At 60.9% G+C, this 57,671-nt stretch carries 52 protein-coding genes (1 of these 52 running past the window's edge); 22 read left to right on the top strand and 30 right to left on the bottom strand.

Going from position 1 to position 57,671, the window contains the following annotated elements:
• The 4 genes from E3T51_RS14360 to E3T51_RS16830 form a co-directional block, all read right to left on the bottom strand.
• On the bottom strand, positions 1 to 1,956 hold the 5' portion of the coding sequence (locus E3T51_RS14360) for a glycosyltransferase family 2 protein (RefSeq protein WP_134530409.1). It extends 1,059 nt beyond the left edge of the window; only the first 1,956 of its 3,015 coding nucleotides appear in the window; it begins with the start codon at positions 1,954 to 1,956; its stop codon lies beyond the left edge, outside the window.
• Positions 1,957 to 2,134: 178 nt separating this feature from the next.
• Positions 2,135 to 2,452, bottom strand: coding sequence for a WhiB family transcriptional regulator (locus E3T51_RS14355; RefSeq protein WP_134530408.1), 318 nt, complete (start codon positions 2,450 to 2,452; stop codon positions 2,135 to 2,137).
• A 217-nt stretch (positions 2,453 to 2,669) separates the two neighbouring features.
• The gene (gene galE, locus E3T51_RS14350) at positions 2,670 to 3,635 is read right to left on the bottom strand and encodes a UDP-glucose 4-epimerase GalE (protein ID WP_134530407.1); all 966 of its coding nucleotides are present in this window, start codon (positions 3,633 to 3,635) and stop codon (positions 2,670 to 2,672) included.
• Positions 3,636 to 3,681: 46 nt separating this feature from the next.
• A complete protein-coding gene (locus E3T51_RS16830; RefSeq protein ID WP_166806494.1) occupies positions 3,682 to 3,822 on the bottom strand; it encodes a hypothetical protein in 141 nt (46 codons plus the stop codon).
• A gap of 92 nt (positions 3,823 to 3,914) precedes the next feature.
• Between E3T51_RS16830 and E3T51_RS14345 the strand changes: the two genes are divergently transcribed.
• Positions 3,915 to 4,871 carry a GlxA family transcriptional regulator gene (locus E3T51_RS14345; protein WP_134530406.1) on the top strand — a complete coding sequence of 319 codons (957 nt, stop codon included), beginning with the start codon at positions 3,915 to 3,917 and terminating at the stop codon, positions 4,869 to 4,871.
• A gap of 214 nt (positions 4,872 to 5,085) precedes the next feature.
• Here the strand turns inward: E3T51_RS14345 and E3T51_RS14340 are convergent, their stop codons facing one another.
• Positions 5,086 to 6,216: an FUSC family protein gene (locus E3T51_RS14340; RefSeq protein ID WP_241989338.1), complete on the bottom strand. Its 1,131-nt coding sequence runs from the start codon at positions 6,214 to 6,216 to the stop codon at positions 5,086 to 5,088.
• 97 nt (positions 6,217 to 6,313) lie between these two features.
• A complete protein-coding gene (manA, locus tag E3T51_RS14335) occupies positions 6,314 to 7,615 on the bottom strand; it encodes a mannose-6-phosphate isomerase, class I (RefSeq protein WP_134530404.1) in 1,302 nt (433 codons plus the stop codon).
• Positions 7,616 to 7,739: 124 nt separating this feature from the next.
• Between manA and E3T51_RS14330 the strand changes: the two genes are divergently transcribed.
• The 6 genes from E3T51_RS14330 (at position 7,740) to E3T51_RS14305 (ending at position 16,207) form a co-directional block, all read left to right on the top strand.
• On the top strand, positions 7,740 to 8,918 hold the full coding sequence (locus tag E3T51_RS14330) for an acyl-CoA dehydrogenase family protein (protein WP_134530403.1): 1,179 nt from the start codon (positions 7,740 to 7,742) through the stop codon (positions 8,916 to 8,918).
• Between the two features lie 253 nt (positions 8,919 to 9,171).
• Complete coding sequence (locus E3T51_RS14325) at positions 9,172 to 10,656, top strand: phytoene desaturase family protein (RefSeq protein ID WP_134530402.1); 1,485 nt, start codon at positions 9,172 to 9,174, stop codon at positions 10,654 to 10,656.
• Positions 10,657 to 10,987: 331 nt separating this feature from the next.
• The gene (locus tag E3T51_RS14320) at positions 10,988 to 11,323 is read left to right on the top strand and encodes an SRPBCC family protein (protein ID WP_338145162.1); all 336 of its coding nucleotides are present in this window, start codon (positions 10,988 to 10,990) and stop codon (positions 11,321 to 11,323) included.
• A gap of 40 nt (positions 11,324 to 11,363) precedes the next feature.
• Positions 11,364 to 12,821 (top strand): O-antigen ligase family protein, encoded by a 1,458-nt coding sequence (locus E3T51_RS14315; protein WP_134530401.1) that lies wholly within the window; start codon positions 11,364 to 11,366, stop codon positions 12,819 to 12,821.
• A 22-nt stretch (positions 12,822 to 12,843) separates the two neighbouring features.
• Positions 12,844 to 14,127, top strand: coding sequence for an O-antigen ligase family protein (locus E3T51_RS14310; RefSeq protein ID WP_134530400.1), 1,284 nt, complete (start codon positions 12,844 to 12,846; stop codon positions 14,125 to 14,127).
• Between the two features lie 680 nt (positions 14,128 to 14,807).
• Positions 14,808 to 16,207, top strand: a protein-coding gene (locus E3T51_RS14305) for an IS3 family transposase (protein WP_134530470.1) whose coding sequence is annotated in 2 segments (ribosomal slippage) — positions 14,808 to 15,129 and positions 15,129 to 16,207 — 1,401 coding nt in all. Because the reading frame shifts where the segments join, the coding sequence is not laid out codon by codon here.
• Positions 16,208 to 16,291: 84 nt separating this feature from the next.
• Here the strand turns inward: E3T51_RS14305 and E3T51_RS14300 are convergent.
• From E3T51_RS14300 to E3T51_RS14285, 5 genes are all read right to left on the bottom strand, one after another.
• Positions 16,292 to 16,525 carry a hypothetical protein gene (locus E3T51_RS14300; protein ID WP_134530399.1) on the bottom strand — a complete coding sequence of 78 codons (234 nt, stop codon included), beginning with the start codon at positions 16,523 to 16,525 and terminating at the stop codon, positions 16,292 to 16,294.
• Positions 16,526 to 16,895: 370 nt separating this feature from the next.
• Entirely contained in the window at positions 16,896 to 17,066 is a 171-nt protein-coding gene (locus E3T51_RS16825; protein WP_166806493.1) for a hypothetical protein, read from the bottom strand.
• Between the two features lie 82 nt (positions 17,067 to 17,148).
• A complete protein-coding gene (locus E3T51_RS14295; RefSeq protein WP_134530398.1) occupies positions 17,149 to 18,510 on the bottom strand; it encodes a hypothetical protein in 1,362 nt (453 codons plus the stop codon).
• Between the two features lie 453 nt (positions 18,511 to 18,963).
• Positions 18,964 to 19,353 carry a hypothetical protein gene (locus tag E3T51_RS14290; protein ID WP_134530397.1) on the bottom strand — a complete coding sequence of 130 codons (390 nt, stop codon included), beginning with the start codon at positions 19,351 to 19,353 and terminating at the stop codon, positions 18,964 to 18,966.
• A 241-nt stretch (positions 19,354 to 19,594) separates the two neighbouring features.
• On the bottom strand, positions 19,595 to 20,587 hold the full coding sequence (locus E3T51_RS14285; RefSeq protein ID WP_134530396.1) for a glycosyltransferase family 2 protein: 993 nt from the start codon (positions 20,585 to 20,587) through the stop codon (positions 19,595 to 19,597).
• A 118-nt stretch (positions 20,588 to 20,705) separates the two neighbouring features.
• Here E3T51_RS14285 and E3T51_RS14280 point away from each other — a divergent pair, with 118 nt between their 5' ends.
• Entirely contained in the window at positions 20,706 to 21,815 is a 1,110-nt protein-coding gene (locus E3T51_RS14280; protein ID WP_166806492.1) for a glycosyltransferase family 4 protein, read from the top strand.
• On the opposite strand, the gene E3T51_RS14275 is transcribed toward E3T51_RS14280, so the two are convergent.
• The 3 genes from E3T51_RS14275 to gmd are packed head-to-tail and all read right to left on the bottom strand — an operon-like array spanning position 21,799 to position 24,953.
• Positions 21,799 to 22,983, bottom strand: a complete 1,185-nt coding sequence (locus E3T51_RS14275) for a DegT/DnrJ/EryC1/StrS family aminotransferase (protein WP_134530394.1) — start codon at positions 22,981 to 22,983, stop codon at positions 21,799 to 21,801. The genes E3T51_RS14280 and E3T51_RS14275 overlap by 17 nt on opposite strands.
• 1 nt (position 22,984) lies before the next feature.
• Positions 22,985 to 23,920 carry an NAD-dependent epimerase/dehydratase family protein gene (locus tag E3T51_RS14270; protein ID WP_134530393.1) on the bottom strand — a complete coding sequence of 312 codons (936 nt, stop codon included), beginning with the start codon at positions 23,918 to 23,920 and terminating at the stop codon, positions 22,985 to 22,987.
• 1 nt (position 23,921) lies between these two features.
• The gene (gene gmd / locus E3T51_RS14265) at positions 23,922 to 24,953 is read right to left on the bottom strand and encodes a GDP-mannose 4,6-dehydratase (protein WP_134530392.1); all 1,032 of its coding nucleotides are present in this window, start codon (positions 24,951 to 24,953) and stop codon (positions 23,922 to 23,924) included.
• A 78-nt stretch (positions 24,954 to 25,031) separates the two neighbouring features.
• Here gmd and E3T51_RS14260 point away from each other — a divergent pair, with 78 nt between their 5' ends.
• The 4 genes from E3T51_RS14260 to E3T51_RS14245 all read left to right on the top strand — a co-directional run bounded on the left by E3T51_RS14260 (position 25,032) and on the right by E3T51_RS14245 (position 28,614).
• Positions 25,032 to 25,916 carry a glycosyltransferase family 2 protein gene (locus E3T51_RS14260; RefSeq protein WP_134530391.1) on the top strand — a complete coding sequence of 295 codons (885 nt, stop codon included), beginning with the start codon at positions 25,032 to 25,034 and terminating at the stop codon, positions 25,914 to 25,916.
• A gap of 63 nt (positions 25,917 to 25,979) precedes the next feature.
• Complete coding sequence (locus tag E3T51_RS14255; protein ID WP_134530390.1) at positions 25,980 to 26,717, top strand: glycosyltransferase family 2 protein; 738 nt, start codon at positions 25,980 to 25,982, stop codon at positions 26,715 to 26,717.
• On the top strand, positions 26,714 to 27,094 hold the full coding sequence (locus E3T51_RS14250) for a DUF2304 domain-containing protein (protein ID WP_134530389.1): 381 nt from the start codon (positions 26,714 to 26,716) through the stop codon (positions 27,092 to 27,094). Before E3T51_RS14255 ends, E3T51_RS14250 begins: the two co-directional genes overlap by 4 nt.
• Positions 27,095 to 27,117: 23 nt before the next feature.
• A complete protein-coding gene (locus tag E3T51_RS14245) occupies positions 27,118 to 28,614 on the top strand; it encodes a DUF2142 domain-containing protein (protein WP_166806490.1) in 1,497 nt (498 codons plus the stop codon).
• Here the strand turns inward: E3T51_RS14245 and E3T51_RS14240 are convergent.
• The 4 genes from E3T51_RS14240 to E3T51_RS14225 all read right to left on the bottom strand — a co-directional run bounded on the left by E3T51_RS14240 (position 28,611) and on the right by E3T51_RS14225 (position 37,418).
• On the bottom strand, positions 28,611 to 30,476 hold the full coding sequence (locus tag E3T51_RS14240; RefSeq protein ID WP_134530387.1) for a hypothetical protein: 1,866 nt from the start codon (positions 30,474 to 30,476) through the stop codon (positions 28,611 to 28,613). The genes E3T51_RS14245 and E3T51_RS14240 overlap by 4 nt on opposite strands.
• A complete protein-coding gene (locus tag E3T51_RS14235) occupies positions 30,473 to 31,747 on the bottom strand; it encodes a lipopolysaccharide biosynthesis protein (RefSeq protein ID WP_134530386.1) in 1,275 nt (424 codons plus the stop codon). The genes E3T51_RS14240 and E3T51_RS14235 overlap by 4 nt, the downstream gene beginning before the upstream one ends.
• Positions 31,748 to 34,237 (bottom strand): glycosyltransferase, encoded by a 2,490-nt coding sequence (locus E3T51_RS14230; protein WP_134530385.1) that lies wholly within the window; start codon positions 34,235 to 34,237, stop codon positions 31,748 to 31,750.
• A gap of 76 nt (positions 34,238 to 34,313) precedes the next feature.
• Complete coding sequence (locus E3T51_RS14225) at positions 34,314 to 37,418, bottom strand: hypothetical protein (protein ID WP_134530384.1); 3,105 nt, start codon at positions 37,416 to 37,418, stop codon at positions 34,314 to 34,316.
• Positions 37,419 to 38,178: 760 nt separating this feature from the next.
• Between E3T51_RS14225 and E3T51_RS14220 the strand changes: the two genes are divergently transcribed.
• Genes E3T51_RS14220 through E3T51_RS14210 form a run of 3 tightly spaced genes read left to right on the top strand, consistent with a single transcriptional unit; the run spans position 38,179 to position 40,286 of the window.
• The gene (locus E3T51_RS14220) at positions 38,179 to 38,871 is read left to right on the top strand and encodes a WbqC family protein (RefSeq protein WP_198417876.1); all 693 of its coding nucleotides are present in this window, start codon (positions 38,179 to 38,181) and stop codon (positions 38,869 to 38,871) included.
• Positions 38,858 to 39,835, top strand: a complete 978-nt coding sequence (locus tag E3T51_RS14215) for a PLP-dependent aminotransferase family protein (RefSeq protein ID WP_134530382.1) — start codon at positions 38,858 to 38,860, stop codon at positions 39,833 to 39,835. Before E3T51_RS14220 ends, E3T51_RS14215 begins: the two co-directional genes overlap by 14 nt.
• A gap of 19 nt (positions 39,836 to 39,854) precedes the next feature.
• Complete coding sequence (locus E3T51_RS14210; RefSeq protein ID WP_166806489.1) at positions 39,855 to 40,286, top strand: GNAT family N-acetyltransferase; 432 nt, start codon at positions 39,855 to 39,857, stop codon at positions 40,284 to 40,286.
• 31 nt (positions 40,287 to 40,317) lie between these two features.
• Here the strand turns inward: E3T51_RS14210 and E3T51_RS14205 are convergent, their stop codons facing one another.
• From E3T51_RS14205 to E3T51_RS14165, 8 genes are all read right to left on the bottom strand, one after another.
• On the bottom strand, positions 40,318 to 41,310 hold the full coding sequence (locus E3T51_RS14205; RefSeq protein ID WP_134530380.1) for a glycosyltransferase family 2 protein: 993 nt from the start codon (positions 41,308 to 41,310) through the stop codon (positions 40,318 to 40,320).
• Positions 41,307 to 42,437, bottom strand: coding sequence for a DegT/DnrJ/EryC1/StrS family aminotransferase (locus E3T51_RS14200; protein ID WP_134530379.1), 1,131 nt, complete (start codon positions 42,435 to 42,437; stop codon positions 41,307 to 41,309). Before E3T51_RS14200 ends, E3T51_RS14205 begins: the two co-directional genes overlap by 4 nt.
• A 663-nt stretch (positions 42,438 to 43,100) precedes the next feature.
• On the bottom strand, positions 43,101 to 44,219 hold the full coding sequence (locus E3T51_RS14190) for a glycosyltransferase (RefSeq protein ID WP_134530377.1): 1,119 nt from the start codon (positions 44,217 to 44,219) through the stop codon (positions 43,101 to 43,103).
• Positions 44,173 to 45,069 carry a glycosyltransferase family protein gene (locus E3T51_RS14185; RefSeq protein ID WP_134530376.1) on the bottom strand — a complete coding sequence of 299 codons (897 nt, stop codon included), beginning with the start codon at positions 45,067 to 45,069 and terminating at the stop codon, positions 44,173 to 44,175. The genes E3T51_RS14190 and E3T51_RS14185 overlap by 47 nt, the downstream gene beginning before the upstream one ends.
• A complete protein-coding gene (locus tag E3T51_RS14180; RefSeq protein WP_277613345.1) occupies positions 45,062 to 46,126 on the bottom strand; it encodes an NAD-dependent epimerase/dehydratase family protein in 1,065 nt (354 codons plus the stop codon). Before E3T51_RS14180 ends, E3T51_RS14185 begins: the two co-directional genes overlap by 8 nt.
• A gap of 26 nt (positions 46,127 to 46,152) precedes the next feature.
• Complete coding sequence (locus E3T51_RS14175) at positions 46,153 to 47,421, bottom strand: acyltransferase family protein (protein ID WP_134530375.1); 1,269 nt, start codon at positions 47,419 to 47,421, stop codon at positions 46,153 to 46,155.
• Complete coding sequence (locus E3T51_RS14170) at positions 47,418 to 48,164, bottom strand: ABC transporter ATP-binding protein (RefSeq protein WP_134530374.1); 747 nt, start codon at positions 48,162 to 48,164, stop codon at positions 47,418 to 47,420. The genes E3T51_RS14175 and E3T51_RS14170 overlap by 4 nt, the downstream gene beginning before the upstream one ends.
• Entirely contained in the window at positions 48,161 to 48,997 is an 837-nt protein-coding gene (locus E3T51_RS14165; protein WP_134530373.1) for an ABC transporter permease, read from the bottom strand. The genes E3T51_RS14170 and E3T51_RS14165 overlap by 4 nt, the downstream gene beginning before the upstream one ends.
• 70 nt (positions 48,998 to 49,067) lie before the next feature.
• Between E3T51_RS14165 and E3T51_RS14160 the strand changes: the two genes are divergently transcribed.
• Complete coding sequence (locus tag E3T51_RS14160) at positions 49,068 to 49,958, top strand: glycosyltransferase family 2 protein (RefSeq protein WP_134530372.1); 891 nt, start codon at positions 49,068 to 49,070, stop codon at positions 49,956 to 49,958.
• On the opposite strand, the gene rfbA is transcribed toward E3T51_RS14160, so the two are convergent.
• Positions 49,955 to 50,818, bottom strand: a complete 864-nt coding sequence (gene rfbA, locus E3T51_RS14155) for a glucose-1-phosphate thymidylyltransferase RfbA (protein ID WP_134530371.1) — start codon at positions 50,816 to 50,818, stop codon at positions 49,955 to 49,957. The two genes, E3T51_RS14160 and rfbA, sit on opposite strands and share 4 nt — an antisense overlap.
• A 5-nt stretch (positions 50,819 to 50,823) precedes the next feature.
• A complete protein-coding gene (locus E3T51_RS14150) occupies positions 50,824 to 51,432 on the bottom strand; it encodes a dTDP-4-dehydrorhamnose 3,5-epimerase family protein (RefSeq protein ID WP_134530370.1) in 609 nt (202 codons plus the stop codon).
• A 73-nt stretch (positions 51,433 to 51,505) separates the two neighbouring features.
• On the opposite strand from E3T51_RS14150, the gene rfbB reads away from it, so the two are divergent.
• The 6 genes from rfbB to E3T51_RS14120 all read left to right on the top strand — a co-directional run bounded on the left by rfbB (position 51,506) and on the right by E3T51_RS14120 (position 55,630).
• On the top strand, positions 51,506 to 52,492 hold the full coding sequence (gene rfbB, locus E3T51_RS14145) for a dTDP-glucose 4,6-dehydratase (protein ID WP_134530369.1): 987 nt from the start codon (positions 51,506 to 51,508) through the stop codon (positions 52,490 to 52,492).
• A gap of 1 nt (position 52,493) precedes the next feature.
• Complete coding sequence (gene rfbD, locus E3T51_RS14140) at positions 52,494 to 53,348, top strand: dTDP-4-dehydrorhamnose reductase (protein ID WP_134530368.1); 855 nt, start codon at positions 52,494 to 52,496, stop codon at positions 53,346 to 53,348.
• Positions 53,345 to 54,484: a glycosyltransferase family 4 protein gene (locus E3T51_RS14135; RefSeq protein ID WP_134530367.1), complete on the top strand. Its 1,140-nt coding sequence runs from the start codon at positions 53,345 to 53,347 to the stop codon at positions 54,482 to 54,484. The genes rfbD and E3T51_RS14135 overlap by 4 nt, the downstream gene beginning before the upstream one ends.
• Before the next feature lie 6 nt (positions 54,485 to 54,490).
• Positions 54,491 to 54,892, top strand: coding sequence for a GtrA family protein (locus tag E3T51_RS14130; protein ID WP_241989337.1), 402 nt, complete (start codon positions 54,491 to 54,493; stop codon positions 54,890 to 54,892).
• A gap of 82 nt (positions 54,893 to 54,974) precedes the next feature.
• Positions 54,975 to 55,232: a type II toxin-antitoxin system Phd/YefM family antitoxin gene (locus E3T51_RS14125; protein ID WP_134530365.1), complete on the top strand. Its 258-nt coding sequence runs from the start codon at positions 54,975 to 54,977 to the stop codon at positions 55,230 to 55,232.
• On the top strand, positions 55,229 to 55,630 hold the full coding sequence (locus tag E3T51_RS14120) for a type II toxin-antitoxin system VapC family toxin (RefSeq protein ID WP_134530364.1): 402 nt from the start codon (positions 55,229 to 55,231) through the stop codon (positions 55,628 to 55,630). The genes E3T51_RS14125 and E3T51_RS14120 overlap by 4 nt, the downstream gene beginning before the upstream one ends.
• 175 nt (positions 55,631 to 55,805) lie before the next feature.
• On the opposite strand, the gene E3T51_RS14115 is transcribed toward E3T51_RS14120, so the two are convergent.
• Complete coding sequence (locus E3T51_RS14115) at positions 55,806 to 57,119, bottom strand: LCP family protein (protein WP_134530468.1); 1,314 nt, start codon at positions 57,117 to 57,119, stop codon at positions 55,806 to 55,808.
• Positions 57,120 to 57,187: 68 nt separating this feature from the next.
• Positions 57,188 to 57,655, bottom strand: a complete 468-nt coding sequence (gene purE, locus E3T51_RS14110; RefSeq protein ID WP_104192198.1) for a 5-(carboxyamino)imidazole ribonucleotide mutase — start codon at positions 57,653 to 57,655, stop codon at positions 57,188 to 57,190.
• Positions 57,656 to 57,671 lie beyond the last annotated feature (16 nt).

The raw sequence follows: 57,671 nt of genomic DNA, 5'->3' as shown, positions 1-57,671 counted from the left end.
GGCCAAACGCGCGCCGGGCAGTAGCAGCGCTAGCAAGGCGAGCACGGCCAGTGGCGCGAGCAGGATGGGCACAAACAGTTGCGGGTCGAAGCCGACGATGCCAAATCCGTCGAGCACGGCCGCCCAGCCGCCGGAGCCGGGCAGCCCGAGCAGCAGTTGCAGGGTGGGTGCGTGTCCGCTCGGCACGGGCAGACCCGGGTCGGCGACGAGGGACAGCCAGTCGCCGCGCAGGCCCTGGTCGACAATGAGCGGTAGCGCCAGCGAGAGCGCAGGCAGCGGAATACCGATGAAGCGCATCACCCGGCGGCCGGCCAGGGCCACACTGAACAGCCAGACCAGGAGCAGTGCCGGGGCCAGTGACGGCGCAGAGGCCACGACGGCAGCGAACAACAGGGCAGCGGATGCCGACGCCGACCAGGTGCGCGCGGCAGCAAACCAGGCGAAGAACAGCCAGGGCAGCAGCAGGTGGACGAGAATTGCGGCGGGGCGTCCGTCGGCAAGGGCGATCAGAAACGTTGGGGCCAGCACCCAGAGGGCCGCGGCCAGGGCGCGCAGGCTGCCGCGGTCGGTCAGGCGGGTTGCGGCCATCCACGCACCGATCGCTCCCAGCGGGAAGGCCAGGGCGTAGACCAACACGAGCGCGAACGAGGGCGACCAGAATGCGATCGAGCCGAGCACGGCCACGACCGCGGCGAATGGGTCGGCCGCTCCGACGAAGCCGAGTCCCAGGTCGCGCCAGCCGTAGCCGACGCTCGCCCACAGCTCGGGCAGAGTCGGTGAGAGCGGCAGCAGTCCACCACCGGTGAGGGTGTCGGCGCCGAGCAGCGGCACCATCATAATGATGCCTACGACGGCCGCGGCGAGCATGGTCCAGGCGCCGCCGCCGGAGAAGAAGTGAATTTCGGGCCGTTCACCGTGCAAGCCGAACAGGCTCGCCTCACGTTTGAGCGAGTGCCGTCGGCGCACTTCGGCTGAGGGAACCCGCAGGGTTGCAATGGCATCCCAGCCGAGAGTTCGGGTCTTGGCGAACGAACGGCGGGCATTGCCAACGCGCATTCCGTTGAAGGCGGCGCCGAAGGCCGCAGAGAATTCGCCGATGATCGCGCCCGGTTCCTTGCGCAGCAGTTGCCCGATCGAGCGCAGAAAGGCCAGCGGCAGCAGAGACAGCCAGTGAAAAACCAGGGTCCAGGCCGGAGCGTAGACCAGGCGGCGATGAAGTTGGGCAGAACGTTCGGCCCGTACCCGGCGGCGACGGAGCCGCCCCCGCGAGGACTGGTTTGGTCCGGCAATACCGTCACCAGCCGACGCCACACGAGCGGCCGGTACTACCGACACCCGGTATCCGGCCAGGCGCACGCGCACGCAGAAGTCGAGCGAGTCGTCCACGGTTGGGAGGGCCGGATCGAATCCGCCGAGCTGTTCCCAGACGGTGTGGCGCACGAGCAGACCGCCGGCGCTGACGGCGAGCACGTCGCTCAGGCCGTCGTGTTGGCCCTGGTCGAGTTCGCTTTCGACGAGGGTGACGGTGGTACCGGTCGGCGTCATGGACTCACCGAAGTTGTGGATGTATTCGCCGGCGATCCACTCCATCACTTTGGGTCCGGCCACGGCCACCGAGGGGGCGATCTCGAGAGCGTCAACGAGGATTTCGAGCGCATTCGGGTCGGGCGCGCTGTCCTGGGCGAGCAGCCAGAGCAGCTCGCGATCGTGGGTGGGCGGCGTCGTCACCCGCACGGCGGCAGCGATCGCCTGCCCAAAGTTCAGATCAGCGTCGGCGGCAATGAACTGCGTCGGCCCGAATGCGGCGAGCAGTTTCGCGGTCGCATCGCTCGAGCCGCAGTCCACGGTGATGACAATGTCGGGTTTACGGGTCTGTAGCGACAGCGCCTTGAGAGTTCGCTCAAGGTGTTTCGCGCCGTTTCTGGCGACAAGGATGGCGGTGACTCTCGGTTGCATAACAGAACCAGCCTAGGTCGGGATCGGCGGTCGGCCCTGAACCGAGAGGGCGCGCCTCAAATATTGACTGGGCAATAGCGAAGCGGATGCCGCAGCATCCGTTCAGAAACAGCGTCGCGCAAATGGGTCGGTCGGGCGTCCGCTTACGGGACGCCGAGCGTTACTCAACGAGCGAACGCTAGGCGCGCTTGCGCAGTTTGCGGCGCTCACGCTCGGACAGGCCGCCCCAAATGCCGAACCGCTCGTCGTTGCCGAGCGCGTACTCGAGGCACTGGTTGCGCACCTCGCAGCCGGAGCAGATTTTCTTAGCGTCGCGGGTGGAACCGCCCTTTTCGGGAAAGAACGCCTCGGGGTCGGTCTGAGCGCAGAGCGAGTCGGCCTGCCAGGCTAAAAGATTCTCGTCGCCGAGATCTTGTCGTATTCCCGGAACACCGAGGGCGACAGGGTCAACGAACCAGTCCTCTGGTACTCCGGAACGATAGTCAGGTATAGCCATATCGTCTCCCAGCGCTCGCTACGCACCGTTTAGTGCTGCACCTAATTACACCGGTGTAATTCGATGACGTCAAGTCGCAGATCGTAAACCCTCAATACGGGCTAGAGGGTTGCGACGCGCCGACGGCGACGAATTCGGGCGTTCGGGGGGTGCTGCAAACTCGAAGCAACGTTGCGAACGTAGCACGATCAGGCTAGGAGTCGGCGTGTCGCAGCCCTCAATGCGCAGCGGCGCGCGAGGAGTCCCAGGCGCTCTGCACCATCTGCTCCAGGGTGTGGCCCATATTCCATTGCAGATCGCGGGCCGCGAGCGCGCCCGAGGCCACGATGCGATCCGGGTCACCGACGCGGCGTGCGCCGATCTCTGGCACGAAGTCGATACCGGTCACTCGGCGCACGCTCGCCATGATTTCACCGACCGAGACGCCGTCGCCACTGCCGAGGTTGTAGACCGGCTCGATCGCGTCGCCGGCGTCGAGGCGGCGGGCTGCGGCGACGTGTGAGAGCGCGAGGTCGGCCACGTGAATGTAGTCGCGCACGCAGGTTCCGTCGGGAGTCGCATAGTCGTCGCCGTTGATGCGCGGGGTGCGCCCATCGAGCAGCGCGGCAAAAATGAGCGGAAAGAGGTTGTGCGGGCTGGTGTCGCGGAGGGCGAGGTCGCCGGAGCCGACGACGTTGAAGTAGCGCAGCGAGGTGTGGCGCAGCCCGGTCGCGACGGCCTGATCGCGCAGCAGCCACTCGCCGATCAGCTTGGATTCACCATAGGGCGACTCCGGGTTCTTCGGTGTCTCTTCGGTGACGAGGTCCGTGCGCGGAGTGCCGTAGACGGCAGCGCTCGATGAGAACACGATGCGGTCAATCTCGGCCGAGTCCATGGCGGCAAGCAGCGTGGCGGTGGCCGTTACATTCTGTTCGTAGGTGTGCAACGGGCGCTGCACCGAGACGCCGGCGTACTTGAATCCGGCAACGTGCACGACGCCGGTCACTCGGTGCTCATGAAAGGCGTGCAACAAGGTGTCACCGTCGAGCACATTCGCCCGGATGAATGGGACCCCGGCCGGCACAAATGACTCGTGGCCGCTGGAGAGATCATCAAGCACGACCACGTCGAGGCCTTCAGCCTGGAATGCACGCACCACGTGGGCGCCGATGTAGCCCGCTCCGCCGGTAACCAACCACGCCATGACGCCCCGTTCGCTCGTGCGACACTCGGTGCGCCACCGCTACAGGCTAGCGCCAGCGAACCAAAGCATCGCTTTCATCGGTCATCCGGGGGGCTCGTCGGCCGTAGCCGTCGCGCCGAACGGACCCAATCGTGGCAACGATAGCGGCGACCGCGAGGGCGGTGAGAAGAAGAAAAAGAATGAACATGGCAGAAACTTTATGAATTGTGCTTTTCTGCCACGAGTGGCAGAGTCGACATTGTTCGATACATTCCTGCCAAGGTTGACCAGAGGATGCTCATGCTCCAGAAGATCGTGTGCGTCACCCTCCCAGGCCTTGCGCCGTTTGAATTCGGCGTGATCTGCGAGGTGTTCGGTATCGACCGCAGCATTCAGGGCGGGCCAACGTTTGATTTTCACGTCGTGGCCGCCGAACCCGGACCGATCCGCACCAAGATCGGCTTCGACATCGTCGTGCACGACAACCTGTCGGCCGCGGCCGATGCCGACCTCATCGCCATTCCCGGCTACGAGGCCGGCGAGGCCGTCGACCCGCGCGTGCTGCAGGTTGTGCGCGACGCCGAAGCCCGCGGCGCCTGGGTGCTCAGCGTCTGCAGCGGCGCATTCGTGCTCGCCGAGGCCGGCATCCTCAATGGGCGCCGCAGCACCACCCACTGGATGTACACCGACGCCCTCGCCCGCTCGTTTCCGAAGACGACCGTCGACCCTGATGTTCTGTTCGTCGACGACAGCCACGTCGTCACCGGGGCCGGCACCGCCGCCGGCATAGACGCCGCGCTGCACATTGTGCGCACCGAACTCGGCGCCACGGCCGCCAACATCATCGCCCGCCGCATGGTCGTGCCGCCTCAGCGCGACGGCGGCCAGTCGCAGTACATCGAAGCTCCGGTCGTCGACTGCCAGGACGAATCCTTCGCCGCTGTCACCGAGTGGATGCTGCGCCACCTCGACCAGGAATTGCCGGTTAACCTGCTCGCCCGCAAATCGCTCATGTCGCCGCGCACCTTCGCACGCCGGTTTCGGGCTGAGCTCGGCACGACGCCCACCCGCTGGCTCAACCGGCAGCGGCTGCTGCGCGCCCAGGAACTGCTCGAAGACTCCTCACGAAGCCTCGAGGCGATCGCCGTCGACACCGGTTTCGGCGGGGCCGCCGTGATGCGCCACCACTTTCTGCAGGTGCTGCAGACCACTCCCACCGCCTACCGCCGGGCCTTCGGCCCCCGCCGGGTCGGCTAGCGGGCGCATCCGCCTGCCTGCGGCGCGGTACGCGGGAGCTGCGCCAGGGTTCGGGACCTCGGACCTGGCTAGAACCCCCGCGTATCTCGTGGCGCTGGAACTGCGCCAGTGCGCGGGAGTTGCGCCTCCCGCGCAGCGGCGCAAGTCCCGCGGCATCGGGCCGCGGCGCGGGCGGCGACTCGTGCGGCGGCTCGGTAGGAGGGAGCTGCAGACGCTAGCCGGTCGAAGCCGACGCAGCTTCACGGTCGGTTTTCGCTCGCAGGGCAATGAGAATTCGTTTGAGATCGATCACGATGGCGGCCGTTGGACTTAACGACGCGGCCCCTGCCTCAATTTCTTGCTGCATTTTGCGCAGGATCGCCTCGATCGCCACGCCGGCCTGATCCAGGAGGTCAGGTTGGCGCTCGTCGTCGTCTCCGGCGGTGATCGCCGCGGCAACGGCGTGCAGGGCTTCGCTAAGCACTGGACGCAGCTCCGGCGGAAGCTCGAGCGCGATCGGCTTGCCCCACACCATGCCGGCCAAAACCTCGGTGAGGTTTCGTATGTGGAAGGTGACGTTTTCCAGCGCAACGAGGGCGTCGTAGTCGGCATCCAGGTTTGCGCGAGTGAACCAGGCGCGTGGGTTGCCCTTGCGGCTTTCGTCGGCCGTCTGCACGGCCGTGCGCACCTGCCGTGCAGCCGCGTTGAGCGTCTCCCCCTGCGTGGCCCAGTCATCGCGGGCCGGCGGCCAACTCTCAACCAGGGCGTCGCCGACGTCGGTGAGGTGTCTCGTCAGCGTTCTGCGAAATCCCGCCAGGCGTTCCCGCGCCGGGCCGATGGCGAGGGGCGGCAGAATCAGCAAATTGACCGCCAGGCCCACGACTATTCCCAGACAGATCTGTGTTGCGTAGCCGATGGAGTAGCCGTCGGCGTTGGGACCGCCGATGATCAGCACGAACAGAGCAGTGATGGGCACGTACTCGCCGCCTGCTCCCATCCATTTCATTCCGCCAATCAGGGTGCCAAGTCCAACAGCGAGTGAGAGAGTCCACACGGTGGGCTCACTGACGATGACCACGATCCCGGCCAGGCCAATGCCGATGAGGACCCCCGCCAGGGTCTGGACTGAGCTGTGGATCGATCGCGCGAGGGTGGGATGCATGCTGAGCAGCGCGCCCAACGGAGCGTAATAGGGAAAATCTTTCGCCGTCCCCGGCATGAGCGGGGCGAGCGACCAGGCGATCGCCACGGCGATAGAGATCTTGACAACCTGAAGCGCTCGTGGGCGCATCAGGTAGCGCTTAACCCACCTCAGGGAGCGGGTGTCGGCGAGTTCACTCGTGCCCGGCATCGTTGTGGTTACCATCGATTGCGGATGCCCTCCAGCATCATCCCCGGATGGAGGCTAGGCGAGGCGGCTGATGAGACTCTGGAAAGCCCGCTGGAGTTCATCGAACACCGGGCTAGGCACCGGGCATCGCCAGAAAGACCTCGCCGATGCCGGCGAAGGTCAGGGTGCCCTCATCCGGCGTCACATACACGGCTTGGCCGCGCTTGAGTGGCCGCGACGACGAGCTGCCCGCTACGAGAAAGCCGCCGGCCGTGCAGATCGCGATGGCCGGACCGGTGAGGGTGATCTGTCGCATCGGGACAGGCGTCGGTGACGGGGCGGCGGCATCCGCGTGGATGTGCACGAGCTCGAAGTCGGAAACCCCCGGCCGATACCGCGCGACGCCATCCGCGACAACGATAGGAGCCAGTCGCGGCGACGGCGCCCGAGTGAAGTCGAGCACCGCGAGCAACTCCTCGATGTCGATGTGTTTGGGGGTGAGCCCGCCGCGCAACACGTTGTCGGAGGCGGCCATCACCTCCACGCCGAGCCCGGACAGATACGCGTGGATGTTGCCGGCTGGCAGATACAACACCTCACCACGTTTCAGGGAGACCCGGTTCAGCAGTAGGGCGAGCACAATTCCGGGGTCGCCGGGGTACTCGGCAGCGAGCACGCGCACCGCTGCCAGCTCGCCCGCGTAGCCGATGTTTGCTCCCCCGACGGCTAGAAACTTAGCGTACTCGGCGAGCGCGACCACCCGTTCGACCAGCCATTTCACCTCGCCGGAGTCGCCTCCGCGGCCGTCACGCAACAGCCAGTCAACGGTGTCGCGCAGACCCTCGGCCAGGTGCTGCTCAAGCAGGTCGATGGCGGCGGCCTGCGGGTTCTCGGTCGCGAGGTCGAGCAGGCGCAGCTCGGCGATGATGCCGCGCACCTCGGCGAGCGGACGAAACCCGCAGAGCGCTTCGAACGTGTCACTGAGCGCAAAGAGAAGTTCGGGCTTGTGGAAAGGGTCGCGGTAGTTGCGGTTGCCGGCGTCGACGGCGATTCCGGCCTCGTTCTCCAGCGCAAACCCGGCACGGGCCTGTTCGGTCGTCGGATGCGCCTGGAGCGACAGCGGGCGTCCCGCGGCCAAAATCTTCAGGAGGAACGGCAGTCGCGGGGTTGCTGTGGCCGAGCCGGCGGCATCCGTTTGCCGCGTGGCCAGGCCCGCTCCGAGTGCCACTTCGGGCGAAGCCGCGATCCAGCCCGCGAGGTCGGTGAAACCGCCCACCTCTGCCGCATCCTCGATCACCGACGGCGAGCCGGCGTGGGCCCCGAGCCACAGCTCGGCTTCCGGATGGCCCGACGGCGTGCGACCGAGCAGGTCGGCGATGGCGTGTGTGGAGCCCCAGGCATAATCGCGCGGGGTATTGGTGATGCCCACAAACATTTTCGGCTCCTTCATACGCTGTTTAGACCAAACTACCAACCGACTTCGATCGTCCAGCCAACGACCCTAGGCTGACGAATAGTCCCGGTCGTGTGTCGGCCGCCCATCTTGCAACGGAGCATCCATGACCTTTGAGCTACTCGGCAGCGACTTCTTCGGCTACGAAACCCTCCTCACCGCGCCCGAGCAGGCGGCCATCCTCAAGCTGCGCGCCTACCTTGAGCAGGAGGTTCGCCCCATCGCAAACGGATGCTGGGAGCGCGCCGAATTCCCCACCCAGATCATCCAGCCGCTCGCCGAGCTCGGCCTGTACTCCTTCGCCTGGGACGAGACGAAACCGTTTGCAAATTCGGCCGTGTTCCGCGGGTTCGTAGCGTTGGAAGTGGCGCGAGTGGACGCATCCGTTGCCACCTTCGTCGGCGTGCAGAACGGGCTGGCGACCGGGTCGCTCGCCGCCTGCGGCTCAGCCGAGCAGCGCGCCGAGTGGATTCCGCGCCTCGCCTCGGGCGAGATCGTGGGAGCGTTCGGACTGACCGAGCCGCTCAGCGGCTCCGACGCGGCGCAGGGCCTGCGCACCACCGCCACCCGCAGCGGCGACACTTGGACCCTGAACGGCGCCAAGCGCTGGATCGGCAACGCTACCTTCAGCGACGTGACCATCATCTGGGCCAAAGACACCGCCGACCACCAGGTCAAGGGCTTCATCGTGCCCACCGATACGACCGGATACAGTGCCACCAAGATCGAAGGCAAGATCAGCCTGCGCGCGGTGCAGAACGCCGACATCACCCTGACCGACATGGTCGTTCCCGAGAGCCTGCGCCTGCAGAACGCCAACTCATTCAAGGACACCGCCAAGGTGCTGCGGGCCACGCGCGCCGAGGTATCGTGGGCGGCTGTCGGCAACGCCATCGGCGCTTACGACGCGGCCGTGGCCTATTCGAAGCAGCGCGAGCAGTTCGGCAAGGCCATCGGCGGGCACCAGCTCGTGCAGGATCTGCTGGTGAAGAGCCTCGGCAACATCACCGCGAGCCTCGGTATGGTCGTGCGGGTGTCGCAGCTGCAAGACCAGGGCGTTCAGCGCGACGAACACTCCGCGTTGACCAAGGCCTACACGACGAGCCGAATGCGGGAGAGCGTGGCCTGGTGCCGCGAATTGTTCGGCGGCAACGGCGTGACCCTTGAGTACAACGTGGCCCGGCACTTCGCCGACGCCGAGGCCATCTACTCCTATGAGGGCACGCAGGAGATGAACACCCTTATCGTGGGCCGCACCATCACCGGCCAGGCCGCCTTCGTCTGACCCGCAGCCCCCGGCCATCTTGCGCCGGCCGGTTTGCGGTCGGCCGCACGTTACGCCGGCAGAATTTGCGACACGCCGGGTGGGGCATCCGTTTGGTACGGCGTGTCGCAAATTTACCGGCGTTAGCTACGCCAGCGGATGCCCGCGCCCCCGAAAAATCGCGACCCGCGCCCCGAAATCGCGTTTGCTGACTGTCCGCCCACCCTGCCCCGGGATACGGTGTCGGAATGAGACCAAACGAGCGCGGCCCGGAGTGAGTACCGATCAGGGGCTTGACGCGATCGTCGTCGGATCCGGACCGAATGGCCTGGCCGCCGCCGTCACGCTCGCCCGCGCCGGCCTCAGGGTGCGCGTCTACGAGCGCAACCCGCAGATCGGCGGCGGTGCGGCGACAGCCGAACTCACCCTGCCCGGGTTTCACCACGACGTTGGGAGCGCCGTGCATCCGCTGGCGCTCGCTTCGGAGTTCTTTCAGAAGTTCGGTCTCAAAGACCGCATCGAACTCCGGGTGCCCGAGATCTCCTACGGGCATCCACTGCCCGGCGGCCGCGCCGGTGTGGCCTGGCACGATATCGAACGCACCGCCGCCGGTCTCGGGCGCGACGGCCCGGCCTGGCTGCGGCTGCTGGGACCGCTCGTGCAGAACATCACCGCCATCGCCGAGCTCACCGGGGATGCGCTGCTGCGCGTGCCGCGGCATCCGCTCACGCTGGCCCGCTTCGGGCTGCGCGCCCTCGAGCAGGGCAGCCCCGCTTGGAATTGGCGCTTCACCGGCGAGACCGCGCCGGCGCTGCTCACCGGAACGTTCGCACACTCGATCGGACGGCTGCCAAGCCCCTCCGCCGCTGGCGCCGGACTCACCCTCGCCGCGCACGCCCACGCCGGGGGCTGGCCGATCCCGATCGGCGGCAGCGGCGCCATCGTGCGCTCGCTCGCTGACGACCTGCTCGCGCACGGCGGCGAGATCCAAACGAATGCCGACATCACCAGTCTCGACGAGCTGCCGCCAGCACGCGTGACGCTGCTCGACGTGACGCCGCGCGCCCTCGTCGACCTCGCCGCCGGGGCATTGCCCGCGCGTTACACAACTACCCTCAGCCGGTTTCGCTACGGTAATGCCGTCGCCAAGGTGGATTTTGCCCTCTCCGAGCCGGTGCCGTGGGCGGCAGAAGAGTTGCGGCGAGCGCCGACCCTGCACGTGGGGGGCACCCGCGCCGACCAGGCTCGCGCCGAGAATGAGGTGGCCAGCGGGCGTCATTCCGGCTCCCCGTATGTGCTCGCGGCGCAGCCGAGCATCCTCGATGACACGCGCGCTCCCGCCGGCAAGCACGTGCTGTGGGCGTACACGCACGTCCCGGCCAGCTCCACCCGCGACCAGACCGAACAGATCACCCGGCAGATCGAACGCTTCGCCCCCGGTTTTCGCGACACGATTCTCGCCTCCGCCAGCCAGACCGCCGCGCAGATGCACAACCACAATCCCAATCACATCGGCGGCGACATCGCGGCCGGAGCGATCAGCATGATCCAGCTCGTGCGCCGCCCGGTAGTCTCCGGCGATCCGTGGCGCACCCCCCTCGCCGGTGTCTACCTGTGCTCGTCGTCGACGTCTCCCGGCCCGGGAGTGCACGGCATGTGCGGATACCGCGCCGCCCTGAGCGCCCTGGCCCACGAATACAACATCATTGAGCCGCCCGACCTCTCTCCCGGGAGGGCGAGTGATGGTCTATCCCCCTGACAAGTTGACCACGAAACATCAGGTGCCGCGCATAACTCCTGCAATTTCTGGCTGTGTGGGAAGTCACCCCCGTAATTCCGGGCAAGTTTTTCGAACACCCCAAGATTTGCAGGAGTTATGCGACCTCCCGCGTCGGACCAGACCGATCGGGGGACGCTCATTGGTTATTCAGCCATCCCGAAACTTCCATGCGCATCCACTCTGTCCGAGACCAACCCCAAGGAGTTCTCATGGCCGTGAACTACCGAGCTTTCGACTGCACCGCCGAACGGGTCTTGGCCAGCTCTCAAACGGATGGCTCTACCCCACCTGGGTCGTCGGCGCGAGCCGCATGCGCAACGTGGATGCGAGCTGGCCCGACGTCGGCAGCCAGGTTCACCACTCGGTCAGAATCTGGCCCGCTCTGCTCGACGACACCACTTCCGTGCTCGAATGGCATTCGCCCCGCCACGTCATGCTCAAGGCGCGCGGCTGGCCGATCGGTGACGCGCACGTGTCGATCGACATCCAAGACACCGAAAACGGATGCCTCGTGCGCCTGACCGAAGATGTCATCGCCGGCCCAGCCCGCCTCGTTCCCACTCCCCTGGGCGACCTGGCCATCGCCTACCGCAACACCGAGACCCTGCATCGACTCGCCTATCTGGCCGCGGGCCACGCCGACTAGCCCGCGAAACGCGGCGCACGAACACCGGTAATCTGAAACCATGTCCGCCGTGCAGAGCCGCCTCGTCATTCGACTCTTCGCCACCTTCGTCTGGTTCACCGTTCTGGCGGGCCAATTCTGGCGCAACCTCGGCGGCTGGTGGGGCTTCGGCGCCATCGCCGTGATCGTGGTCGTCGGCAGTGTGATCGGCCTCAGGACCCAGCGCAGCAGCGCCCGCAATCGGGCGACCGCCGCCGGCGCCGCGATCGGCGCGAAAGCCAACGCCACGAGCAACAGAAAAAGAGCGGCGCCCGCACCAGACGACACCCCCACCGACCGTGACATCGCGCGAGGCCACACCTACCAGGCGGCCCTGGCCCCGCCCCTGAACTGGCGCAAGTTTCCCAAAACCATCACCGCTTTTTTACTGCTGGCCACCCTGTCGATCACCTGGTCGTATTACCCGGGGGCATCCTTGCTCGGAATAACCCTGCAACTGATCACCACCCTCGCCGCCCTGTTTTTGGCCGTGACTCTCACCTGGCCGGAGCTGCTGCGCACCCTGGCCAGCGCGCTGCGCTGGGTGCTCGCCCTGAGCCTGGCGTTCGAGCTGTTCGTGGCCCTTGTCGTACAACACGAAGTGCTGCCGTTTTTCGTCGACTACGGCACCGAAGACGTGCCGAACGCCTTCTACTGGAGCCGCGGCCTGCTCTTGAGCGGCGGCCCCATCGAGGGCATCGTCGCCAACCGCAACCTGCTCGGATTCATCGCGTTGACAGCCATCATCGTTTTTACCGTGCAGCTGCGAGCCCGCACAGTCAGGCGCAACGCCGGCTTGGTCTGGCTGGCCCTGGGCGTGTGGATGCTGCTGCTCACCCGCTCGGCCACGGTTACCGTGTCGCTCGTCGCGGTCGTCGCCGCCCTGGTCTTCGCGCTCTGGGCCAGACGGGTGCACGATCAGCACCGGCGGCCGCTGTATGTCGTAGCGGCGGCATCCGTTCTGGCGGTGGGAGCGGCGCTCGCCCTGTTCTCCTCGCAACTGTTCGGATTGCTCGGCCGCAGCGACGACCTCACCGGCCGCTTCGATATCTGGGCCAGCGTCACCCACCTCGCCCTGGAACGACCAGTGTTCGGCTGGGGCTGGGTGAGCTACTGGGTGCCGTGGGTGGAACCATTCAACGATCTCGCCGTGCGCAAGGGCGTCACCTACCTGCAGGCGCACAACGCCTGGCTCGACGTGTGGCTGCAGCTGGGGATCGTCGGCGTGATGCTGTTCGCGGCCCTGGTCGGCTCAACCCTGTGGCGAGCCTGGTTTCTCGCCGTCGATCGCCCCCGTCTCGGCGTGAAAGACACCGAACCGTTCGCCGTGTCGGCTCTACTTCCGCTCCTGCTGCTCGCCGCGCTGATCGCGCAAAGCATCGCCGAGAGCCGGCTGCTGATCGAGAGTGGCTGGGTGATTCTCATCGTGCTGGCCGTGGTCACCAAGCGGCAACAGCACGCGCCGCGGCCGATGCCGTGACGCCAGCGCGGTAAATTAGAGGATGACCACCCTGCCCGATGCTCTGCGGCGCGTGCTGGCGTCGCCGAAGTTCGCGGCCGCGCTCACACTCGCCATTCTGGTCACCGCGTTTAGCACTCACCCGCTGCGAAGCGTCATGGGCTGGCCAGGCCTCATCGGTATTCTCGGCGGCCTCGTCGTGCTGGCCGTGCTCTCGCTGCTCGCCCGCCGCCCCATCGTGGAGTGGCACGGTCTGCTGCCCATCTCGATCATCGTGTTCGTGGCCTGGTGCGCGCTCTCCGGCGTATGGAGCGGCTACGTCTTGGAGACCATCATCGGCGTCAGCTACCAGATCACCGTGGGATTCCTCGCCATCTACGTGGCCCTCGTGCGCGACACGTTCCAGGTGGTGCGCGCCACCGGTGACGTGCTGCGGGTGCTGCTCGCCCTCTCCTTCGGGCTCGAAGTGCTCTCGGGGCTGCTGCTCGACCTGCCCATCGCCTTTCTCGGCATCGTCGGCAACATCGACCAGCTCGGGCCGATTCAGGGCGTGTTCGGATCCCGGAACGTGTTCGGTCTCATCGCCCTCGTCGCGGCCGTCACCTTCTACGTGGAGCTTCGCGCCCGGTCCATTCCGCGCGGCCTCGGCATCGGCTCCATGTGGCTGGCCGGCATCTGCCTGGCGCTTACCCGCTCCCCCGTCATCGTGGTCGTCGCCATCTGCGTCGCCGTCGCCGCGCTCGCTCTCTATCGCCTGCGTCGCACGTCCGTCGACGGCCGATGGATGCTGCAGCTCGGCCTCCTGAGTGCGGCTCTCGTCGCTGCCGGCGTGGCCTGGCTCTCACGCCTGCCCATCATCGATGCCCTCAACGCCGGCAGCGAGTTCGAGGCGCGATACTCGCTCTGGAGCGAAATGTGGCGGCTGGTAGAGCTGCATCCGCTCGAGGGCTGGGGCTGGGCCGGATTTTGGCCGCACGACGTCACCCCCTACGGCTGGCTTGAATTCACTACCGGACGCCTGCACGCCACCGGCCTCAACGCCTACCTCGACGTGTACTTTCAGGTGGGACTGATCGGCTTTCTCGCCTTTCTCGCCCTCGTGCTGCTGGCCTTCGTGCGTTCCTGGCTGCTGGCGTCAAACAAGCGATCGCTGGTCTACGTCTGGGCGCCGCTCACTCTCGTCACCCTGCTGGTGACCAGCGCTGCGGAAAGCACCATTCTGTTCGAGTTCGGCTGGCTGCTGCTCGTGATCTGCTCCGTCAAGGCCGCGCAGGGATTGAGCTGGCGAAACGCGCTGCCGCACAAGCCTTACCCCGACGCTCCGTAGGCCCGCGTGCAAGGTTCGGCAACGCCTTGGGTCGGGCGTCCCCGCGAAGGGGCCTCGCTCCGCGGGCGCTACGCCGCTGCGCGGGACATGCGGCAATTCGCGGAGATCGGAGCTGCAGCCGTGGGCGGGCTGACGGCTCGCTACGCGGGTGTTGCGCCAGTGCGCGGGACTTTCGCAGCGAGGCCGATCCGGTTCGATCGCACTCCGCGGGGGCTACGCCAGTACGCGGGGGCTACGCCAGTACGCGGGAGTACTGGCCAGGCCAGAACTCCCGCGCCCCGCGCCGCGCGGGACCTGCGCCTCGTGAGGTCTCAGCTCAGACCGGTTGCACCCGGTCACGCAGCACGTCCTGCAGACCTAGCCCGACCCGGGAGTAGTCCTCGACACGCCAGCCGCGCGCACGATCGGCCCCACGCGCAGCAGCCGTGACATCGGCAGCGCACTGCGCCGCGTCTCATCTCATCTCATCTCATCTCATCTCATCTCATCTCATCTCATCTCATCTCATCTCATGCGCGAGCTTCGCATCCGTCAGAGCCAACACCGAAGCGGATGCCCTACGTGTCAGGGTTGGGTGAGGCCAGTACCTCAGAGCAAGTCCGCCGTGTGACGTAGGGCGAGAATCAGGAATCATCACCATGTCCAGCCCGTCTTTCATCGCCGTGCGCGACGATAGTCCTATGAGTAGTCCCGGACCCCGAGCTGGTGGTCCGACCTCACGAAGGTCGTTCACCCCAGCGCAGAAGCTGGCGTACCTCGCCGCGTATGACTCCGCCATCAAGAACAACGAGGGCGGAGCGTATCTGCGCACCGAAGGGTTGTACTCCTCGCAGATCACGGAATGGCGAAAGCTGCGCGACGCAGGGGTTCTCGCGGGCAAGAAACCCGGCGAGAAGATTGGCCGGTTAACGCCGGAGCAAGCGGAAATCGCCCGGTTACGCCGCCAGCTGAGTAAAACCGAGCAGCGCCTCGAGACGACGGGGGTGGCGTTGGAGATCATGTCAAAAATGCACGAGCTACTCGAAAGTCTTTCGAAGAGCTCGCGGGACGAAACACCGCACACGAAGCCGTAATGACCGCTTACCGCGAACTGGCCAGCCGAGGCATCTCGACCCGTGTCGCGGCCGATCTCGTCGGGATCCCTCGAGCGACCGCGACCCGCAAGCGCCAAACTCCCGTGGCCGGGCCGGCGCCGATCCCGGCGAACAAGATCAGCAATGCCGACCGCCAACAGATTCTGGACGTCGTCAATTCGGAGTCGTTCGTGGACTTGCCGCCGATCCAGATCTACGCGCAGCTGCTGGACGCGGGCACGTACTTGTGCTCCATATCAACGATGTATCGGGTGTTGAACGAGAACCAGCAGGTCAAGGACCGCCGCCGTCTGGCACGCCATCCGGCCCGGGCGATCCCGGAACTGACGGCCACGGGACCCGGCCAGGTGCTCAGCTGGGATATTACGAAACTCGCCGGTCCGGTCAAAGGGAAATACTTCGACGCTTACATAATGATCGATATTTACTCTCGCGACATCGTCGGCGCGTATGTTCACGCGTCGGAATCAGGCGAGCTGGCAGTGGAGATGATGAAGGAAATCTTCGGCATTCACGGCGTCCCTCAGGTCGTTCACGCCGACCGCGGCACGTCGATGACGTCCAAGACCGTCGCGGCGTTGCTGTCTGATCTGGAGGTCACCAAGTCGCATTCGCGGCCTCGGGTAAGTAACGATAATCCCTACAGCGAGGCGTGGTTCAAGACCCTGAAATTCGCTCCGACGTTCCCCGAACGCTTCGGCTCCCTCACCGACGCGAAAACGTTCATGGCCTCGTTCGTCGATGGCTACAACCACGAACATCGCCATTCCGGGATCGGCCTGAACACGCCAGCAGACGTCCACTACGGCCTCGCAGCGGCGAAAGCCATCGAACGAGCATCGACGCTGGACGCGGCCCGGAAACGCTTCCCCGAGCGATTCAGCACAACCCAAGCACCAAAGATTCTGTCCATTCCGGAGACGGCCTGGATCAACAAACCCGCCGACAAACCCCCCGAGAATGAACGGCTCGAACTAGCCGCCTAAACTCCCACTGGCCTCATTCACCTTGACAAATTCCGTGTCGCCGGCTCGCGCCAACAGACGTGCGTTGCGTTTAGTTCGGTGACTCTATGCGTCTGCGAACTCTGGAATCCATTGCGTCAAGGCCGGGTAACTCACATAGAAGAGGTTGCCATCGCGATAGACGAAACCGCCATCCACGTAGTTGGGATCAGTGTCGGGTTCATCGAAGTAGCCTGGAACCGGACTGGACTCTTCAATGAAGCCAGTCGCAATCAGTTCGGCCTTCTTCGCCTCCCACTCGGCAGCGGTTAGGGCGAGGTGCCCGAAGATGACGAGCACGTCGCCTTGCCCTGCCAGGTGCAGGCTATGCCGCCCTCATCTTCCATGAACTGGATAATCCGTTCGCCAGCCCTGATAGTCCCGCAGCGCCAACCCTGAGCCTTCGAAGTCGGTACAGGCCTCCGATGCCAATGCAGTGGCGCACGTTGAAACGTCCGCGGCGACCGGTGGTGCCTCTGCGGATGCAGACGGCGCCAGTGAAACTATCGGCGGATCGCTCGCGACTGACTCTGCCGAATTTTCTGAGCAGCCTGTCAGGACTAGCGACAGTAGCAGGATTGATCCGATTCGAGCAGAAATACGTCTTTTCACCTGAATCTCCATTTACCGAAACTACGCGACACGACCAAGACGGCCATCCTGCTATGCGTCAGACCGGTTGCACCAGATCGCGCAGCACGTACTGCAGTTCCAGCCCGAACCGGGAGTAGTCCCCCGCGCGCCAGCCGCGCACGATCGGCCCCACGCGCAGCAGCCGTGACGCCGGTAGCGCACTGCGCCGCGTCTCTTGCGCGAGCTTCGCATTGATCAGAGCCAACATCGAAGAGGATGCGGCCGGCTCGAACCTCGACGCGCGTTGCTGCAGCGCTGCGGCTCGCGCCAACAGCCGCGCGCTTCGGCGGTCAAGCAGGGAAGCGTGCGACCGCGCGTTCGGCAGTTTCAATGAGCAGCGCCCGCACATCGTCTTCGGTACCGACGAGATCCTGCTCAGCACTGAACTGAACCCAGTTGCCTTCGATCACGGTATCGAGTGTGCAGAACCCGGAATATATGTGACACCCAAATGTGGCCCGGTCAACACCAGCAGGGGTCTGGGCCACGACCTGCGTCGCGTCATTGGCCGACATCAAGTCCGCGGAATGGTCAAACGCCCATTCGCCGCCGGGTAGTGCGCTGATGTAGAGCGGCCAGGTCTGACCTGTGCCCTCGGGAGACCACACGCAGCGGTCGCCGCCGGCAATCGCCCAGCCCGCATCGTCGATGCCCCATCCTTCGCCATCGCTATCGCCGCTGATCAAGACTTTTTCGGCGGTGCTGAACGCCACCTGAAATTCACCTTCGGTGGAGTAAACGGAGCAGTCAGTGGGCAGCATTCCGGTCGAGCCCGGTGCAACCCAACGCGGTCCCGGGGCTGCAGCGCCCGTCACAGTGTTGACGATGTCCGTGATCAGCGGGGCCACCTGCTCAGCAATGGCTTCATTGCTTACACCCGGATCCGCATTCAATCCCCGTGCGTACACGTCGATCCAATTTTCGCCAGCGAGAATATTCGCGGAGCAGGTAAAGAACTCACCGAAATTAAAGCACGCGACCTGGGAGGCATCGCCGTAGGCGGAAACAGCGCCTGACCCAACGTCGGCGTTCTTCGCCGCGTAAGTCGCCCACTGCGTGGTTGCCTCCGGCAGCACCACGACACTTACGAAACTTTGATCGGCGACGTCGCCGCTCGCCAAACAGGAGACCCCGCCGAGCTGACTCACGGCATAAGCCAACGGCGTTGCTGACTGTGGTTTCACCATCAGATCGGTCGTCACCGTTGTCGTATCGAGTAAGTTCTCCACCAATATTGAAGTCAAGAGGTCATCACACGCCAAACCCAGTCGAGACGTTGGCTCCGACACTGGTACAGCGCTCGCCTCCACCAATGGCGCAGTTGTTTCGACGGCTGCAGGGCCAGAAGCACACCCTGCCAACACCGTTGACATCGCTACAATGGCCAGTATTTTCAATCCCCGCATTATTTTCCCCAAGTTTCCTACCCACGAACAGGCTAGTGGCTGGCGCCACCAGGCCCACAAGACGGCCACCGCATGGACCTTCACACCAACGTCGGCGTCGAAACGGCGAAGCAGATATGTTGTGACTATGATCTCGTGGGAAACATTCGTTGGAACAGCGATCGTAGCGACATGCCTTGCAATGACGTTAGGCGGCTGTTCTGGGCCTGCACAACCGGAGACTGCGCTCCCGGTGCCGACGGTCACGATTACACCATCGCCTATTCCGACAATCGACCCGATCAATTGCGACACCGCGTTCACCGCCGACCTAAACGCGAAATTTGCAGAGGACGGTCTCACCTTTCGTGATGACAGCGTCAGCAGCGATACCGACACGCTGCTCGGAACCGATGGTCTACGGTGCCGATAGGGCATACCTCAGACAGATATCTCGGTCGTCTACCAGAATTGGTCACGAGACGCGGCCGCGTGGGAGACCCTGAAGACTGAACTCCTGATCGACGGCTACACCGAAACCGGCCCGTTCGCAGTCAGCCGACCTTTGACCGAGTACGACTCCGCCTGTGGCTACCGGGACGGCATCGTCCACTGCGTCAGCCCATCCCGCTTCATCGGTTGGGTGACAGCACTGCAGTAGTCGTGATTGCCACGACCGAAGAAATACCCTGGCGGAAATGAAATGCATTTCAACCGGAGTCAAACCGGTTGCACCAGGTCGCGCAGCACGTCTTGCAGTCCAAGCATGGACCGGGAGTATTCCCCCACACGCCAGCCTCGCACGATCGGCCCCACGCGCAGCAGCCGTGACGCCGGTAGCGCACTGCGCCGCGCCTCGTGCGCGAGCTTCGCATCGATCGGAGCCAACACCGAAGCAGATGCCGCCGGCTCGAACCCCGACGCGCGTTGCTGCAGCGCTGCGGCTCGCGCCAACAGTCGCGCGTTCCGCGCAGTGCGCGGCGCCCGCAGCCGGTCGAGCTTGCCGGAGGCATCAAGGGCGGTCACGCCGATCTGGTTGCCGCTGTGTTGCCAGTAGTCGGTGAGCGGCTCTTCGAGCAGGTCGACGAGGCCGGATATCGTCCTGGTCACAGAGCGCGATGAGATCGCCCGTTCAGGCCGCGAGCGCCTGCTCGAAGTTCGCTTTAACCCCAGCACCGTACTGTTTCGTAGCACCACCACATTAACAGCGGGCCAGGCAACCACGACCCACTCCAGCACGGCCAGCGTCTCGTCGGGGCGCAGAGACTGCCTGAAGCGCCGAGCGGTTGCACGAATTGCAATGAAACTCTTGAGGGCACCGTCCTTGCCGCTCATCGTGGGCCAATACGAGTTAAAGCGGTTGCACCAGATCGCGGAGTACGTCCTGCAGGCCAAGCCCATAGCTGGCGTATCGACCCCGACGCGATTCACGAACGATCGGTCCGATTCGCCGCACTCTCTGAACCGGGAGCGCGCTGCGCATCTGCTCATGGGCGACCTTGCCGGCGATTGCGGCAAGAATCGGCGCTGCTACCGACGGCCGTAGGTGGGGGGCGCGTTCATTTAAAACCAGGGAGCGAGCCAATAAGCTCGCATTGCGCTCGCCGCCCGGAGCGCGCAGGCGCGCCAATTTTCCCGCCGTGTCGAGGCTGGACGCTCCGATCTGCTGGGAACCATGCTGACGGTAGTCAATGAGTGGTTCATTGATCAGGTCGACCACGCCGGTCGCTGCGGCCACCACGGCGAGCCACTCATCGTGCACCCACGCCGCCGGGAACGGACGGGCCACCTGCAGAAGTTCACGTCGAAGCATCATGGTGGCGCCGGTCACGATGTTGCGACGCAGGAGAAGGTGAATCGCTCGGCCTATGTGCACCGCTTGCTGGTCTGCTGGCGACACCCCCAATGTCTTCAGTAAAGTCGTGCCGAGCGGCTTCCCGGTGGCGTCGACTAGGCGGGCATCCGTGTGCAGAAGCTGTAGTGTTGGCCGGGATGAGAACTCGGCGGTCATACGTGCCAGCCGCCCAGAATGCCAGAGATCGTCCTGATCACTCAGCGCCAGAAGGTCGCCGATACACAGCTTCAGCGCCTGCTCGAAATTGGCCGTCACACCGAGCGGCGTCGCGTTGCGCACCACACGGAGGGCGATGCGAGCGCCCGGGTGCGCTTCCTGCCAAGCAGCGAAAGTGGTCTCGATGATCTGCACGGTATCATCGCTCGACCCATCATCCGACACGATAATTTCGTCCGGGGCGAGAGTCTGCTCCAGAATTGTTCCCAGCTGCTGGGCCACGTGTGCGGCGCCGTTATATGTGCAGAGCGCCACGGAGAGTGTCTCGCTCATTGCGGGTTCATCCTTTAGTTTCAGGTACAGAATTCAGTTCGATCCTATCGGGCACGGTCTGGTACACAGGTCGATGGCTGGGCTGCGCGCCTCGTTGCAGTTGCTACCATTTCGTATTATGCCTAAAATCCTTGTTGACCTTCTCTCGTACACCGGCACCAAGGGCGGTATGGAAACGTACGCGCGCGAGCTCTACCGGGCCATCGCCGCTGCGAATTCCGAGTTCGAATTCGTGGGGCTGGCCAGCAAGGAGGGCTTCGCCCTGGATCAGTCCTGGTTTCCTGGAACCGTTATCGACTCGGGGATCAGCGGGGAGAACCGATTCGCTTGGGCGTTCGGAGAGCTGTTCATGGTCACCCGCTGGGCAAAGAAGCTCAGCGCAGACCTTATTCATTCGCCCGCCACGCTCGGCACGATGAGCCGTGCTGTTCCGAGCGTCGTGACGATGCACGACATGCTCTATTGGAGTCACCCCAACCTCATGTCAACGGGTTTGTACACCGGACCGGTGAAGTGGATGGAGCGGCGCGCTGCACAGGCGGCAACCCGCATCCTCACGATCAGCGACGTCTCTCGCGACGAGATCGTGAAGTTCCTGAGGGTGTCCCCGGACAGACTCGATGTAGTGCCCCTATCGGGCACCGCCTCTCCGTCGGTCGACCGCAGCCGGTTCACCTCCTCGGCGCAGGGGATGCTACTGGCGACGGGAAATCGCCGGCCACACAAGAACTGGGAGGGCATCATCCGGGCGCTCCCCCTCGTACCGGAGGGCATCCGCCCGCGCGTGGTCATCACCGGCAGTCACGGGGACGATCCGCTACGCGCGGTTGTCACCGAACTAGGCTTGGAGAAATGGATCGATCTCAAGGGCTGGGTGACCGCGGAAGATTTGGAGAACCTCTACTCCACGGCCACCGCTATGGTGATGCCCTCGTTCTGCGACGGGTTCTGCCTGCCGGCGTTGGAGGCGATGATGGCCGGTGTTCCCGTGATGCTCTCCGATATCCCGGTCTACCGTGAAGTCTCCGCCGATGCTGCGTTGTATTTCACACCGACCGATTCGGCATCGATCGCCGCAGCTATCTCGACCGCGGTGACGAACCCCACTTTTATGGCCGAACTCGTAGAGCGCGGCTACACGCAGGCAGCGAAATACTCCTGGAAGAAGACTGCGGCCGGAACTCTTGACACGTTCCGCGCTGCCCTCGCTGCTAGGACAGGTTCTTGAGCGTCACGTAGAGCAGGTCGATTGCTTCGTCTACCGCAAAATGGTGGTTGCCCACGAAGAGGCCGTCTTCGTGGATCTTGTCGGCGGCCGGCAGGGCGTCGGGCACGACGGCGTTGAGGTGGGCCATAACCGGGTTGCGGGTGAAGTTTCCCGCGACAATCGGTCGGCACTCGATGCGAGCGGCGTTGAGCGCCTCGACCACTTCGGCGCGTCGTCCGGCCAGAGCGCCCTCGAGAACGAGCGAGAAACCAAACCAGCTGCTCTCGCCCTGCTCCTGCTGAATTCGCACCGTGGGCAGATCTCGAAACTTCTCGACGAAGTATTGCGCGTTCGCGCGACGGCCCGCAATCAATGCCGGGATCTTCTTGAGCTGTTCGATGCCCAGGGCACCCGACATTTCCAGCGGTCGCACGTTGTATCCGGGCAACACGAAGCGGAACATGTCGTCGAAGAGGTCGCCGGATTTGGCGTGAACGTGGTTGTCGACGGGCAGTTCGCGTGTCCAGCCGTGCGAGCGCAGCGAGATCATCTCCTGGTAGAGCTGCTCATCGTCGGTGAGGATGATACCGCCCTCCATGGTGGAGATGTGGTGGGAGAAGAACGCGCTGAAGGTGCCCATCACACCGGCCGTTCCAGCGAACATTCCGGCGTCTTTTGCTCCGAGCGATTCGCAGTTGTCCTCGATCAGAACGAGGTTGTGCTTCGCGGCGAGCTCCCGGAGTCGGGCAAAATCGTTCGGATTACCGAGCAGATTTACCGCGAAGATGGCTTTCGTCTTCGGCCCCACGGACTGCTCAAGCAAGTCGAGATCCATGTTGAGGGTGTCAACATCGATATCGACGAACTTGAGCGTCAGGCCGTACTGGTGCAGCGGATAGTAGGTGGTCGCCCACGAGACCGCAGGCACGAGAACTTCATCGCCCGCGTTCAAGTCGAACCGCGGGTCAAGCACTGCGGCGGCGATCGCGATGAGGTTCGCGCTGCTGCCGGAGTTGACCATGACGCCGTAACGGGCACCGAAGAATTGGGCGAACTCACGCTCGAACTGGGCTACGAGCGGCCCCATCGTAAATCGTCCCTTTTCGATGACCGATTGAAGGGCCGCGTACTCGGCCTCGTCCCAGGATGAGGTGGCGAGAGGAAATATCGGTTCGGTCTGCGCTGTCATGTCATCGTCTTTCTGCGAGCGGGCTGGTCAGGAACTTGGCGTAGCTGGCAGCCATGCCATTTTCTAGGAGAGTTGTCGGATTCCAGCCCAGGGCGCGAGCGAGCGTGGAATCGAGGAGGCGTTGAGGCACACCAGACGGCTTCGTAGTGTCGAAGACGAAAGAACCGGTGTACCCGATAACTGCCTTGGCCGCTTCGTAGTACTCGGCAATGGAGTGATCCGTGCCGCACCCGAGGTTCAAGACAGCCGGCCAGTCTTTCAGGGAGCCGATCTGACTCACGAGCCACTGGGCGAGGTCATTCACGTAGGTGAATTCCCGCCGGGCGGTGCCGTCGCCCCAGACCTCGACTGTGGGGGCGCCGACGACCATGGCCGCGTGGATCTTCGCGATCGACGCCGCCACCAGATGTCCGTGCCCGAGCGAATAATCGTCATTGGGACCGTACAGGTTCGACGGCGCCACTACTCGGTAGTGAAAGCCGAACTGGCGACTGGCGTACTCGCACACCTTGCCCGCAGCGATCTTGGCCAGGGAATAGCCTTCGTTGGCAGCCTCGAGCGGCCCGCCGAGCAGGTCGGATTCGACTATAGGCTGCCGAACCTCGGCAGGATAGATCGCCGCGCTGGAGACGTACAGCAGCTCGGGTATCTTCAACTCGATCGCAGCCGACAGAACACTGGAATCAAGCAGCAAGTTGTCGAGCAGGTACGGGGTGGGCTGGGCAATTTTCGCCTGGATGCCACCCACCTTGGCCGCCGCGTGAATGATGGCGTCCGGGCGGCTGGCCGCGAAAAAGTCCCGCGTCTTTGCTCTATCCCGCAGATCTGCGTCCTGTCTAGTGGCCACAATCAACTCATCTAGTGGGCGCTGAACACGCCAATCGGCGGCAATGCTCGATCCGAGCATGCCGGCCCCACCGGTCAGTAGTACGCGCAAGTCAGCCGAGCTTTACCGGGGTGTCAACGTAATGACGACCCTCGATCTCAAGCGCCGCAATGTCAGCATCAACCATGATCTCGGCCAGCTGAGGTGTGAGCACCTTGGGGGTCCAACCCAGGAGGCTGCCCGCCTTCCCCGGATCCCCGATCAACGCATCCACCTCGGTCGGGCGCAGGTAGCGCTCGTCGAACTTCACGTACTTCTCCCAGTCGAGATTTACACGTTCGAACGAGAATTGTAGAAAATCTCTAACCGTGTAACCCGTGTTGGTGGCGAGCACGAAGTCTTCCGGGGTGTCGTGCTGAAGCATCCGCCACATGCCTTCCACGAACTCGGGTGCATAGCCCCAGTCTCGAACGGAGTCAAGGTTGCCCATGAATAGTTCGTTCTGCTCGCCGGCGGCGATGCGCGCCACCGCACGGGTGATCTTTCGCGTGACAAACGTTCCTCCACGGCGCGGCGATTCGTGGTTGAAAAGAATGCCGTTACACGCGAACATGCCGTAGGCCTCACGGTAATTCTTGGTGATCCAGTAGGAGTAAACCTTCGCGACACCGTATGGTGAACGCGGGTAGAACGGGGTGTCCTCGTTCTGCGGCGGCGGCGTGGCACCGAACATCTCGGAACTGGAAGCCTGGTAAAACCGGCAGTTCAAGCCACTTGCCCGGATCGCTTCGAGAAGGCGCACCGTACCGAGGCCGGTCGTGTCAGCCGTGTATTCGGGTTCGTCGAAGCTCACGCGAACGTGCGACTGAGCCGCGAGGTTATAGACCTCATCGGGCTGTATCTCGTTGAGGAGGGTCACCAGCCGGGAACCATCTGTGAGATCGGCGAAGTGCAGGATCAGGCGGTGATTCTCGGCCTGAGACTCCTGGTAGATGTGGTCGATGCGAGCTGTGTTGAACGATGACGAACGACGGATGAAGCCGTGTACTTCGTAGCCCTTTTCGAGCAACAGTTCGGCGAGATAGCTTCCGTCCTGACCGGTGATCCCGGTAATCAGTGCCCGCTTGGCCTGTATCTGAGTCATGTATATCCGCTCCGCAATAGCAATGAAGGCCGGAGAGCAAATGTCTCACTTCGCCACAAACATTGCTAGCTTACCGGAGTGACTCTTGACATCATGATGCCGTTCTACGGCCGCTTCGACCACTTCCAGCAAGCCGTCGAAAGCGTCCTCGCTCAGTCCGACCCCGATTGGCGCTTGACTATTGTCGACGACGTCTATCCGGACCTTGCACCCGGCGAGTGGGCCAAGTCGCTTGGAGACGAGCGGATCACGTATATCCGCAATGACGAGAATCTCCGACCAAGTCGCAACTACCGCAAGTGCGTATCCCTGATGAAAAGTGATTTCGCAACGCTCATGGGCTGCGACGACATCTTGCTACCCAACTACGTGCGGCGGGTCAAGGAGTTGATTGCGGAGTTCCCCGATGCCGCAATAATCCAACCCGGCGTCGGCCTCATTGACGGAAACGGCAGGCCTTCGTTCCCTTTGGCGGACCGGGTCAAGGGCTGGTATCGCATCCGTGGCACAGGAGCCCGCAAGTATTCCGGCGAGACGCTAGCCGCCAGCCTTCTGCGGGCGAATTGGACGTATTTCCCTTCTCTCGTTTGGCGTGCCTCGGAAGTCGCACGACATGGATTTCGGGTCGACCTTGACGTTGTACAAGATCTAGCGATGATTCTCGAAATTACCAAGAACGGTGGTTCTCTCGTCCTCGACGATGAGGAGTGCTTCTCGTATCGACGACACGCAGAGAGCGTTTCCGCCGTCACGGGCCCGGATGGTTCAAAATTCGCTCAGGAGCGCACTTTGTTCAGTGAAGCAGTTGAAGACTGCACGACACTAGGCTGGACGCGCGCTGCCCGGGCCGCTCGACTTCACTTAACATCACGGCTAAACGCCCTCACGGAATTCCCAGCAGCCATGCGCTCCGGTAACGCCCGAGGGCGCCGTGCACTCGTCCGTCATATTTTTGGTCGATAGACAGCTTCGACGCCGCAGCGACACCACCGGATGCGTGTGCTACCGCTTGGTAGGATTGGCGGTATGACATCCTCCCTGATGGCCACGTTAATCGTGATGCCCGCACTCAATGAGGAAGAGTCCGTCGCCGCTGTCGTGGCCGAGGTGTTCTCCAAACTTCCCGAGGTCAGTGTGCTGGTCGTGGACGACGGTTCCACTGATCAAACGGTCGCCCGGGCTCGTGCGGCCGGCGCGACCGTGATCAGTCTTCCGTTCAACTTAGGTGTTGGGGGTGCAATGCGCGCCGGTTTCAAGTACGCGCTCAGTCACGGCTTCGAGAATGTCGTTCAGGTAGATTCTGACGGGCAGCACGATCCATCGGGAGTTCCCCAACTTGTCGAGGCGCTGACGACGGCAGATCTGGTGCTCGGGGCACGCTTTGCAGGAGAGGGCGACTACAGTGTAAATGGACCTCGACGATGGGCGATGATCGTGTTGGCCGGGATTATCAGTTCGCTTGCTGGCACTACATTGACCGATACGACCTCAGGATTCCGGGCCACCGGTCCCCGTGCTGTTCGCCTATTCGCCGAGCACTACCCGGCCGAGTATCTGGGTGACACGATCGAATCGCTCGTCATCGCCGCCCGAGCAGGATGCACGATCCGGCAGTTACCCGTTTCCATGCGTCCAAGGGCTGGTGGCGTACCGTCCCATAATCCGTTCAAGGCGGCCGGGTACCTGGGTAGGGCCGCAATGGCACTACTAATTGCCGTCATGCGTCCGCGAGTTCCTCTCGTCACTGGATCGAGCGCCTCATGACCACCGCAAGCTATTTCTTTGGCATTGCCGCCGCGCTCTTGGTGCTCTTTTTTGTCGTTGAGATGCTCCGACGTCGTCGGCTGCGTGAACGACACGCAGTCTGGTGGATCGTCGCGGGAATCCTCGCCCTGGTCATTGGCATATTCCCTCAGACCCTCATTTGGGCAGCTGGCATTGTGGGCGTCGAGGTCCCGACAAACCTAGTTTTCTTCGTCAGCCTATCTATCCTGTTCTTGGTTTGTATTCAGCACAGCGCTGAGCTGACGCATCTCGAGGACAAAACTCGCGTGCTGGCTGAGCATTCGGCGCTGCTCAACGAGCGGGTGAGCGTCCTCGAGTCGGCCCTTCAGGAAGCTGGGCGAAAAGACGCCAAGTGAGGTTTCACTGGCCAACATTTAGCGTGGCCTGGGCGCTGCTTTCGGGACTCATGCTGGCTTGGGCCATTGCCACACCGCTCTCTGCCGCACCAGACGAGCCAGCTCACATCATCAAAGCGGCCTCTGTTGTCCGAGGCCAGCTCGTTGGCGTGCCGTCTTCAGAGGGTCACATTGTAACCGTACCCGAGTACATCGCCTTCTCCCACGAACAGGCATGCTTCATCTTCCTGCCAGACGTCACAGCGGATTGCGCGGACAAGCCGCCCGTTAACGAGGCAGCCATCGTCGAGGCAACAACAACGGCGGGCCTGTACAATCCGGCCTACTACGCCTTGGTGGGGTGGCCGTCCCTCCTACTTCCCGACTCGTCAGGTATCTATGCCATGCGAGCAGTTAGCGCGATTATTTCGGCCCTATTCTTGGCATTGTCAGTGACACTCATTGCGTCGTGGAAGCATCGCCGACTTCCACTGATCTCCTGCGCCATCGCGGCGACCCCGATGCTGGTGTTCCTGGGTGGAACGGTCAACCCCAACTCCATGGAGGCGGTGACCGTCCTTGCTGCATTCGTCGCCATGATGACCTTGGTCACTGGGGCGCCGCGCAAGTCCTTGAATCCTGTCGTCCCCATACTAGTAGTTAGCTCCGTGCTCGCGGCGAATGCCCGCGGGCTTTCGCCGCTGTGGTTGACAATCGGCGTCTTGGTTCCACTTATGCTAATTTCCCGGGGCAGACTCGGAGTGCTTCTCCGGTCAACTTCGATTCGAGTAGGCATTGCGATCATCGCAGTAGGCACAGTCGCAGCAATGATCTGGTTGTTGACATCGAAGTCGTTGGGGGGTATCCCCGTTGATGATGTCGCAGTCCCGTACCCGTATGTCGGCGCCTCACCAATATTAGGCTTCTTACTAACCCTCGAGGGCACCTTTAGCTACGCGGCTGGACTTGTGGGCATCTTTGGTTGGCTCGACACACCTGCGCCGGCAGCCGTCTATTTCATCTGGGCGGCCCTGTGTGGTTCCCTGCTGTTGGCAGCCTTCAGCGTACTGAAGGGCGCCAAGCTTCGCACTGCATCCGCGCTCCTCGCTTGTACCCTTTTCGTTCCGGCCATCATTCAGGGGTTGTATGTCCAACAGGGCGGGCTAATCTGGCAGGGCCGTTATGCACTGCCCATATTCCTGTGCTTGGTGATCGGCCTGGCTGCCCTTCTCTCTTCCTACTTTGATCACCTACCTGTTGTGACGGCAAATCGAATGTCCGTCTCAGTGTGGTCTGCCTGGGCTGTGGCCCAAACCTACTGTTTTGCAGTTGCGCTACACCGCTACGCCGTCGGCTACAGCGCCGGCTGGGGAGATCTCTTTTCGCAGTCAAAGTGGAGTCCACCGGGAGGCGTGCTGACGGTTCTCTGTACTGCAATATTTTTCGCGGGCACGATCGCTACGCTGGCGTACCGCGCGACCCGAACAACCCAAAAAACCCAAACAACCCAAACAACCCGAACAACCCCACCAAGCATCTAACTGATCGGCTGAATGACACCGCCCACGTCGGAGCAGGCGCTCAATAGTTCCTGTGCAAGTGTCTCGTCCGCAGAGACGATTACGGTCTCAGCCCCCGTGATGCGAAGGATCGAACACAGGGACTCTATCTTCGTGGAATCAGCTGTATATGCGAGATAACGAAGGTCGAATCCATCTGACTCCTTCTCCGACATAATTTGGAGCAGCCAGAAATTTATGGCTCCCTCGTCTACATCTCCCGAATGCCAAAGAAGCGTGGGCGAGCTGGAGCCAGCCAGTTTCGTCACTCGCTTGATAGCTGCGTCACCTTTCCCGAAAGAGTCCCCGGCGAATATGCGGGCGATGACGTTCTTGGCGTCGTAGCCGGGCACAACGCTCGTCAGGTTCAGGAATGCCGCAAATGTCGCTGCCAACGCTGCGAACGCGATCCAACGCAGGAGGCCTCGCCGGGTCGCGCGAGCCACGAGTGTCCCGGCAAAACCCACGGCAAGGATAAAAAGAATCACAGCCGAGAGCCACAGGAATTTCATTGGGTAGTAGCCCCAGATCGTTGCCTCATGGCGATTCGACAAAAGCAGGATTCCCATACCACTGCACATCCCCGTGATAAGAGCCAAGGAACCCCACAGGAGGTGGCTATTTCGGAGAAGGGCCGCCAGACACACCACGCCGGCGATCAGAAGTACAAGAAGCATGACCGGGAACGGATAAACCGCGCCGACGGCTGCGAGCGAACCGCCTGCTCCAACTAGCGTCGGAAGGGTGACGACGACCCCATACCAAAGCAGTTGTCCCAGAGACAGCACGATCACCGCGAGTGTGATCCCACGGGCTGCGAGAAGGTCCCTCCATTGCCTAACGACGATAGCTACGGCCAGTGCGCCGGGCAGCACGACGAGTGGCCCCCACACCGCGAGGAGAACCGTGCCAGCCACGCACAGCAGCGAGAAGGCCACCGCAGGACGGTCGCGTGCTTGTAAGTAAGCGACCCAACTTGCCACAACGACGGGCAGGAGAACATGGGTGTTGAAGAATCCGTACTCGACGGCGAGCCCGGAAATGAACCAAGACAACGGCACCAGCGACGCCGCGGCTCCCACAGCCAAGGTGAGACCAGATCGGTCCCCCTTCACCAGCGATATTGCGGCGAGTCCGGCAAGCACGCAGGACAACCCGATGAGGAGCAGCCAGACCTGCGCAAAGGAATCCACATCGCTTCGTACAACGTCAGCCGCCGAAACGCTATGGCGGTTCGAAGCCATGACAAGGGCAAGCAGACCGGCGGGCAACGGAACTGGATTTTCTGCAGCACCGGTAGTGATTCCCTGATTTTCAATAATCAGACGGGCGAACAATAGGTTGTTTGCCGAGTCGCCCCTGGTAATCCAGGCCAAGGGTGAGGCGTTGGGAGCCACGTTGCTCCATAAGAGGGCCACGAACCATACAGTTGCGCCGAGGCAGGGAGCCGCCCACCGCAGGAGGGTCGCGAATCGCGGGACGTGGAATTCGTCGCCTGCCCGGAGCATTAACAGAACAGAGGCAAGGCCCGAAATCGTGAACAGCGCCGTCAGCCCTACATCGATGGGAAGCGCCAGAATTCGGGCTGCCATGAGCTCAAAGAGTGCTGCAAGGAGCGAAACGAGAACAAGCGACACGATTGTGAGCGCTCCCCCGACACGTGGCCGCAGGTAGATGGCACTGGGCAGGAGCGCAACGGCCGCATGAATCCAGATCGGAAGCCCAAGAACGGAGGAGAAAGTCGTCGCGACCAGCAGGCAAGCTAATACGAGCGTCGGCAATACCAACGCTCGACGTCGCGCATCACGGCGTACAGGACCCGGTGTTTGTTCCTGAATGTTCATGTGAGGTGGGACTCCGAATCAGGTTGTGGCATGTGGGGTTTGCGAAGGCTCTCAGTCCTCCTCCGCCCACGCAAAAGAGCAACGACACCAATGACAACGCCAACGCAAGGCGCGCCCATCAAAGCGACGACTGTCCGCATCTCAAAGGATAACGGCAGAAGCAGAAGTCCCAGTGTCGCCATCGCAGCGCATACCCAACCGGCCGTGTACGCGAAGTGTTGAGTTCGAGCAAGCAAGGCTGCCCCACAGACGCTCAGTATGCCGACGATTCCGGATGACCCAACTAAGACAGCAATTAGCCAACCAGATACGACGAACGACGTACCGAAGAGGATTGCGAAGGCCCATGGGCCAAGCCACCATCCGAGGATCGAAAGGATGCCAGTGCAAACCAGAATTACCACAACGATTCGATTGAAGGTAGCCCAGAATCGGCTGGGAAAGTCTCGGAACCGAACGACGAGTATGCTCTGCGCCGCCATGACCGTGGTTATCAGCGGTGCCCTCGTAAGCGTTATGGCCAGGACCATCAGACCATAGGTCGTGTTCGCCTCGCCTGGCGACGTGAGGTGGAGGAGAAGCGGGAACCCACTTACGAGCACTCCCATCGATGCAGCCGCGACAACGGTCCTCGATACATTCCACGAGAGCGCACGGTAAGCGACATCAAGATCGCTCCTGCCCACGATGCGCCCTCGAATGATCGGCCAGAGCAAGAGGATAACAATAGGGAAAGGTGCAGCAACGAGCCAGGCGAGGACGACGATATCCGAGGTGAATAGCAGAGCAATGGCTATGAGCACAATCCTCAAGACCGCATCAAGCGAAACTAATAGCGCTAAGGAAGACCACTGCCCCACCCCGTAGAGCGTTCCGCTGAGCGTTGCCACGAGCACGTACGAAGCCGCCCCGACAGCGAGGGGCAGAGCGAGTTGCCAGCCGAATCCCGGAAAGACAAGGTCTTTCCAGAGGGGTGCAGTGCCCATTATCGCTAGAAGGACCACGACCGCCGACGCAACCCCGAAGTTGCGGGCAGTTCCCGCCCTGCGTTGGGTCGCTGCCGTGCTGGGAATTGTCGCTCGCGTGACCTCCTGCTGAATGCCGGACAGCGCACCCACGAGTAGGTACAAGAACGACCAGAAGATCGCAAAGATCGCGTAGAGGCCCGGTCCGGCTATGCGGGGAACCAACCAGGTAATGAGATAGCCGGCCACCCCGGCGACAACGGTCGCCACGATGATCGCGGGAAAACCAGAAAACCTTCTCAGCACTTAGCGGCGCCGTTTGATTCGGTTCAAGACCTTAATAGCCACAAGTCGAGGGCCACCATTTTTCAGGTGATGCACGACCAAATCCAAGTCATGCCGGACGCCGTACGGCTTCCGGCGCTGTGGCGCCCGCAAGGCACCCACACCCCGGTTCTGTTCGTCCCGGATCGCAATCCCTCTGTCGGCTGCATGACGAGGATTGCGGACGAATTCAACCAGTGGCGCAAGCGTATTCTCCCATTCAAACTCCTCACGAACACGGCGGATGTTATCTACGGCTGCCTGAATGAAATCCGTGTCAAAAAGGATTCGTTCGAGCGCATCGGACAGAGCGTGCTCGTCTCCTGCCTGAACGACGATGCCCAGATTTTCCGCGCCAATGATCTCCGCGAAGCTGTCTCCGTCTGTGACCACCATGGGCAGCTCTGCCCAAAGGTAATCCAAAATACGAGTCCTAAAGGAGAACGTCGTCTCGACATGAGCGAAGTGGGTACTCACGCCCGCGTCGGCCTCAAGAAGAAAATTCTGACGCTGCGAATAGTCGACCCAAGATTCGTTGAAGAAGACGGCGGAGTCGAGAACACCCAACGAACGAGCGAGTTCACGAGACTGGCTCACGATCTCCATTTCTGGAACTCCCGGGTGAGGATGCTTGGTGCCTTGAAAGAAGAGACGAACGGTCGGCCTGCGCTTGGAAAGGTCCGCGACGGCTCTAATGAGGGTCTCGGGATCAAACCAGTTGTAGAGCCCTCCGGCCCACAGCAAAACCTTGTCGTCTGCGTTGATCCCAGGTCTGATTCCCTTGAGTACCTGAACTTCATGGCGAGGGGGGGTGCTGCTGAGCCCGAACGGTGCAACAGCAATCAATGACTCGAGGTCGGGATCATCCGCATAGGTCGACGGGTTGATTCGGCCGAGCGCTGAGAGCTGGCCTAGATAGAAATGTCGCTGACGGTCAGAAGCACATAGGAAAAAGTCTCCCTTGGACATCTGTTGGTTCAGAACGGTAGTCGCATCCGCAACCTGCTTGGCCCAGGTCGCCGGAGGAAGTTCCCGGCCCTGTTCCAGTTGTTCCAAGTGCATCGGATCATAAATATCAACGACGACGATCTTGTCGGTGTGCTGAAGCGTCTCAAATACGGCCATCGCGTGCCCCTGGAAAACGATAACGTCGGCCCATTGCTCGAACCGCTCAAAGTTCCGGTTGTCGCCGGGTCGAATTTTATGCAGCGTGAAGGGAGCATCGAGCGCCTCCAAAGTCGAGAGAGTTACCAAAGAAACGTCATGGTCCTGGGAAAGGGCGAGAGCCATATTCCACGCGCGGATTGCCGGACCGGCCATCTTCACGCCCAAAGGATCACCCGTCAGGATGAGAACTCTGGTGTTCCGAGGTTGATCCAAAATATTAAAGGCGTGAACGAGATTTTCGTAGCCGTCAATGAAGGTCGGGCCGCTGAAACTCGGGGCATCAATCTCACGAAAGAGCGGCCAGATTGCGCCGTCACTCTTAACTCTGGACGACTGGATCTCGTCGCGCGCCTGAATGAGGGCGGGCAGCTCCGACACGAATTGGTCGATCGCGAATACGCCGGCGAGACTCGCCTTGGCGATTACCTCCGTCAGTTCGGTGTCGCCACCGAGATTCCGGAAGTCGTAGGAATCTGACTTCAGCTCGCCTCGATCAACAGAGCGTCGCACTGTAAGTGCCAAGGCCGCCGGCAGGGTCTTATCGAGGTTGCACTGATCTAGGTTTTTGTATAGTGCAAAGAGGGCGTTTCGTTCTAGAAAGTAGGTTTCCTTGAATGAGCCGAATTTACTCACAGTTCCGTGGTGCTTGTGAAAGGCGATGGATTCCGGAACATATCGGAACCGCCATCCCTTTAGATTCAACCGCCAGCCGAAGTCGACGTCCTCAAAGAACATAAAGAATCGTTCGTCGAATCCGTCCAGAGCGTCAAAGACCTCGCGTCGAACGAACATCGCCGATCCGGTGCCGAAGAGAACGTCTTTCGCTTCGGGGCCCTCGCCCTTGGAAGGCATGCCAACCAACGGCTTATAACCCATACCGAACCACGTCAGTCCGGCATCGACGAAGTCAATATTCTTTCCGTCCCAATCCAGCACCCGGCTCGCTATCGCCCCAATATCCGGGTCCCCCGCAAACGCGGATACTGCTGCCCGCACCCACTGCGAGTCCGGTTTTGCATCGCTGTTCAGGAACGCAACGAACTCGCCTGAGGACGCAGCGACGCCGAGATTACACCCCCCCGCAAACCCCAGATTCTCGCTGGATTCCACGACGGTGACCCACGGCGCTGCCTTGCGGATGGCCTCAGAACTGCCGTCACCGGATGCATTCTCAACGACGATCAACTCAATCTCATCGCTGGGCCAGTCAAGCATCCGAAGGTGCTCAAGTGCCTTGATCGTGTCTTCGGCACCACGGAAATTTACGAGGACTACTGAAACGGCACCCAATCGGGTCTTCGGCATTGGGCTTCTCTTTCATGTGGGACAGTCCCGTGAAGCCTAGCAAGCCCTCCGCGGCGTCCGATCTACGATGCCGAAATCAGGTCGTCTTGATCGCACGACACCCGAGCGAAGCAGCCCCACCACCGCCCACGTTCTGTAAGTACAGACAGACTGTGTGGGTGCCGGCGGAGACCGGGACAGTCCCAGAAAAGCCGTGATTCACACCAGCGCCCGGGACTTTGGCATCTCCGTCGGGGTAGCTCTGGTCTGCGGTCCAGAGCATCCACTGTGAGTCCACCTGCACGTCAATTTTTACAGCGCCTGACAGGATGTCGGGATCAATCGCCCAACCGGAAAGAGCTATTGACCCTGCCCCGCCAACGGCGGATAGCAGTTCTCCAGTTGGAGATCCTTGCACCGAAGCTGCGGTTGTCGTCACGACCCTGCACCCCAGGGATACCGGACTGCCTTGGCCCACGTTTTGAAGGTAGACACAAAGCGTATGATTACCGGCGCCGACGGGCAGCGTGCCACCGAACCCGTGATTCACGCCGGCCCCGGGGACTTTGGATTCCCCGGCCGGATAGCTCTGGTCAGCGCTCAGTTGAACCCATCGAGAGCCAATCTGAATATCGACCTGAACCGCCTGACTAAGGACGTCAGGATCGATGGCCCAACCCGTCAGAGCAATCGATCCGGCGCCGCCCACGACTGATAGCAGTTCGCCAGATGGCGATCCGCCTTGGGCTGTGGCTGCAGTCGTCGTGATGACCCGGCATCCGAGCGATACCGGACCACCCTGACCGACATTCTGCAGGTAGACGCATATCGTGTGCTTGCCGGCATCTACTGAAAGTTCGCCAGAAAATCCGTGGTTCGACCCGGCACCCGGAAATTCTGAACTTGCACCCGCATAGCTCTGATCGGCATTCCATTGAGCCCACTTCGAGTCGATTTGAATGTCCACTTTCACTGCTTGCGTGAGGACATCGGGATCGACTGCCCAACCGGAGAGAGCGATCGAACCATTACCGCCCACGGCCGACAGAATCTCGCCGGTTGGTGGTCCACCATCCACAGGGCTCGCCGCCACCGTGACGGTGTGGCAGCCGAGTGATGAAGGTGTTCCCTGGCCGATATTTTGCAAGTAGACACAGATTGTCTGGGCGCCAGCGGAAACGGGTATTACCTTACTGAAACCGTGATTGACGCCCACGCCAGGGAATTTGGCTTGTGCACTTGCGTCACTTTCATTGGCATCGAGAAGTAACCAACGACCGTCGACCTGCACGTCTACCTTCACCGCGGCGGACGATGAGTCCCCGTCCACCGCCCATCCTCCGAGCGATATTGATCCCTGTCCGCCCGTTACAGTCGTCACCGCACCTTGAGGAGAGCCCGGTCCGATGCCCGTACCACCTGAGACCGAAACGGTTTTACAGCCGAGCGCGCCATTTGGTCCACCTGCAATCGCATTACGGGCATAGGCACAGACCGTATTAACGCCATTGGCCACGGGAAATGTGCCTACGAACCCGTGGTTCGCACCCGCGCTGGGGAATGACGTCAGCGCGGTAGCCGAAGACGCCGTTGCTGGCAACACGTACCAGGCCGAGTTGATCTGCACATCGATGGTCAACTGTGCCGTTACGGCGTCGGGATCCACTGCCCATCCAGTGAGGCTGACCGCGGCATTGCCAGCCGTCAGCGTCTGCAGCGAACCTTGCGCTGGCGTATCCAGGACATTTATCGTTCGACATCCCAGTGATGCCGCCGACCCCAGATTCAGATTCCTCAAATATACGCAGATAGTGTGCGAACCGATGGAGGCAGCCACGATCTTGCTGAACCCGTGGTTGAGGCCGGCTCCGGGGTATGCATTCGACGCGGCCTGTGACGGGACATCTGCGGGCCAGGCCTGCCACTGGCCGTCGATCTGCACGTCCATAACTACGCTTCGATTCAGCGCGTCTGGGTCGACCGCCCAGCCGGCAACGTAGAAACCAGCCGGGGTCGAATAGAGTTCCGTGAACTTGCCGGAGGGTGATTCATCTGGGACCACAACAGTCTGACACCCCAGGCTTAGGGGCGATCCAGTCCCTACGTTTTGCACATACACGCAGACCGAATGAGCTCCCTTCGTCGCGGGAACGCTGCCCTCAAAACCATGGTTGGGGCCGGCCTCGGGGAATTGCGAACCCACTGACGAGCGGGAATTGTTGGCCGCGAGCTGGTGCCAGGTTGAATCTACCTGCACATCCACTGCGAGCTGAGAACCCCACGAACTAGGATCGACGGCCCAGCCCTTCAGGGAAATAGTCCCGAGCGATGTCGACATGCTCTCAAGCTGGCCGACGGGCGTGCCTGGCCAACTCGTCGGGCTACCGAACCAATCTGAATACATGCGCCAAAAGTTTCGATTTCCGTAGGAACTACAGCCGTCGCCGACTCCGTACATGTTTCCGAGAGCGGCAGCGTTCGGAACGTAAGGAGTGTAGAGATACAGGTTTGCGGTCGCCTGATTCAGGATGCTGACATTCTGACCACCACATGCCACGTTGGGGTGGTACTGAACGAAGATGTTTCCTATTCGATACTGACGCGTCCCCCCTCCCGGAATGCTCACTGGGTAAAGCGTGTACTGGCGGAACTGCCAGGCAGATTTATAGACCTGATTGAAAAGACCAAAGAAGTTCGCATCGCAGTTGGCAGTGCCACCAGGACCACTGTCAGGACAGCCCCAGCCCATCGCCCTCGCATAGCCGTAGGCACTTGGATTAGTCAGGAGGGACTGTTCCTTTTGCATGAGAACGATCAGCACAGCTGGGCTAATTCCGCAAGCCTGAGCGACTTTCCAAACCACACGGCTCGCCGGCTCGTTTGTACCGCCCGTGTATTGGCCGCAGTGTCCTGCCCCTACGGCCGGCGTCGTAGGTGTCGTCACCGTATAGTCCTTCAGACATGAAACACCGTCGCGAGGTGTGCATGTCTTGGACTGGAAGAAGTTTTGAATGTCCCCTTCGGACATCGAGCTGGCGTTGAAAAAGTTCTGGTCACTAATGATGTTTCCCGCTTGAAAATCCGCGCCGACTGCAGCAGTGGCCTTTTCTACAGAGGTAGGCAAGGGAAAACTTGTCAGCACGGCCCCAAGAAGAATCGCGGCGATCGCGCCGGTGAGGGTTCGAAATAATCTAGACTTCATCGGCTGACTTTCAGGTGATTGGAATCCCCAACAAAGAGCGGAGATCTAAAGTTTACAACGGCAGTCCACGATTCACCCGAGAGAGATTCACCAGGTACGCGCAGTAGGTCGCAATATGTGAGCCGCGCATCCGGGTAGGCACCGGCTTCCGCTGTGAAGGTTTCACCAGAAGAAGAGGTCATCGTCAGAGTGCAAACTCCCCCAGAATCGATGACGTAGGGAAGCGATGCCCAGGCATCGAATGCCGATGCCTCCGGGTTCCAGGTAACAGAACTCAAGTTCACGGTCGCAGACTCTTGATCCGCATCTGGTGCCGCGGACGGAACCGGCAAAGAACTTGGAGCGAGAAGGGGCTCGCGAGTAACTGACGGCATCGTGAAAGGATCGCCTGGGCCTGTGGCATCCGGGTGAGAGGCGAAAGCAAGAGCGAGAGCGATGCCCACAAGGACCGCGATCCCGACCCCGCCACTCGACAAAATCAAGACCTTGGTACTCGGTGCCATGCTCAGGTTCCCCCATCAAAAATTATTACCAGTGCGCTATCGTATGCGATCTAGGCAAACTGTGGTCGTAAAACTACGGCGCGGTTGCCGAAAATGTCCCAAAATCTGAGCCAGGACGAATCGCGCACGGACAGTCGAACTGCCTGCGAGAATAAGATTATGGTTCGCATCATTGACTTTTCACCCATTCGACGGCCATGGGCTTTGACCGGTCCTAGCTGTCCTCCACTGAACCGGCCGCGACGGAAGGTCGTCGCATGGTGAGCGTCGCTATTATGCAGCCGTACTTTCTCCCCTACATCGGTTACTTCCAGACGATGTTGGCGGTAGACAAATACGTTGTCTACGATGACGTTCAATTCATCAAGGGTGGTTGGATCAACAGAAACAACCTCCTAATCAATGGTCAAAAGAGACTCTTCACCATTTCTCTTGCGGGCGCAAGTGCCAACAAGTCAATAAACGCGATTTCCGTTGGTGACGATTTTGTCAAATTCCGACGCACCGTCGTCATGAATTATGCGCGGGCCCCGTTTCTGGAACCGGTTCTGGAAATGCTCGATGAAATTCTGAACTTCGACGATAGAAATCTCGCCCAGTTCATCGGAAATAGCCTCGAGGTCGTCAGAAACTATCTTGGTATAACGACGGAAATTCTCTATTCCTCGGCACTGCCGGGCGACGCCGAGCTAAAAGGCGAGGCTCGCGTTATCGCGATATGCAAGAGACTTGATGCAAAGACTTATGTGAACTCCATCGGCGGAATGGACCTCTACGCTCGAGAAAACTTTCAGGCGAACGGAATTGATTTGAAATTTCTAAGGACCGAATTCATCGAGTATCCGCAGCCAGCTCCCGTTTTCGTGCCAGGCCTCTCCATTCTGGATGTACTAATGTCCAACCCTCCGGCGCGTGTCAGTACGATGTTGAAGAGCTATGTATTCGTCTGACCCTATCGGCGGTTTTCTTGCCCTTGAGCTTCACGAAGGCGATTTCCCTCATAGCTCGGGCGCTCTGCTCAATAGCGGGCGCTCGTGTTTCGAGTACATTCTAAGTACCCACGACGTGGGTCACGTATTTCTGCCCGCCTACACCTGCGAAGCCATGCTGGAGCCCCTGAAGAAACTCGGCATCCCCTACTCGACGTACACCGTCACGCCCCAATTGGAGATGGTGACTGATTTCGAGATCGGGACCCGTGATTTTTTGGTATACACAAACTATTTCGGCATTCAGGACGCTTACTGCAACGAACTTAGCGCCAAATATGGCAACAATCTCATCCTCGATTGCAGTCAAGCTCTCTACTACCCTCCATCCGCTAACTCGCATACGTTCTACAGCCCGCGAAAATTCTTCGGCCTTGCCGACGGAGGTATCGTTTACACTGACGACTCTTCGGTCGATTGGCTACCTCGGGACGCGTCGTTCGAGAGAATGTCGCACCTTCTCAAACGTATCGATCTCGGTCCGGAGGCAGCATATTCAGAATTCGTCGCAAACGAATTGGCACTCAGCGGTGCGCCCATGTCTCGGATGTCCCTGCTCACGGAACGTATCCTCAGGAATGCGGACTTTGAAAAGGGGAAACTTAGACGAGTTGCCAATTTGACTCGACTACATGAGTGCTTAGGAGAGTCCAATCTTCTGGCTGTGTACCCCGAAACTTTTGAGTGCGCGCTGTACTACCCCTACCGAACGAAAGATGCATCCCTTCGACACAGGTTGATCGACTCGCGGGTTTACGTTCCACTCTTATGGCAGAACGTACTAGAGACCACAACAGCCGATTCGGTTGAGCATGGTCTCGCGCTGGACATTGTTCCCATCCCTATCGACCATCGCTACACCGATAAAGACATGGATTTCATACTTGAAATTGTCAAGCAAGGTCTCAATACGACTGCTGGTTGAAAGCGATGCCCACACATCCGTGAAGTGGCGTAACGACCCTTCAATCTGGCTTCTAACGGGGTCAGCACCGACACGCCTCATCACCCTTGACGATGAACTTGCCTGGATCCGCACGGTTATTGCCGACCAGTCCGGGCGAAGATTCGCCATCGAAGTGGATCATCAATATGTGGGAAACACTTATTTGACCAATATTCATGACGCGCGCGCCGAATTCCACATCTTCATTGGGGACAAAAGCGTGCTCGGAAGGGGCGTCGCAAAGGAAGCAACGCGCCTTGTTCTGAACTTTGCACGCACGGATTTGGCCTTGGAGATGATTGAGCTGAGCGTCAATCCATCTCACGTCGTCGCTGTGGGATTGTACAGATCCCTTGGATTCGTGCCAACGTCGACGGTAGACGGGGTGCTGGCCATGGCAGTCGACGTGCGCAAGCTTCCTGACCAATAACGGACCTGATTCGTTCAAATGTAGCGTTTTGTTACGCGTCAATTTTGTGCGTGTAGGGCACCATATTCATCGTCGCCACGATGTCTGAAGTTGCCGCCATCGTGACCCCGGCCGCGGACATCCTTCGGATGAGATTCCAATCGCCCGGCTCGTCCAGCATCCAGGCATCAGCACTGTACTCGAATACACTTCCCAGTTCCCTTAAGTAAAGCGCTCCCTGAAAACTGAATTGACTAATCGCAGGAGGATCGCTCCACACCAGGGTCTCTGTGTGGTTGATCATGTTCTTCTGAATCAATGCACCGTAAGCCAGTTCGGCGCGTTCGCGGCGCCCGAGTTCCAGTAGCTTTCCTATGTGATCCGGCGTGAACTCGTCATCATCATCAAGAGGCGCGATCCAGGATCCGCGTGCCAATGCAGCTGCCTGATTTGCAGCCGGTGTTCCTGCGACCATCCATCTGCTTCGCTGGTCAGCTGGGTAAGACCCCCTCTCGTCCAACTCGTAATAGCGAATGCGAGGGTCTCTGAGTGCACCGAGAGCGCGTCGGGTTCGATCGTTTGGACCATCATTCACGATCACGATTTCATACCTCTCATACGACTGTTTCCGGACGGACGCAATCGCAACGTCAATGAGTTCCTCGGTCTTGCGGTACGAGGCAATTCTTACCGAAACAAGCGGTTCAACTTCGGTGAACCCCGTCTCATATCCAGCGGTGGAGCGGAGGGCGGCGAGTTTTTCCTTCACGGACTGAATGTCATCCAGTTGCCGGCGGAGCATTTCCGTCTGTGCCACCATTCGCCGTCTGAGATACGTGAGCTCCTCTTGCGTCGAGAGGTGAAGAGTGCTCGCTGCGTCTATGACTACATCCCGGACGGCACGCGTCACAGACTCGTTCAGGAAGCTCCGATGCTGCTCATCGGCTTCAAGGAACGAGTGGACGGCACCCGTAGTCGCACGAACATTGATTCCCAGAATCTGATTGACGATGGAGTCTCTGATGCGCCCAATGCGACTTTTCATATGAGCCCCGCTGCTTTTCTTAGAGTGGAAATGACCAGATCGACGTCTCCTGCATCCATTTGCTGATGGACGGGGAGGGAGATGCTTGTAGAAACGGCGCGCTGTGTCTCGACGAGAGAACCGCTGCTGATGGTGTCTCTAAAGTACTCTTGGTCGTGAACAGCTGGAGAATAATAACTACGCGCTTCAATGCCGGCTTCGCGCAACTCCCCGAGGACACGAACCTGAATTTCATGCGTGGGGACGCGCGCAGTCGCGAAACAAACCGCCGAGCGCGCCATGCCTGCTGGAAACTGAAAGAAGGATCCCGCAAGTTCCGCCTCATACGTCGACGCGACTAGCTGCCGACTTGAAATTGCCGCTTCGAACCCTTCGAACTGACGAAGTCCGATGGCCGCGTTGACTTCTTGCATCTTGCCGTTGAGGCCTCTCACAGTCGCGCCGGCACCCGACGGTGAGAATCCGAAGTTCTGAAAAGACCGAAGACGGGCGATGAATTCCGCATCTCGAGAGACAACGGCACCGCCCTCGCCAACTGCAAAAGGCTTGGTCGCATGGAAGGAAAAGACCTCACAATGTCCGGCCCGGCCGACCCGAGACCCATCTGCATACGCGGACCCAAAACCGGCCGCAGAGTCGATGAAGATCTCTAGTCCGCTCTCTTCCGCAAGCCGTTCCCATGCGTCAACGGAGACGTTCCCGATCCCAAAGGTGTTACAGAGAAGAATCCCGGCGACATCCTTTCCGTGTTCAGATAGCGCTCGGCGCGCAGAGTCCAAGTCAGGCTGAAGCCCATCTGGTTCGATGTCCACGAACAGAGGCCGGTAACCGCACCAATCGATGGCCTGTGGACCAGCGGCGAACGTAAAGGAGGGGACGAGAATAAACCGACTTTTATCACCACGGCCTAGTCCCGCTGAAATCACGGCCATGAGGCCCAACGTTGCGTTCGCGAAGGTTGCAGCGTGGAACTCTTCGCCGATGAAAGAAGCAACAGCATTCGAAAAATTCCGCTCATACGGCCCGAAATTTGTATACCAATTGGCCTTGACGATTCGGCGCATGTCCGCTGCAATTATTTCCGCATCGGGAAACACCGGGCGAATGAACGGTACCTTAAAACTCACTTAGCCAACCCTCGCATATTCTTATCAGTCGGGCGGGGCTCCCGGCATAGATTCCGTTTGTTTCCGTGTCGCGCAGCAGAACCGAACCCGCCCCGAGTACTGTGCCCGGCGCGGTCACTACGCCGCTGTTCACGACCGAGCCGATGCCTAGAAATGTCCCCGGGCCTATCAGGCATCGTCCGCCCACATTGGCGCCAGGCGAGATCGTTGCATATTCTTCCACTGCAGTGCCATGACTCACCGTTGCGCCAATGTTGATGACAACGTGCTCCGCCAAGACCACCGAGGACGACAAAACCGCGGATGGTCCGATGGCACAACCCGCTCCGATTCTTGAACTCGGTGATACGTGGGCAGAATCCGACACAATGGATCGATAGTTCGATCCAGCCCAAGCCGTGACAAGAGTCCTGCGAACCTCAGGGGAACCGACCGCTGCAGTGACACCTAATTTCAAGAGCGTCGGATCTGTTACGGCCACGTCGATTTGGCCGGGCCGACGTGGGTCAAGGAATTCTGCACTGACGGCACGAAGAAAGGTCCTCGCCAAAAGGGAGTATTCCGAAATTTCCTCTGCAAGGCTGCCGTCGCCGAGGAGGATATGGGTGAGCTTCACTTTGTTGAGTCTACCGACGCAACTCGCTACGGCCCCAGCCGGGCAAATTACCTTCTGACGCGTCGCGCAATTTTTCCCGCAATCCGACGCGCGATTCGCGCAACTCGCACGGCACCTCGAATAGGCCGCGCCAATTTCCAAGCGGAACTGTTCGCCAGGTAATTAAGTTCCAAGCGCGCCCCTTTGTCGGACAGCAAGCTTCTAATCGCCACGGTGGCGCCAGGTGCAAGCAGAAGTGTCGACTCATTGAGTTTTCTGACTACCCGGGCCTCAGACCAATCCCAGGATTCTCGAGAGTGTGCTGTATACGACGAGACGCCGCCTTCCCACCGGCGATAGACAGCCGTCAGTGCGTCGACTTGGTCGACACCACACAAGGTTGATCCACGCAAAATCATGTCCCAGTCCTCGCAAACAGTGAGTTCCTCATCGAATGCGAGGCCGTAAGTGCCAAACACGCTCGATGGAAAGGCCCACGACATGAAGGGCGAATAATTTACCTCGAAATGAGCAATTTGGTCGAAGGTGCGTGGATACGCCGCTTTCGGCCAGGACGTCGCTCGAAATCCTGCCTCGCGATGCCGCCAAGTTTCCGGCAGCACAGTCTGCACCGCCACTAGCGACCGCAACAGTCGCCCCTGGCTCGTAGCTGCAACGTTCTTGAACTCTGCCACCCAATTGCCGAAGAGCAAATCATCATCGTCAAACACGGCGACATACTGTCCTCGGGCTGCCTTGATGCCGACGTTGAGTGGCTTCCCCCGGTTTCCTCCGCTGACCTCAAGCACTCGAACACGCGATCGAAAAGATTCGGCCTGGTTGGCGATGGCCTCGCGAACCGCCGCAGCTCCGGCAATATCCGCGTCGTGATCGATCACGATTACTTCAAAATCCTGGCTCGACTGGGCAGCAAGGCACAGGAGCGCATCTTTAAAGGGTTCGATTCGTTGCCCTTGCGTTCGGAGAAGGACGCTTAGGAAAGGGCCGTCTGAATTACGCTCCTGAACCGCCTCTCTAACGGATCGCAAAGCCACTGCAAGACGCGGATCGATTTCGCCCTCTGCGAGCAGTCGATCCACGAACCTGGTCACAGTCGAGGTGCGAATTATTTCATCTGATTCAGAAACGGTGGACGGCATAGTTGCCTCCGATAAATTGACCGACATTGTGGGCCGGGTCTATTGGGTCAGGGAGTATGCCCGACGCCAAGGCGCTCTCAAATGCTGCAACGGCCTTGAGTACGGATTCAGTGCCTTCTAAGCGGTACTGTCGCCGCAGACTATCCACGATTTCTGGATGCGAGTATTTGTGGGCGAGAAACATGGCCGCTTCGGCCGAATAGTAAATTTCGGCGGGGCTAGCTGGCCAATCTCCGGAGACAGTTAACCTTTTGTCGTGAAAAACTCTCGCGCCCGAGTCGTACACAACGCGATATCCCGCCAGACGAAGCCGCCAAGAATAATCGACGTCATCACAGTAAAGGAAGAAAGTTTGGGCATCGAAGCCGCCCACCTCATCGAAGGCAACCCGGGGAGTCAGCGCACAGGCGGTCGAAGCCCAGCTTGTCTCGCCCGTGCCGGGCTCGAAATCTTTCGGATGCTCGAGCGGAATCTGGCGCGCCTCTGCAATTCCGACCGATCCTTCCACGGACCGGCAAAGAGACATCACGGAATCGGGGGCGACGATAGCATCAGGATTCAGAATTAGGACCAATTCGGAATCACCCATGGCTGCAAGCGCGTTGTGGCCGGCAGCAGAACCTAGATTCTCGCCGAACAACTCGTATTGGAAATTACCGCCCTGTTTATCAACGAGAGTCCGAATCTCTGCTTGGTCACTTTCCGAAAGCGTGGCCTCTGGGCTGCAGTCCCCCAAAATCAGGGACCATCGACCGATCAGACCGTCCGAACGAGCCATCCCGACAGAATTCGACATGGCTTCTGCCGCCCGCACAATTTCGTGAGGCTGATTGCCATATAGAACCGACTGAACGACCAAAGAACGTGGTTCAGCCACGTGAGATTCCTGCGCCAGACTTCAGCTCCGAACCGATCCAATCCTGCAGGGCAGCGAGCCCGCGTTCAACACTCCATTGCGGCGCCCAGTCGAGTTCGCGCAGAGTGTCCCTGATTGTGCAGGCGGCATATCGGACGTCTCCGTCGCGATAGGCCCCGTTCACGACGGGAGTCGGCGCGCCGTAGTAGTCCGCTATGGCCTGCGCGAGCTGGGCAATAGTCGTTGCTACGCCCGAGCCAACATCCAATACCGGCATCGGAACCGTTGATTCGCGTTTAAGGACAGCGACGAATGCATCGGCGACATCATCTATGAAGACAAAGTCTCGAACAATTTGCCCGTCTTCGTAGAGCGGAATAGTCTTTCCGTCGCGAGCCCACTGCGAAAATAACGTGACAATTCCCGTGTAGGAGTTAATGAGCGATTGTCCGGGGCCGTAGACGTTCTGCAGCCGCAGAATCGACACGCGCACGTCATGGGATCCCCCCCAGGCCGCAAGTATGTTTTCCTGAGCAATTTTTGTCGCACCGTAAACGCTTGTTGGCGCCGGGACCGTCTCGGCGGCAACACTCGGTAAACCGTGGGCACCGACAAAATCCCAAAGCCCGGCTTCAAATTGAGCGTGTGACCGCTGTCCGGGTTGGAAGGAATCGCCGTGCGCATTTTCCCAGCGGCCCTCGCCATAGACGGCCCGGCTGCTGCTCAACACAATGTGAGCGGGTCGTTGGTTTGCCCGACCCAGAGCATCGAGCATTTGTGTCGTCCCGACCACGTTGACCTGCGCGTGACGGCTCGCCTCATGCAAGGACTGCGCCGTGCCGGTTTCCGCAGCCAGATGGATGATGACAGAGGGGCGTACCGACTCCAACACGTGGTCCCAAACTGCGGCATCTGTGACATCACCAACGACGAGCTCCGCAGAGTCATGCAGGTCAGCCGGACGTTCGCCGGTCGCGTGAACCTGCGGATGAAGGGAGTCGAGCACAACCCAACGATCGTACAGTTCCGCAAGTTTCTGCGAGAGGGCGCAACCGATGAAACCGGCACCGCCAGTCACGAGAACAGTGGACGAAATGTTGCCTGTCACTTTGGATCTTCCTTCAGTTGGATATCAATTGGCACACGTGCCAAGTTCGAGGGTACCGCCACCTTCCGCAAACCACGTGGCCACGGCGAGGCACGAACGCGCGTCATCCAGTAGTTCCAGCCGCGCCCAGGTCCCCAATCCTTGAGCGTCATAGCGCGCTTCTCCACTAGGTGCCAGCTCAGCCAAGCCAGTCCTAAGCTGAGAACGAGAGCTATCACGGAGTACAGCACATAGCCCAGCTTGTACCAGCCCATGTATGCAGTGATCTGTTGAACGAGAAATCCGTAGATGTAGACGCCATACGAATAGTCATTCTTCGCGCCGATCCACTGCACCTGACGCGGAAGCCTGGCCGCAAGGTATAGGACAAAGTACGAACCCGCGATAAGTCCAATTGTTAGGAACCCGCCGTATCTCAATGTCAAAAGCATCACCGCGCCGGCAAGAATGCCAAGGCCATTGCTGTAAACAACGCGCTTTGAGTAAATGGCTATCGTCGCACCAAGCATGAAAGTGAACGTCAGAGTGATTCGTTGCTGATCTGAAAGATAAGGCGCAATAGCCGCCAGACCGCCGGGATTGGTCACATTCACAATCTGAATAATGAACAAGAGCATCGTAACGACGGGCACCAAAATCTTTGCCCCCTTCAGAACTCCGAACGCAACCCCAGCAGCAATGATGAGGTAACAGTGCCATTCATAGATCAACGTCCACGTTGAACCATTAAAAACGCTGCCACCGACCTCGCGCCCATAAGGAGTTGTTGCCGCATAGATGTCGTAGATCCCATAAGTGCCAATATTCAAATCCCAATTGGCTGTGAAATAGTTTAAGGGGTTGTTCGGCGCAAGTGTGAAGTAGCTTCCGAGGGATTGGCCGGCCGATACCCAAACGATGGGTGCGACAATAAAAGCAGTGAATAGCAGGACGGCCCAGTAGGCCGGAAATATTCGCAACACTCGACGCCAGAGGAACTGTACGACGTCGGCGGTCATACCGCTCTTGGTGATCAAATAGCCGCTGATGGCAAAAAATCCACCCACCGCGAGGCTACCGAGAGATGCTTGTCCGCGAGTCAGATTCCAGAATGGATCCGCTCCATACCCTCCAAGGGGGAAGGCATGGTCAAAAATAACGACCGAGGCCAGGATGAGCCGAAGGAGACCCAAAGAATTTCTGTGTCCGCCGAGCGCCTCGGCAATCGACAGATGTACTTGTTCCGCCTTTCCAGGCGCGAAAGCGATTTTCGACGTCGTCGTCATTTGTTTCCTCCGTGGGAAAGTGAACTCAGGTATGCATCGATGGTGGGCCCTGCCTCGCCGACGGTTACCAGTTCGCCATGGCTGAGCCACGCTGCGTGGTCACACATCTCGCTGACAGTGCTCATGGAGTGGCTTACCAGAATCACAGTCTTTCCGGCCTTCTTGAAGTCGACAAACTTTTGGCCGCACTTTTCTTGGAACTCGGTATCACCCACGGCCAACACTTCGTCCACCACGAGGACGTCTGGATCCACGTTTATCGCGATGGCGAATCCAAGTCGCACATACATACCTGAGGAATAATTCTTCACTGGCTGGTCGATGAATTGCTCCACCCCAGAAAAATCGACAATTTCGTCAAACTTTCGGGTAACTTCTTTCTTCGACATCCCCAAAATGGATCCGTTGAGAAAGACGTTCTCGCGGCCGGATAGTTCGGGATGAAATCCCGAACCGACCTCCAGGAGGGCCGCGATCTTGCCACGATACGAGATCGACCCTTTTTCCGGATAGTAAATCTTCGCCAAGCACTTCAGCAGGGTTGACTTGCCCGACCCGTTGCTTCCGATTAGGCCAAAAGTAGAGCCCGTCGGCACCTCAAAGCTCACATCCTTGAGAGCCCAGAAGTCGTCGTGAACGGACGTGCGACCACGCATGATTGCAGACTTGAGCGATTGGTTCCGCTCATGATAAAGGCGGAACTTCTTGCTGATGTGATCAACATTGACAGCGATATCACTCACAGTGCTTCGGCCAGGCCTTTCTCGCTTTTACGGAAGACCCACAGGCCGATGACGAATGCTGCCAACGCCCACAAAACGCAGAACAAGAAGTCTTGTGGATCAGGCCACCGGTTGTCGTAGAGCAATTGGCGAAAGACTGCAACAAACCTTTCGAGTGGATTGAGCTGATAGACATCGAGGATGGTCACGGACGTTCCAAAGAGTCCGCCAAACTTCGCGGACTGATCCGCAACGAGACTTATCGGATAGATGATCGGCGTCAGGTACATCCAGATTTGAAGGAGAATGGACACAAAATACTGTGTATCGCGAAAGTGCACGTTAGCCACAGCGAGCATGAGCGCAAGCCCGGCCGCAAACATGGCCAGCACGACCATGGTGAGGAGAACTAGCGGGAGCCACGGCCAGACGAACGCACCACAAATGACAAGGACAACGACGAGCACCCCCATCTCAAAAAGCCAGTTGTACCCGACGGATCCGACTTTAGAAAGCGGGAGCACGATTCGCGGAAAGTAAACCTTCTGTACCAGTCCAGCGTTTCCCAAAATGGATCCCATGCCGTGCTGGACGACATTGGAAAAGAAAGTCCATGGCAGTAGCCCACACAGAAGCCAGACTGCGAATATGTTCAGCCCACTCGGGTCCCCGGGCTCAGGCTCAACACGCAGGATGAACGCGAACACGATCGTATACGTGAGCATCGACGCGAGCGGGTTCGCCAACGACCAGAGCTGTCCGAATATCGTGCGCTTGTACTGACCTCGCACCTCACGCAAGGTGAGATTGGCCAGGAGCTCTCGTGCACCGAGAACTTCCTTTAGGTATCGCATGTAGCCTCACTGGGTAGCCGACCGGGGTGGCCGCAAGTCAATCTAGCCTAGAACTATAATTGGAAGTCGCATGCCCACCACACCCAATCTCCCGCCTCAAGAAGCTCGTATCGCCGTGGTGACGGTCAGCTATGGATCGGGCGATGTACTCGATCCATTCCTACAATCACTTGCTGAAGCCTCCATTCGATCGCTGCATGTCGTCGTCGTCGACAATAAACCTGAACCGACAGCAAACGCAGTGCAATTGATGACGGAATCAGTGGGCGGCGTGTACTTGCCGCTGTCTTCAAATCTGGGATATGGGCATGCGATCAATGAGGCAGTTAGGTCCCTGCGACCAGAGTTCAACTGGATATTGGTGAGCAACCCTGATGTGACTGTCGAACCTGGGGCCATCGATACTCTGATCGATTCCGTTGCCGGGGATCCCAGAATCGCCGCGATCGGTCCCCTGATTCTTTCGTCGAACAGGGAGGTGTATCCGTCGGCCCGCACGATTCCGTCCCTCCGATCTGGTGTAGGGCACGCGATCTTTGCGAATTTCTGGCCGAAGAACCCTTGGACGCGTAACTATCGAAAGGAGACTGAGTCCGAACTCATTCTCCGCGATGCGGGGTGGCTTTCGGGCGCGTTTGTCATGATTCGGCGATCAGTGTTTGATCAACTGAACGGCTTTGACGAGAGCTATTTCATGTACTTCGAGGATGTCGACCTCGGGTATCGCATTGGACAACTCGGGTATCGAAACGTGTACGAGCCGTCGGCTGTTGTCGTGCACACTGGCGCTCATTCAACGTCAACCAGTGACGAATCGGCACGTATGATACGCGCGCACCATGACAGCGCACAGAAGTTCTTGTTCAAGAAGTACTCAGGTCCGCTTATGCTACCCGTGCGGCTCATTCTGGCTGCTGGATTGGGGCTTCGATCTCGGATCGAAGCCCGGCGAACCCGCTAGGACTGGACGAGCCCTGCCAGATATCGGCCATACCCGCTCTTGAGAAGGGGAGCGGTGAGGGCAGCGAGTTGAGCGTCGGTGATCCAACCTGCACGCCAAGCAATCTCCTCGATGCACCCCACCTTGAAGCCCTGGCGGTCTTCAATCACGCGCACGTATTCTGAGGCCTGCATCATTGACTCGAAGGTCCCTGTGTCCAGCCAAGCTGTACCGCGGTCGAGCACCTGAACGTGCAGGTCTCCCTGCTCCAAGTAGCGCTCGTTGACCGTGCTAATCTCGAGCTCTCCGCGCGCGCTCGGCTCGATGGTTTTGGCGATCTCGACAACAGAGTTGTCGTAGAAGTAGAGACCGGGCACCGCGTAGTTACTTTTCGGTTTGGAGGGTTTCTCCTCGATGGAGATTGCCGTCATAGTCTCGTCGAACTCTACGACACCATAGGACGTCGGATTGCTCACATGATAGGCGAAAATGCGGGCGCCCTCGATCTCGGAATTGCCTCGCAAAGCCGAGCCGAGCCCCGCTCCGTGGAAGATGTTGTCACCGAGCACAAGCGCAACGCTCTCGTCACCGATGAACTCCTCGCCGATGATAAATGCCTGGGCGAGGCCGTCTGGAGAAGGCTGGATAGCGTACTCAATGCGAATACCCAGATCGGAACCGTCACCAAGCAAGGCCCGGAACTGGTCGTTATACTCCGGGGTTGTGATGATCAGGATCTCTTTGATGTCCGCCATCATCAACGTCGACAGGGGGTAGTAGATCATTGGCTTGTCCCAAATGGGCATGAGCTGCTTGGAGATGCCCTTGGTGATGGGCCACAGCCGTGTGCCTGAGCCACCGGCGAGAATGATTCCGCGCATGAGTATTAGTTCCTGACGTTCAAAGTGGCGTAGTAGGCGCGAGCGGCATCCCAGGTGGGGAGCAAGCCAGCAGCAGCTGCAGCCGCGAGGGTGGGGGCTTCAGTGTCCTTGGGCGAAAGTAGTAGCTCTCCGGCTTCCGGGGGGAACACGAGCCCGATCTCTTCGTCGAGCGGGCTGATGCCGTGCTCGCGACCCGGGCTGAAGGTGCTGTTGACGAGGTAGCTCACTGTCGCGTTGTCGGTCAGCGCGACGAAGCAGTGCCCGAGTCCCTCGGCGATGTAGACCGCGCGTCGGTCGGTGTCATCGAGCAGAACGCTGTCCCACTGACCGAACGTCGGCGAACCGAAGCGAATGTCGATGATGTAGTCGAGAACGGCGCCGTGAACGGCAGTGACGTATTTGGCCTGACTGGGCGGGACATCCGCAAAATGAATGCCGCGAACCGAACCACGCTTTGACACGGATGTGTTGGCCTGCGCGAGGTCGAGCTTGTGCCCGACCTTCTCTTCGAGTTTGTCGAATCGGTACCACTCGAGGAACACTCCCCGATCGTCACCAAACTGCTTAGGGGTGATTTCGAAGGAATCGGGGATTGAGAGTTCGCGAATCTGCACGATCGGCAGTCTACCAATCGGTGTCCGGTAGAATCGCGGAGGCCATGCAAGCGAACGGAACGGTTACTCCTATATGAAGATCCTCGTCACCGGCGGCGCCGGTTTTATCGGCTCCAACTTCGTGCGGCGCACGATTGAAGACAAGTACCCGGGCCTGGAAGGCGCCGAGGTTGTCGTGCTCGATGCACTGACCTACTCGGGAAACCTCGAAAACCTCGCCGCGATCGCTGATTCTTCGCGCTACTCCTTTGTGCACGGTGACATTCGCGACGGCAAGCTGCTCGACACCTTGTTTCCCGGGCTCGACGCGGTCGTGCACTTCGCCGCGGAAAGCCACGTTGACCGCTCGGTGTTGGACTCGACGATCTTCGTGGAGACCAATGTGCTGGGCACCCAGCAGCTGCTCGATGCAGCGCTGCGCCACAAGCTGGCCCGGTTCGTGCACGTCTCCACCGACGAGGTCTACGGCTCCATCGCCGAAGGCTCCTGGAACGAGGAGCGGGCGCTTGAACCCAACTCCCCCTACAGTGCGTCGAAGGCCGGCAGCGACCTGCTCGCGCGCAGCTATCACCGCACCCACGGCCTCAACGTGTCGATCACGCGCTGCTCGAACAACTACGGCCCGTATCACTTCCCCGAAAAGGTCATTCCCCTCTTCGTCAGTAACCTGATCGACGACCTGCACGTTCCCCTCTACGGCGAAGGCAACAACATTCGCGATTGGCTGCATGTGGATGACCACACCCGGGCCATCGCGATGGTGCTCGTCGGCGGGCGCGCCGGCGAGATCTACAACATTGGCGGCGGCACCGAGCTCACCAACAAGGAGCTCACCCAGCTGCTGCTCGACTCGACCGGCAAGGACTGGTCGTACGTTGACCGCGTCGCCGACCGGCTTGGTCACGACCTGCGCTACTCGGTTGACATCTCCAAGATTCAGTCCGAGCTGGGTTATGCCCCGGAGGTTCCGTTTGAGCAGGGCCTCGCCGACGTCGTGCAGTGGTACCGCGACAACCGCCAGTGGTGGGAGCCCCTCAAGGCTCGTGCGGCGCTGAAATAACATGACCCGCTACCTGATCACCGGGGCCACCGGCATGCTGGGCCGCGACCTGCAGACGGCTCTGGCCGGCCGCGACGTGACGGCCCTCGGCCGCAGCGACCTCGACGTGACCGACCAGGGCGCGGTCACGGCCGCCGTGGCCGGGCACGACGTCATCATCAACTGCGCCGCGTATACCAAGGTCGATGACGCCGAGAGTCATGAAGACGAGGCCTACCGGGTGAACGCGGTGGGGCCGCGCAATCTGGCGGTGGCGGCATCCGCTCTGCAGGCGAAGCTCGTGCAGATTTCGACGGACTACGTCTTTGACGGCAGCGCAACCACTCCCTACTCCGAGAACACGCCGTACAGCCCGATCTCCGCCTATGGCCGCACGAAGGCTGCCGGGGAGAATTTCGTGCTCGCCGAGCACGCCGCGCGCAGCTACATCGTGCGCACGGCCTGGCTGTACGGCAAGAACGGCGCAAACTTCGCCAAGACCATGCTCAAGGCCGCTGGTACGCGCGACACGTTGAACGTCGTCAACGACCAGGTTGGCCAGCCGACCTGGACGGTGGACCTGGCTGCGCAGATCGTGCTGCTGCTGGATTCCAACGCGCCGGCCGGCATCTACCACGGCACGAACGCCGGGGTCGCGTCGAAGTTCGACCAGGCTCGTGACGTGTTCGCCCTGGCCGGGCTCGACCCGGAACGTGTGCTGCCGACCGACAGCTCCGCTTTTGTGCTGCCCGCACCGCGGCCGGCTTATTCGGTGCTCGGCCACGCCAACTGGGCTGCCGCCGGGCTTGCACCGATGCGCAGCTGGCAAAACGCTCAGGCCGAAGCGTTTGCTGCCGGAGTTTTCGAGACGGCATGATCACTCTGCGGGTAGTCGTCGATCAGATGGTCGCCCCGGTGCCGGGCGGCGTCGGGCGTTATACCGAGGAACTCACCCGCGCCCTGATCGCAACGGCACCGGCCGAGTGCGACGTTGAAGGCATCGTCTCGTCGTCGACCCCCGCACAGTATGAACTGATTGAGGCCGCCCTGCCCGGCCTGGCCAACCTACACAAGACGAGCCTGGCACGCCGCGAGCTGACCGCGGCCTGGGCCCTCGGCGTGACCGCGTCGTCGGGCGCCGGCCTGATCCACGCGCCGGGGCTGCTTGCCCCACTACGCCGTCACAACCGGGCGGACGACGGCACTCAGATCGCGGTTACGCTGCACGACGTGCTGGCGTGGACGCATCCGTCATCGCTGACCCCGACGACAGTGGCGTGGACCAAGGGCATCCTGAAGCGCGCCCGCAAGCACGCCGACGCGATCGTCGTGCCAAGCCACGCCGTGGCGCGGCAGCTGACCGAGATCATGGACCTGGGCGACCGGGTGCGCGTGATCGGCGGCGCCGTGGGTCGGCGGCTCGTGCTCCCGGCCATTCCCCTGGTGGAGGAGCGCCTGCAGGCGCTGGCGCTGCCATCGCAGTACATTTTGACTTCCGGGTCGCTCGACCCGCGCAAGGCCGTCACTTCGCTGATCACGGCGCTCGGGCTGCCCGGGGCACCGGACCTGCCGCTGATCGTGCTCGGACCGGACACCTGGGGAGAACTCGACCTCGCCTCGGTCGCCGATGAAGTTGGGCTGGCGCCGGGGCGGGTGCGTGCAATGTCGGGGCTGAGCGACTCCGACCTGGCCGTAGTGATTGCTCGGGCAAGCGTCTTCGTCTACCCGAGCCTTGAAGAGGGCTTTGCGCTGCCGATCATCGAGGCGTTCCACCTCGGCACCCCGGTGGTGCACTCCGACGCCCCCGCACTGCTCGAGGCCGCTGGTGATGCTGGCGTGGCGGTCGAGCGGTCGGCCAAGGGATACCCCGAGCGACTTCTTGACGCGGTGAATCGAGTGCTCGGCGACAGCGCGTTGCGGGGCCGACTGCGCGTCATTGGCGGTGACCGGTCGCGAGCCTTCAGTTGGCGGGACTCCGCCGAGCGGGTCTGGCAGCTGCACGCGGACCTGTAGTTCATCGTGCGCTTACTGCGAGACCAGCGCGTGCGGTTTCTCGCTGTCGGCGCCACAAACACGCTCGTCGGGTACCTGGTTTTCTCGGCCTTCACCCTGTGGGTTTTTGCGGATGTCTACCTCGGCTACCTACTCAGCTTCGCGCTCTCCTACGTGGTCGGCATCTCCCTCGCGTTCGTGCTGTACCGACGGTTCGTCTTCGTGGTGCACGGCCACGTACTGCGGGACTTCGCCCGATTCGTGAGCGTCTATCTGGCCGCGATCGGAATCAACGCCGCCGCGCTGCCGCTGCTGGTGGAAGTCGTGCAGGTGCCTCCGCTACTCGCCCAGTTGCTCATTCTCGTGGTCACGACGCTGTTGAGCTTTTTCGGGCACAAGAAGTTCTCGTTTCGCCGCAATGGTGAGTGAAGCGACTACGGGCTTGTAGGCATCCGCTGGCGTGCTGGAACGGTGCTTGCTACAGCGTGCTACTCACGGCTACACTGAGCGCATGAGCCTGGTTCCTGTTCGAGAATTGCGCAATCACACCGCCGATGTGATCGAGCGCGCGCGACAAGGTGAAGAAGTAACGATCACAAGCAACGGCGTTCCAATCGCGACGCTGGTGCCGATCCGTTCAGGCAAACAGGCGTTTCTAACGAAAGCCAATATGCAACGGTTGATGCGACGTCCCGGCGATCCGATCGCGGAGTACTACAACGACGAGGAACCCGACGAGACAACGGACGATCTGGGTCCTATCCAGTGAACCCCTCCCGGGGCTTGATCGATACCAGCGTATTTGTGGCGCTCGAGTCAAACCGCGCAATTCAATTCGACAGATTACCTGACGAGCAGTTTGTCAGCGCCGTGACGCTTGGTGAACTGTATGCCGGTGTACACGCAGCACAGGACGCCGACACTCGGGGAGCCCGGCTGCAGACCCTCGACACAGTTTCGATCGCGACGGTGCTCAACGTCGATGAGACAGTGGCCGCACATTGGGCTCGACTGCGACAAAAACTTCGCGAGAGCGAACGTCGCCTCAACGTCAACGACCTCTGGATCGCATCCACGGCACTCGCCCACTCCCTCCCCGTCTTCACCCAGGACGCCGATTTCCAGGTCTTGTCAGATCTCGGTGGCCCCGAAGTGATCGTCATCTAACCCAAGTCGACATCGGCTTTCAGTCTTCGAGCATCGGCCGGGGGCGGTCGCGCGGCCGAAAGCTGCAGGAGCGGTCAGCGGATGCTGGCGCTAGCGGCGTGCCAGGCGCGCGCGAAAGGTTTGGGAACGCGTGCAGGTTCTGGCGCCGGCGAGACCAGACGGGCAGCCTGCAGAGCTACGGGGCCGGGGTGGCGGTGGGCGCGGGGGCCAGAGCCGCGGCGATCATGGCCCGGATGGCGGAGTAGTCGGGGTCTTCGGGGTCGACGCCGTTCTCGGGAATCAGCGGCACCGAGATAACCGGCAGTTTCTTAGTCTTCGACGCGAGGTTCACGAAGTAGGGGAGCATGCCCTGCGGCACGTCCGTCTTCACTACGCGGGAGCTGGCCGCGGCCACACCCTGAAACTTTGTGAGCACGTTCGTCGGGCTGGCCTGGGCGAGCAGGGCCTCCTGCATCTGGGTCTGTCGTTGCATGCGGTCGTAGTCGCTCGTGCCGTGCCGGGAGCGGGCAAACCAGAGGGCGTGGTAGCCATCCATGTGCTGCATGCCCGGCTCGAACCAGAACAACACCTTGTTGAAATACTCATCGGTGTGCACCGGAACCCGGTTCTGCACGTCGATGTCAACACCACCGAGGGCGTCGATGAGGTCGGAGAAGCCCTGCATGTCGATGAGTACGAAGTACTGTATGGTGAGTCCGGTGATGCCCTGCGCTGCCTCGAGCGTGGCCTGGATACCCGGGGAACTGCCCTCGGCCACGGCGTTCGGATAGTACTCCGGGCGTTTCACCTCGGCCTCGGTGAAGATGGAGTTGAGCATGCAGGTACCCGATACGTCGCATCCGTCGATGGAGCCGTAGCCCTCTGGGTACAGGGCGCCGAGCGAAGACCCTGTCGAGAACGGCACGTCCTCGAGGTTGCGCGGCATGCTAATGGTGGTGGCCTGGCCGGTCGTGGCGTCGATGCTGACCACCGACATACTGTCGGGGCGGAGGCCGTCGCGGTCGGCGCCGGCGTCACCACCAAGCAGCAGGATGTTGTAGCGGCCGTCGACCGGCGGTTCGCTCGGGCCGGCGACGAACACGGACGAGAGGAATCCGCTCGCCGAGGTGGCGACGAAGGCGCCGTAGCCGGCGGTTCCGGTAACAAAGAGCATGAGCACCGTCGAGAACGCAGCGATGATCGGGCGGGCGCCCGGCGCCGCGCGGCCCAACCTGATGAGGCTGAGGGTGTTGAGCGTGAGCACGAGCCAGGTGACCGCGTAAAACGCGAGCACCGCGGCGGCAGCCCACAGGCCGATGGTGCTCGTGAACACGGTGAGTACGACTGTGGGCCAGAGCAGATAGACAACGCCGACAATGATCGCAGTGGTGATCAGCGTGAGGGTGGCACCGAGGCCAAACCGGCCGAGGCGGCGGTTGCCGGCCAGCACCTGCGCCGAACCAGGCAGAACGAAATTGAGTACGACAAGCCACCACGCACGCGTGGTCATGATGCGTGCGGAGCCGGAATTCGGGTGCCGGATCGGGTCTGTCACACGGCCCTGGTTTGTCACACTGGTCATAATCGCGTCTGGAGGTCCCGGTTCTTCTGCTCGACCAAATCTGCGAGCTGCACGGAATAGTCTTCGAGTTTGTGGCGCAGCGCGTCATCGCTCGTGGCGAGAATCTTGATCGCAATCAGCGCGGCGTTCTTCGCCCCGCCGATCGAGACCGTCGCGACCGGCACGCCGGCTGGCATCTGCACGATCGACAGCAACGAATCGAGGCCGTCGAGCAGTCCGAGCGGCACGGGCACCCCGACCACGGGCAGTGTGGTCATGGCTGCGAGCATGCCGGGCAGGTGCGCCGCTCCCCCGGCTCCGGCGATGATCACCTTGAGTCCGCGGGCCTGCGCGCTGCGCCCATAGTCGAGCATCTTCTCGGGGGTGCGGTGCGCCGAGACCACCTGCACCTCGTGCGCCACCCCAAAGTCCGTGAGAGTCTGCGCTGCAGCGCTCATAACGGTGAAGTCGGAGTCGCTGCCCATGACCACGCCGACGAGC

The sequence above is a fragment of the Cryobacterium serini genome (assembly GCF_004404025.1).
GTDB lineage: Bacteria > Actinomycetota > Actinomycetes > Actinomycetales > Microbacteriaceae > Cryobacterium > Cryobacterium serini.
This window is presented reverse-complemented; position numbering and strand designations above follow the sequence as displayed.

Excerpts from the sequence above, each read along its gene's own strand:
- rfbB (WP_134530369.1), top strand. The coding sequence starts at position 51,506 with ATGAAGATCCTCGTCACCGGCGGCGCCGGTTTTATCGGCTCCAACTTC.
- E3T51_RS14315 (WP_134530401.1), top strand. The coding sequence starts at position 11,364 with ATGTCCGCCGTGCAGAGCCGCCTCGTCATTCGACTCTTCGCCACCTTC.
- E3T51_RS14240 (WP_134530387.1), bottom strand. The coding sequence starts at position 30,476 with ATGAACATTCAGGAACAAACACCGGGTCCTGTACGCCGTGATGCGCGA.
- E3T51_RS14255 (WP_134530390.1), top strand. The coding sequence starts at position 25,980 with ATGACATCCTCCCTGATGGCCACGTTAATCGTGATGCCCGCACTCAAT.
- E3T51_RS14135 (WP_134530367.1), top strand. The coding sequence starts at position 53,345 with ATGATCACTCTGCGGGTAGTCGTCGATCAGATGGTCGCCCCGGTGCCG.
- E3T51_RS14275 (WP_134530394.1), bottom strand. The coding sequence starts at position 22,983 with ATGACAGCGCAGACCGAACCGATATTTCCTCTCGCCACCTCATCCTGG.
- E3T51_RS14220 (WP_198417876.1), top strand. The coding sequence starts at position 38,179 with ATGGTGAGCGTCGCTATTATGCAGCCGTACTTTCTCCCCTACATCGGT.
- E3T51_RS16825 (WP_166806493.1), bottom strand. The coding sequence starts at position 17,066 with ATGTTGGCTCTGATCAATGCGAAGCTCGCGCAAGAGACGCGGCGCAGT.
- manA (WP_134530404.1), bottom strand. The coding sequence starts at position 7,615 with ATGTTTGTGGGCATCACCAATACCCCGCGCGATTATGCCTGGGGCTCC.
- rfbA (WP_134530371.1), bottom strand. The coding sequence starts at position 50,818 with ATGCGCGGAATCATTCTCGCCGGTGGCTCAGGCACACGGCTGTGGCCC.
- E3T51_RS14230 (WP_134530385.1), bottom strand. The coding sequence starts at position 34,237 with ATGCCGAAGACCCGATTGGGTGCCGTTTCAGTAGTCCTCGTAAATTTC.
- E3T51_RS14310 (WP_134530400.1), top strand. The coding sequence starts at position 12,844 with ATGACCACCCTGCCCGATGCTCTGCGGCGCGTGCTGGCGTCGCCGAAG.
- E3T51_RS14205 (WP_134530380.1), bottom strand. The coding sequence starts at position 41,310 with ATGAAAAGTCGCATTGGGCGCATCAGAGACTCCATCGTCAATCAGATT.
- E3T51_RS14355 (WP_134530408.1), bottom strand. The coding sequence starts at position 2,452 with ATGGCTATACCTGACTATCGTTCCGGAGTACCAGAGGACTGGTTCGTT.
- gmd (WP_134530392.1), bottom strand. The coding sequence starts at position 24,953 with ATGACTCAGATACAGGCCAAGCGGGCACTGATTACCGGGATCACCGGT.
- purE (WP_104192198.1), bottom strand. The coding sequence starts at position 57,655 with ATGGGCAGCGACTCCGACTTCACCGTTATGAGCGCTGCAGCGCAGACT.
- E3T51_RS14250 (WP_134530389.1), top strand. The coding sequence starts at position 26,714 with ATGACCACCGCAAGCTATTTCTTTGGCATTGCCGCCGCGCTCTTGGTG.
- rfbD (WP_134530368.1), top strand. The coding sequence starts at position 52,494 with ATGACCCGCTACCTGATCACCGGGGCCACCGGCATGCTGGGCCGCGAC.
- E3T51_RS14320 (WP_338145162.1), top strand. The coding sequence starts at position 10,988 with ATGCGCAACGTGGATGCGAGCTGGCCCGACGTCGGCAGCCAGGTTCAC.
- E3T51_RS14330 (WP_134530403.1), top strand. The coding sequence starts at position 7,740 with ATGACCTTTGAGCTACTCGGCAGCGACTTCTTCGGCTACGAAACCCTC.
- E3T51_RS14340 (WP_241989338.1), bottom strand. The coding sequence starts at position 6,216 with ATGGTAACCACAACGATGCCGGGCACGAGTGAACTCGCCGACACCCGC.
- E3T51_RS14115 (WP_134530468.1), bottom strand. The coding sequence starts at position 57,119 with ATGACCACGCGTGCGTGGTGGCTTGTCGTACTCAATTTCGTTCTGCCT.
- E3T51_RS14280 (WP_166806492.1), top strand. The coding sequence starts at position 20,706 with ATGCCTAAAATCCTTGTTGACCTTCTCTCGTACACCGGCACCAAGGGC.
- E3T51_RS14345 (WP_134530406.1), top strand. The coding sequence starts at position 3,915 with ATGCTCCAGAAGATCGTGTGCGTCACCCTCCCAGGCCTTGCGCCGTTT.
- E3T51_RS14125 (WP_134530365.1), top strand. The coding sequence starts at position 54,975 with ATGAGCCTGGTTCCTGTTCGAGAATTGCGCAATCACACCGCCGATGTG.
- E3T51_RS14225 (WP_134530384.1), bottom strand. The coding sequence starts at position 37,418 with ATGAAGTCTAGATTATTTCGAACCCTCACCGGCGCGATCGCCGCGATT.
- E3T51_RS14215 (WP_134530382.1), top strand. The coding sequence starts at position 38,858 with ATGTATTCGTCTGACCCTATCGGCGGTTTTCTTGCCCTTGAGCTTCAC.
- E3T51_RS14165 (WP_134530373.1), bottom strand. The coding sequence starts at position 48,997 with ATGCGATACCTAAAGGAAGTTCTCGGTGCACGAGAGCTCCTGGCCAAT.
- E3T51_RS16830 (WP_166806494.1), bottom strand. The coding sequence starts at position 3,822 with ATGTTCATTCTTTTTCTTCTTCTCACCGCCCTCGCGGTCGCCGCTATC.
- E3T51_RS14285 (WP_134530396.1), bottom strand. The coding sequence starts at position 20,587 with ATGAGCGAGACACTCTCCGTGGCGCTCTGCACATATAACGGCGCCGCA.
- E3T51_RS14190 (WP_134530377.1), bottom strand. The coding sequence starts at position 44,219 with ATGTCGGTCAATTTATCGGAGGCAACTATGCCGTCCACCGTTTCTGAA.
- galE (WP_134530407.1), bottom strand. The coding sequence starts at position 3,635 with ATGGCGTGGTTGGTTACCGGCGGAGCGGGCTACATCGGCGCCCACGTG.
- E3T51_RS14175 (WP_134530375.1), bottom strand. The coding sequence starts at position 47,421 with ATGACGACGACGTCGAAAATCGCTTTCGCGCCTGGAAAGGCGGAACAA.
- E3T51_RS14160 (WP_134530372.1), top strand. The coding sequence starts at position 49,068 with ATGCCCACCACACCCAATCTCCCGCCTCAAGAAGCTCGTATCGCCGTG.